The organism is Kocuria sp. KKT182 (genome assembly GCF_055635395.1).
The window spans coordinates 2,865,985-2,922,189 of sequence record NZ_CM145757.1; the positions used below are offsets into that span (position 1 = coordinate 2,865,985).

Annotated in this window: 51 protein-coding genes and 1 pseudogene (2 of these 52 cut by a window edge); 28 read left to right on the forward strand and 24 right to left on the reverse strand. The window is 71.6% G+C overall.

The features are described 5' to 3' along the window. The 4 genes from ACZ2G1_RS13445 to ACZ2G1_RS13460 all read right to left on the reverse strand — a co-directional run. Positions 1-412, reverse strand: the 5' portion of a protein-coding gene (locus ACZ2G1_RS13445; RefSeq protein WP_470376974.1) for an ABC1 kinase family protein. It extends 1,253 nt beyond the left edge of the window; only the first 412 of its 1,665 coding nucleotides appear in the window; the start codon lies at positions 410-412; its stop codon lies beyond the left edge, outside the window. Between the two features lie 4 nt (positions 413-416). Beyond that, entirely contained in the window at positions 417-3,740 is a 3,324-nt protein-coding gene (locus tag ACZ2G1_RS13450) for a beta-phosphoglucomutase family hydrolase (protein WP_470376975.1), read from the reverse strand. Then, the gene (locus tag ACZ2G1_RS13455) at positions 3,683-6,163 is read right to left on the reverse strand and encodes a phosphoketolase family protein (protein ID WP_101851210.1); all 2,481 of its coding nucleotides are present in this window, start codon (positions 6,161-6,163) and stop codon (positions 3,683-3,685) included. The genes ACZ2G1_RS13450 and ACZ2G1_RS13455 overlap by 58 nt, the downstream gene beginning before the upstream one ends. A gap of 61 nt (positions 6,164-6,224) precedes the next feature. After that, on the reverse strand, positions 6,225-8,795 hold the full coding sequence (locus tag ACZ2G1_RS13460) for a heavy metal translocating P-type ATPase (RefSeq protein ID WP_470376976.1): 2,571 nt from the start codon (positions 8,793-8,795) through the stop codon (positions 6,225-6,227). Positions 8,796-9,456: 661 nt separating this feature from the next. On the opposite strand from ACZ2G1_RS13460, the gene ACZ2G1_RS13465 reads away from it, so the two are divergent. From ACZ2G1_RS13465 to ACZ2G1_RS13480, 4 genes and pseudogenes are all read left to right on the forward strand, one after another. Beyond that, positions 9,457-11,031: a multicopper oxidase family protein gene (locus ACZ2G1_RS13465; protein WP_470376977.1), complete on the forward strand. Its 1,575-nt coding sequence runs from the start codon at positions 9,457-9,459 to the stop codon at positions 11,029-11,031. Between the two features lie 326 nt (positions 11,032-11,357). Then, positions 11,358-11,933, forward strand: a complete 576-nt coding sequence (locus ACZ2G1_RS13470) for a class I SAM-dependent methyltransferase (protein ID WP_258300609.1) — start codon at positions 11,358-11,360, stop codon at positions 11,931-11,933. 704 nt (positions 11,934-12,637) lie between these two features. Continuing rightward, a pseudogene (locus ACZ2G1_RS13475) lies at positions 12,638-13,926 on the forward strand (IS256 family transposase). Positions 13,927-14,229: 303 nt separating this feature from the next. Continuing rightward, positions 14,230-14,421, forward strand: a complete 192-nt coding sequence (locus tag ACZ2G1_RS13480) for a hypothetical protein (RefSeq protein ID WP_470376978.1) — start codon at positions 14,230-14,232, stop codon at positions 14,419-14,421. Positions 14,422-14,769: 348 nt separating this feature from the next. On the opposite strand, the gene ACZ2G1_RS13485 is transcribed toward ACZ2G1_RS13480, so the two are convergent. The 5 genes from ACZ2G1_RS13485 to ACZ2G1_RS13505 form a co-directional block, all read right to left on the reverse strand. Further along, positions 14,770-14,985, reverse strand: coding sequence for a hypothetical protein (locus ACZ2G1_RS13485; RefSeq protein ID WP_470376979.1), 216 nt, complete (start codon positions 14,983-14,985; stop codon positions 14,770-14,772). After that, on the reverse strand, positions 14,985-15,167 hold the full coding sequence (locus tag ACZ2G1_RS13490; RefSeq protein ID WP_470376980.1) for a hypothetical protein: 183 nt from the start codon (positions 15,165-15,167) through the stop codon (positions 14,985-14,987). Before ACZ2G1_RS13490 ends, ACZ2G1_RS13485 begins: the two co-directional genes overlap by 1 nt. A 341-nt stretch (positions 15,168-15,508) precedes the next feature. Next, positions 15,509-16,024, reverse strand: a complete 516-nt coding sequence (locus ACZ2G1_RS13495; protein WP_470376981.1) for a GNAT family N-acetyltransferase — start codon at positions 16,022-16,024, stop codon at positions 15,509-15,511. A gap of 365 nt (positions 16,025-16,389) precedes the next feature. Continuing rightward, positions 16,390-16,908, reverse strand: a complete 519-nt coding sequence (locus ACZ2G1_RS13500) for a hypothetical protein (protein WP_290467623.1) — start codon at positions 16,906-16,908, stop codon at positions 16,390-16,392. 58 nt (positions 16,909-16,966) lie between these two features. Further along, entirely contained in the window at positions 16,967-17,941 is a 975-nt protein-coding gene (locus ACZ2G1_RS13505) for an SHOCT domain-containing protein (RefSeq protein ID WP_290467622.1), read from the reverse strand. Positions 17,942-18,298: 357 nt separating this feature from the next. Here ACZ2G1_RS13505 and ACZ2G1_RS13510 point away from each other — a divergent pair, with 357 nt between their 5' ends. From ACZ2G1_RS13510 to ACZ2G1_RS13520, 3 genes are all read left to right on the forward strand, one after another. Next, the gene (locus ACZ2G1_RS13510; protein ID WP_290467621.1) at positions 18,299-19,312 is read left to right on the forward strand and encodes an EcsC family protein; all 1,014 of its coding nucleotides are present in this window, start codon (positions 18,299-18,301) and stop codon (positions 19,310-19,312) included. A gap of 115 nt (positions 19,313-19,427) precedes the next feature. Next, positions 19,428-20,099 (forward strand): DNA alkylation repair protein, encoded by a 672-nt coding sequence (locus tag ACZ2G1_RS13515; protein WP_470376982.1) that lies wholly within the window; start codon positions 19,428-19,430, stop codon positions 20,097-20,099. Between the two features lie 81 nt (positions 20,100-20,180). Next, on the forward strand, positions 20,181-21,398 hold the full coding sequence (locus ACZ2G1_RS13520) for an MFS transporter (RefSeq protein WP_426120082.1): 1,218 nt from the start codon (positions 20,181-20,183) through the stop codon (positions 21,396-21,398). On the opposite strand, the gene ACZ2G1_RS13525 is transcribed toward ACZ2G1_RS13520, so the two are convergent. Beyond that, positions 21,393-21,941 carry a hypothetical protein gene (locus ACZ2G1_RS13525; RefSeq protein ID WP_470376983.1) on the reverse strand — a complete coding sequence of 183 codons (549 nt, stop codon included), beginning with the start codon at positions 21,939-21,941 and terminating at the stop codon, positions 21,393-21,395. The two genes, ACZ2G1_RS13520 and ACZ2G1_RS13525, sit on opposite strands and share 6 nt — an antisense overlap. 139 nt (positions 21,942-22,080) lie before the next feature. Then, positions 22,081-22,986: a CPBP family intramembrane glutamic endopeptidase gene (locus ACZ2G1_RS13530; RefSeq protein WP_470376984.1), complete on the reverse strand. Its 906-nt coding sequence runs from the start codon at positions 22,984-22,986 to the stop codon at positions 22,081-22,083. 293 nt (positions 22,987-23,279) lie between these two features. Between ACZ2G1_RS13530 and ACZ2G1_RS13535 the strand changes: the two genes are divergently transcribed. Next, positions 23,280-23,849, forward strand: a complete 570-nt coding sequence (locus ACZ2G1_RS13535) for a dihydrofolate reductase family protein (protein ID WP_470376985.1) — start codon at positions 23,280-23,282, stop codon at positions 23,847-23,849. A 12-nt stretch (positions 23,850-23,861) separates the two neighbouring features. Here ACZ2G1_RS13535 and ACZ2G1_RS13540 read toward each other — a convergent pair whose 3' ends face one another. Continuing rightward, a complete protein-coding gene (locus tag ACZ2G1_RS13540) occupies positions 23,862-26,498 on the reverse strand; it encodes an AAA family ATPase (protein WP_470376986.1) in 2,637 nt (878 codons plus the stop codon). Continuing rightward, entirely contained in the window at positions 26,495-27,634 is a 1,140-nt protein-coding gene (locus tag ACZ2G1_RS13545; protein ID WP_470376987.1) for a metallophosphoesterase family protein, read from the reverse strand. The genes ACZ2G1_RS13540 and ACZ2G1_RS13545 overlap by 4 nt, the downstream gene beginning before the upstream one ends. A 108-nt stretch (positions 27,635-27,742) precedes the next feature. Here ACZ2G1_RS13545 and ACZ2G1_RS13550 point away from each other — a divergent pair, with 108 nt between their 5' ends. The 3 genes from ACZ2G1_RS13550 to ACZ2G1_RS13560 all read left to right on the forward strand — a co-directional run bounded on the left by ACZ2G1_RS13550 (position 27,743) and on the right by ACZ2G1_RS13560 (position 29,661). Further along, on the forward strand, positions 27,743-28,396 hold the full coding sequence (locus ACZ2G1_RS13550) for a maleylpyruvate isomerase family mycothiol-dependent enzyme (protein WP_470376988.1): 654 nt from the start codon (positions 27,743-27,745) through the stop codon (positions 28,394-28,396). Positions 28,397-28,478: 82 nt separating this feature from the next. After that, on the forward strand, positions 28,479-29,117 hold the full coding sequence (locus ACZ2G1_RS13555) for an HD domain-containing protein (RefSeq protein ID WP_229586740.1): 639 nt from the start codon (positions 28,479-28,481) through the stop codon (positions 29,115-29,117). A 133-nt stretch (positions 29,118-29,250) separates the two neighbouring features. Continuing rightward, positions 29,251-29,661, forward strand: coding sequence for a VOC family protein (locus tag ACZ2G1_RS13560; RefSeq protein ID WP_470376989.1), 411 nt, complete (start codon positions 29,251-29,253; stop codon positions 29,659-29,661). A gap of 180 nt (positions 29,662-29,841) precedes the next feature. On the opposite strand, the gene ACZ2G1_RS13565 is transcribed toward ACZ2G1_RS13560, so the two are convergent. Next, positions 29,842-30,909 carry a GAF domain-containing protein gene (locus ACZ2G1_RS13565; RefSeq protein ID WP_470376990.1) on the reverse strand — a complete coding sequence of 356 codons (1,068 nt, stop codon included), beginning with the start codon at positions 30,907-30,909 and terminating at the stop codon, positions 29,842-29,844. Between the two features lie 197 nt (positions 30,910-31,106). On the opposite strand from ACZ2G1_RS13565, the gene ACZ2G1_RS13570 reads away from it, so the two are divergent. Together ACZ2G1_RS13570 and ACZ2G1_RS13575 are read left to right on the forward strand one after the other, a co-directional pair. Continuing rightward, positions 31,107-32,915 (forward strand): flavin-containing monooxygenase, encoded by a 1,809-nt coding sequence (locus ACZ2G1_RS13570; protein ID WP_470376991.1) that lies wholly within the window; start codon positions 31,107-31,109, stop codon positions 32,913-32,915. 263 nt (positions 32,916-33,178) lie between these two features. Next, positions 33,179-34,126, forward strand: coding sequence for a helix-turn-helix domain-containing protein (locus ACZ2G1_RS13575; RefSeq protein ID WP_470376992.1), 948 nt, complete (start codon positions 33,179-33,181; stop codon positions 34,124-34,126). Positions 34,127-34,142: 16 nt separating this feature from the next. Here ACZ2G1_RS13575 and ACZ2G1_RS13580 read toward each other — a convergent pair whose 3' ends face one another. Together ACZ2G1_RS13580 and ACZ2G1_RS13585 are read right to left on the reverse strand one after the other, a co-directional pair. Further along, positions 34,143-34,964: a hypothetical protein gene (locus tag ACZ2G1_RS13580; protein ID WP_284562910.1), complete on the reverse strand. Its 822-nt coding sequence runs from the start codon at positions 34,962-34,964 to the stop codon at positions 34,143-34,145. Between the two features lie 71 nt (positions 34,965-35,035). Further along, entirely contained in the window at positions 35,036-35,599 is a 564-nt protein-coding gene (locus ACZ2G1_RS13585; protein WP_470376993.1) for a GIY-YIG nuclease family protein, read from the reverse strand. Positions 35,600-35,770: 171 nt separating this feature from the next. Between ACZ2G1_RS13585 and ACZ2G1_RS13590 the strand changes: the two genes are divergently transcribed. Further along, positions 35,771-36,133 (forward strand): PadR family transcriptional regulator, encoded by a 363-nt coding sequence (locus ACZ2G1_RS13590; RefSeq protein ID WP_272026592.1) that lies wholly within the window; start codon positions 35,771-35,773, stop codon positions 36,131-36,133. Next, positions 36,124-37,482 carry a permease prefix domain 1-containing protein gene (locus ACZ2G1_RS13595; protein ID WP_470376994.1) on the forward strand — a complete coding sequence of 453 codons (1,359 nt, stop codon included), beginning with the start codon at positions 36,124-36,126 and terminating at the stop codon, positions 37,480-37,482. Before ACZ2G1_RS13590 ends, ACZ2G1_RS13595 begins: the two co-directional genes overlap by 10 nt. A 361-nt stretch (positions 37,483-37,843) precedes the next feature. On the opposite strand, the gene ACZ2G1_RS13600 is transcribed toward ACZ2G1_RS13595, so the two are convergent. After that, positions 37,844-38,845, reverse strand: coding sequence for a LacI family DNA-binding transcriptional regulator (locus ACZ2G1_RS13600; RefSeq protein WP_470376995.1), 1,002 nt, complete (start codon positions 38,843-38,845; stop codon positions 37,844-37,846). 185 nt (positions 38,846-39,030) lie between these two features. Between ACZ2G1_RS13600 and ACZ2G1_RS13605 the strand changes: the two genes are divergently transcribed. The 7 genes from ACZ2G1_RS13605 to ACZ2G1_RS13635 all read left to right on the forward strand — a co-directional run bounded on the left by ACZ2G1_RS13605 (position 39,031) and on the right by ACZ2G1_RS13635 (position 45,377). Continuing rightward, positions 39,031-39,999, forward strand: a complete 969-nt coding sequence (locus tag ACZ2G1_RS13605) for an asparaginase (RefSeq protein WP_284562907.1) — start codon at positions 39,031-39,033, stop codon at positions 39,997-39,999. A 28-nt stretch (positions 40,000-40,027) separates the two neighbouring features. Beyond that, positions 40,028-40,915: a polysaccharide deacetylase family protein gene (locus ACZ2G1_RS13610; protein WP_470376996.1), complete on the forward strand. Its 888-nt coding sequence runs from the start codon at positions 40,028-40,030 to the stop codon at positions 40,913-40,915. 134 nt (positions 40,916-41,049) lie between these two features. Then, positions 41,050-42,282: an MFS transporter gene (locus tag ACZ2G1_RS13615; RefSeq protein WP_470376997.1), complete on the forward strand. Its 1,233-nt coding sequence runs from the start codon at positions 41,050-41,052 to the stop codon at positions 42,280-42,282. Beyond that, a complete protein-coding gene (locus tag ACZ2G1_RS13620; protein WP_272026599.1) occupies positions 42,279-43,058 on the forward strand; it encodes an SDR family NAD(P)-dependent oxidoreductase in 780 nt (259 codons plus the stop codon). Before ACZ2G1_RS13615 ends, ACZ2G1_RS13620 begins: the two co-directional genes overlap by 4 nt. A gap of 20 nt (positions 43,059-43,078) precedes the next feature. Beyond that, positions 43,079-43,831 carry an SDR family NAD(P)-dependent oxidoreductase gene (locus tag ACZ2G1_RS13625; RefSeq protein WP_126349688.1) on the forward strand — a complete coding sequence of 251 codons (753 nt, stop codon included), beginning with the start codon at positions 43,079-43,081 and terminating at the stop codon, positions 43,829-43,831. Between the two features lie 23 nt (positions 43,832-43,854). Next, complete coding sequence (locus ACZ2G1_RS13630; RefSeq protein ID WP_147284818.1) at positions 43,855-44,217, forward strand: hypothetical protein; 363 nt, start codon at positions 43,855-43,857, stop codon at positions 44,215-44,217. Between the two features lie 59 nt (positions 44,218-44,276). After that, positions 44,277-45,377 (forward strand): oxidoreductase, encoded by a 1,101-nt coding sequence (locus tag ACZ2G1_RS13635; RefSeq protein WP_115163389.1) that lies wholly within the window; start codon positions 44,277-44,279, stop codon positions 45,375-45,377. A 66-nt stretch (positions 45,378-45,443) separates the two neighbouring features. Here ACZ2G1_RS13635 and ACZ2G1_RS13640 read toward each other — a convergent pair whose 3' ends face one another. The 5 genes from ACZ2G1_RS13640 to ACZ2G1_RS13660 all read right to left on the reverse strand — a co-directional run bounded on the left by ACZ2G1_RS13640 (position 45,444) and on the right by ACZ2G1_RS13660 (position 49,826). Beyond that, positions 45,444-46,409, reverse strand: a complete 966-nt coding sequence (locus ACZ2G1_RS13640) for a 5-oxoprolinase subunit C family protein (protein ID WP_284562904.1) — start codon at positions 46,407-46,409, stop codon at positions 45,444-45,446. Further along, a complete protein-coding gene (locus ACZ2G1_RS13645; protein WP_470376998.1) occupies positions 46,393-47,301 on the reverse strand; it encodes a 5-oxoprolinase subunit B family protein in 909 nt (302 codons plus the stop codon). Before ACZ2G1_RS13645 ends, ACZ2G1_RS13640 begins: the two co-directional genes overlap by 17 nt. Beyond that, entirely contained in the window at positions 47,298-48,722 is a 1,425-nt protein-coding gene (locus ACZ2G1_RS13650; RefSeq protein ID WP_470376999.1) for an acetyl-CoA carboxylase biotin carboxylase subunit, read from the reverse strand. The genes ACZ2G1_RS13645 and ACZ2G1_RS13650 overlap by 4 nt, the downstream gene beginning before the upstream one ends. A 3-nt stretch (positions 48,723-48,725) precedes the next feature. Beyond that, entirely contained in the window at positions 48,726-48,965 is a 240-nt protein-coding gene (locus tag ACZ2G1_RS13655) for an acetyl-CoA carboxylase (RefSeq protein WP_017834473.1), read from the reverse strand. A 105-nt stretch (positions 48,966-49,070) separates the two neighbouring features. Beyond that, entirely contained in the window at positions 49,071-49,826 is a 756-nt protein-coding gene (locus tag ACZ2G1_RS13660; RefSeq protein ID WP_181372611.1) for a 5-oxoprolinase subunit PxpA, read from the reverse strand. A gap of 279 nt (positions 49,827-50,105) precedes the next feature. On the opposite strand from ACZ2G1_RS13660, the gene cspE reads away from it, so the two are divergent. From cspE to ACZ2G1_RS13690, 6 genes are all read left to right on the forward strand, one after another. After that, the gene (gene cspE, locus ACZ2G1_RS13665) at positions 50,106-50,312 is read left to right on the forward strand and encodes a transcription antiterminator/RNA stability regulator CspE (protein ID WP_035923571.1); all 207 of its coding nucleotides are present in this window, start codon (positions 50,106-50,108) and stop codon (positions 50,310-50,312) included. 188 nt (positions 50,313-50,500) lie between these two features. Then, positions 50,501-51,412 (forward strand): phosphotransferase, encoded by a 912-nt coding sequence (locus tag ACZ2G1_RS13670; protein WP_470377000.1) that lies wholly within the window; start codon positions 50,501-50,503, stop codon positions 51,410-51,412. A 68-nt stretch (positions 51,413-51,480) separates the two neighbouring features. Beyond that, positions 51,481-52,281 carry a glucosamine-6-phosphate deaminase gene (nagB, locus tag ACZ2G1_RS13675; RefSeq protein ID WP_470377001.1) on the forward strand — a complete coding sequence of 267 codons (801 nt, stop codon included), beginning with the start codon at positions 51,481-51,483 and terminating at the stop codon, positions 52,279-52,281. Between the two features lie 176 nt (positions 52,282-52,457). Further along, positions 52,458-52,982, forward strand: a complete 525-nt coding sequence (locus ACZ2G1_RS13680; protein WP_147284819.1) for an excalibur calcium-binding domain-containing protein — start codon at positions 52,458-52,460, stop codon at positions 52,980-52,982. 28 nt (positions 52,983-53,010) lie between these two features. Beyond that, positions 53,011-53,697: a class F sortase gene (locus ACZ2G1_RS13685; RefSeq protein ID WP_115163395.1), complete on the forward strand. Its 687-nt coding sequence runs from the start codon at positions 53,011-53,013 to the stop codon at positions 53,695-53,697. 203 nt (positions 53,698-53,900) lie between these two features. Beyond that, a complete protein-coding gene (locus tag ACZ2G1_RS13690) occupies positions 53,901-54,470 on the forward strand; it encodes a hypothetical protein (protein ID WP_052132676.1) in 570 nt (189 codons plus the stop codon). Between the two features lie 100 nt (positions 54,471-54,570). Here ACZ2G1_RS13690 and ACZ2G1_RS13695 read toward each other — a convergent pair whose 3' ends face one another. Beyond that, on the reverse strand, positions 54,571-55,776 hold the full coding sequence (locus tag ACZ2G1_RS13695) for an MFS transporter (protein WP_272026608.1): 1,206 nt from the start codon (positions 55,774-55,776) through the stop codon (positions 54,571-54,573). Positions 55,777-55,906: 130 nt separating this feature from the next. Then, positions 55,907-56,205, reverse strand: the final stretch of a protein-coding gene (locus tag ACZ2G1_RS13700) for a GntP family permease (RefSeq protein WP_470377002.1). The gene runs 1,204 nt beyond the window's last position; only the last 299 of its 1,503 coding nucleotides appear in the window; the start codon falls outside the window, past its right edge; the stop codon is at positions 55,907-55,909.

A 56,205-nucleotide genomic window follows, 5' to 3' on the forward strand; every position in this document is an offset into this window, starting at 1 on the left:
CATGGGCCTGTCCCAGCGACGCACTGGCCAGAGGGGTCTCCTCGAAGGCGGCGAACACCTCCGAAGGGGCGTGGCCGAGCTCGCCCGCGATCAGCTCCGTGATGACCGGCCCGGGCACCGGTGGGGCGGAGTCCTGCAACCGGGACAGCTGCTCCCGGTACGGTTCGGGCAGCAGATCCGCCCGGGTCGAGAGCACCTGCCCGAACTTGACGAACACCGGTCCCAGTTGCTCCAGGGCCAGACGCAGGTGCTCGGGATTGGTGTAGGGCTCCTCGCGCTGTTCGTGGCCCAGCAGCCCGTGCTCCACCGGCAGCCACCGGTGCAGCCCGGCCGCCCCGATCCCGAAGCCCAGTCCGTGACGAGCCAGGACCTCGGTGATCTGACGGAACCGCTCGGCGTGGTGGTCGGTCATGGCCTCAGCTCCCCACGGTGGAGGCAGCGCGGCCTTGCGCGCTGGGGGGCGGGGGGCCCACCGCGGTGAGCGGCACCTTCCAGACCTGGCCGGGGCTCAGGGTTCTCTCCAGGCCCTCGGCACACACCCGGATGGGTGCGGCCGAGCAGGGATGAAGGCGCATCGCCATGGTGTGCCGGGTGAGGCTGACGCTGATCGGCTGGCCCCGGTACCGGAGCTGGAAAGAGGCCGCGGCCATCTCCTCGGGCAGCACCGGGTGCAACCACAGGGCCTCGGCCCGGGTCTCCACGCCCCCGTAGCAGCGCATCACCATGTCGGCGGTTCCGGCCATCGCCCCGAGGTGGATCCCTTCGCGGGTGGTCCCGCCCTGGGTGTCGTCGAGGTCGGCCCGCAGGGCGTGGTCGAACAGGGTCCAGGACCGGGCCCGATCGGTGCGGGCCAGCACCCAGCCATGGGCCAGCCGGCTGAGGGTGGAGCCGTGGCTGGTGCGGGCCAGGTAGTAGTGGACCGTGCGGGGAATGAGGTCCGGGGGCAGGGCGTAGCCCAGGCGGGCGAAAAGTCCGCGCAGTTCCTCGGCGGAGAACAGGTAGAAGAGCATCAGCACGTCGGCCTGTTTGGAGAGCTTGTAGCGGTTGGTGGAGTCACCCTCGGCCTGGAGGATGAGATCCAGCCGGCCGATGTTGCCGTAGCGGGCGCGGTAGGCCTGCCAGTCGAACTCCTCCAGGTCCTCGTAGCCCTCGAACTGGCTGATGATGCCGTCCGCGTGCCAGGGCACGCGCAGCCGTCGGCTGATCCGGTCCCAGCGCGCGGTCTCCTCGTGGGCCAGGTGCAACCGGCGCCACAGCGGGTCGCAGTCGTGGCCGGCCAGCAGCTCGACGGTTTCTCCGGCGCGGGCCAGGACCCAGGCGGCCAGGACGTTGGTGTAGGTGTTGTTGCGCACTCCCTGGCCGGGGGCGTGGGGGTAGCCGTCGTGGTACTCGTCCGGGCCCATCACCGCGGTGATGTCGAAGCGGTCCTCGACAGGGTCGTGGACGGCCAGGCTGCTGAACAGCCGGGCCACCTCGATGATCAGCTCCGCGCCGTAGTCGGTGAGGAAGCCGATGTCGGCGGTGGCCTGGTAGTACTGCCACACGCTGTAGGCCACGGCCAGCCCGACGTGGCGTTGACGGTGGGAGTTGTCGGGCATCCACTGCCCGTTGCGGACGTTGAACAGCGTTCTCGGCGTCTCCTCCCGCCCGTCGCTGCCGGACTGCCACGGGAACAGCGCCCCTGCCAGTCCTGCTTCCCGGGCCGCAGTCCGGGCCGCCCCGAGGCGTCGATGACGGTAGCGCAGGAAGGACCGGGTCAGCTCCGGCCGGCGCAGGGTGAGCATGGGGTAGACGAAGATCTCGTCCCAGAAGATGTGGCCGCGATATCCCTCCCCGTGCAGGCCGCGGGCGGGCAGTCCGGCGTCCAGGTCCAGGCCCGCTGCCGCGGCCGTTTGCAGCACATGGAAGATGTGCAGGTTCAGCGCCAGCTCCTGGGCGGGGCCGGCCTCCAGGCTGATGCCGAAGCGGTCCCACAGCTCCGCCCAGGCCTTCTCCTGGTCCCCCAGCAACAGAGCGAACCCGGGGGTCTCACCGATCTTCGAGGTCACGTCCAGGGCGGGGGTGGAGATTGCCCGGTCCCGGGAGGTCGCCACCGCCGCGGTCTTCTCCAGGGTCACCGGCTGCCCGGGACGCAGCACCAAGGTGATCTCGTGCCCCAGCCTGTGGCCGGGAACCAGGCGCCGGCCGGTCTGAGCGGAGCCGGGGGCGACCCGGGTGCGGGCGGCGGTGGCCACGGTGATGCCGGACTGGGTCGTGGCCGCTACGTAGAGCACCGTTTCCGCATCCAACTCCCGGGACTCCACCGGAGCCCAGTGTTCGCCGGCCAACTGACGATCAGCGATCACGTTGCGGTTGGACACCGCGGCGTTGACGGCGGATTCGACGATCAGCTCCCCGGACCAGTCCTCGGCCTCCACGGTGACCTCCAGGGCGGCCAGGTGCGGGTCGGCCAGGCTGTGCAGCTGCCGGGAGGTGACCCGGGTGGTGCGCCCGGTCGCGTCACGGTAGCGGTTGGTGCGGGTCAGCACCCCGTGGCGCAGATCCAGGAGCTGGTGGTGAGCGATCATCTCCGGGCACCCCGGGTGCAGCAGGGGCCCCTGCGCCGGGCGCACGCTCAGGTACGTCCAGTCGGGGGCGTTGACCAGGTGCTCTGTCTCGAACGGGTGCCCGGCCAGATCGGTGGTGCGGCGGTTGTAGATACCGGCGAAATAGGTCCCGGGGTAATGGGTCCCGTCGGCGGTGCTGCCCGGCACCGCCCCGCGGGTGGCCCAGTACCCGTTGCCCAGGGTGCACAGGGCTTCGCGGGTGCCTTCCTGCGTCGGGTCGAACCGGTCATAGACCAGCCGCCACCCGTCGGTCGTGGCGGTGACCGCCCCACCGCACCACGACCCTCGGTGCTCCACCGGCGCGGCGTCCTCGCTCAGGGGTACCAGCGGCACCGCCCGAAGGTCCTCCACCACGAGATGGGCACCAGCTGCCGCCAGCTCGTGGGCGGCCCCGGTGCGGTCGACCCCTATGACCTGGCCGAATCCTCCGGCGGTGGCTGCTGCGACCCCGGCGGTGGAGTCTTCGATCACCACGGCCTGGGCCGGTGGGACCTCCAGGCGGCGTGCCGCTTCCAGGAAGACGGCCGGGTCCGGTTTGCCCGGCATCCCCAGCCGCTGCGCGTCGGTGCCGTCCACGCGCACGGTGAACAGGTGCCCCACCCCGGCCGCCGCCAGCACCGCGGCACTGTTGCTGCTGGAGGTCACCAGGGCCGTGGGCACCCCCCGGGCCACCAGCGCGCCCAACAGCACCAGGGCGTCGGGGAACGCCCGCACCCCCTGCCGGGTCAGCTCCGCGGCGAAAAGCTCCTGCTTGCGGGCGGCCAGCCCGTGGACGGTGAGCAGCTGCGCACCGTCACCGGGCCCGCCCTCGGGCACACTGATCCCGCGGGAGGCCAAGAAGGTGCGCACCCCCTCGGGTCGGGGGCGCCCGTCCAGGTAGGCCCGGTAGTCCGTCTGCGCGTCGAAGGGCGCCTGCCCAGTGCCGCCCAGCTCGGGGAGGACCTCGTCGAAAACGGCTTTCCACCCCCGGGCGTGCATCCCGGCGGTGTCCGTGAGGACCCCGTCCATGTCGAAGACGACCGCACGATACCCCTCATCCGTGCGGGCCGGGCCCGGAAGCAGGTGTTCCAGGTACATCAGCAGCACCCCTGTCCGCGCGGGGCGCTGCTGGTGGGGGCGGAGGGCCAGCGCCAACCGCTGATCTTCGGGTCGTCCTCCCCATGGGCCCGGGTGTAGGCCCGGGCCCGTACCCGTTCCTCGACCATGCGCTGCCGCAACGGGGCGGCGGCCTCGGCCAGACCGGGCACCCGGTCGATGACGTCGATGACCAGGTGGAACCGGTCGAGGTCGTTGAGCATGACCACGTCGAAGGGGGTGGTCGTCGTGCCCTCCTCCTGGAAGCCGCGCACATGGAAGTTGCCGTGGTTGGTCCGGCGGTAGGTCAGCCGGTGGATCAGCGACGGGTAGCCGTGGTAGGCGAAGATCACCGGACGGCTGGTGGTGAAGATCGCGTCGAACTCCGCCTCCGGCAGCCCGTGCGGGTGCTGGCTGGCTGGTTGCAGGCGCATCAGATCCACCACGTTGACCACGCGCACCACCAGCTGCGGCAGGTGCTGGCGCAACAGGTCCACGGCCGCGAGGGTCTCCAGGGCCGGCACGTCCCCGGCGCAGGCCAGCACCACATCGGGCAGCACCGGCCCACCGCGTGTCCCGGAGTGGGCCGGTGAGGCGGCATCGGGAGCGGTCGCGGGTTCGTTGCCGGCCCATTCCCAGATGCCCACACCGCGGCGGCAGTGCAATGCCGCCTCCTCCATGGACAGGTAGGACAGGGCGGGTTGCTTGCCGGCGACGATGAGATTGATGTAGTCGCGGCTGCGCAGGCAGTGCTCGGCCACCGACAGCAGCGTGTTGGCGTCCGGGGGCAGGTAGACGCGCACGATCTCGGCTTTCTTGTTGACCAGGTGGTCGATGAAGCCGGGGTCCTGGTGGGAGAACCCGTTGTGGTCCTGACGCCACACGTGAGAGGTCAGCAGGTAGTTCAGCGAGGCGATCGGTCGGCGCCAGGGGATCTCCCCGGCGACCTTCAACCACTTGGCGTGCTGGTTCACCATGGAGTCCACGATGTGGATGAACGCCTCGTAGCAGGAGAACAGCCCGTGCCGGCCGGTGAGCAGGTATCCCTCCAGCCAGCCCTGGCACAGGTGCTCGGAGAGCACCTCCATCACCCTCCCGGAGCGGCCCAGGCCCTCGTCGGTGGGCAGCATCTGCGCCTCCCACACCCGGTCGGTGACCTCGAAGACCGCGCTGAGCCGGTTGCTGGCCGTCTCGTCGGGGCCCATCAGCCGGAAGGTGCGCGGATTGTCCCGGATCACGTCGCGCACCCAGGTGCCCAGCACCCGGGTGGCCTCGTGAACCGTGGCTCCGGGGGACTCCACGGGCACGGCGTAGTCGCGGACATCGGGCAACCGCAAGGGTTCCAGCACGGCGCCACCGTTGGTCACCGGGTTCGCGCTCATCCGGCGGGTGCCCTCCGGGGCCAGCTGGGCCAGCTCGGGGACCAGCGCCCCGGCGGCGTCGAAGAGCTCCTCGGGGCGGTAGGAGCGCAACCACTGCTCCAGCTGGCGCAGATGCTGGGGATTGTCCCGCAGACCGGACAGGGGCACCTGGTGGGAACGCCAGGTGTTCTCGGTAGGCACCCCGTCCACCTCCGCGGGCCCGGTCCACCCCTTAGGGGTGCGCAGCACGATCACCGGCCACCGCGGGAACTCCGGGGCGGTGCCCTCCCGGGCCTGACTCTGGATGCGACGGATGTCCTCGAGCACCTCCTCCAGCACGGCCGCGAACCGTTGGTGCACCTGGGCCGGGTCGCTCCCGCTGACCAGATACGGTTCGTGCCCGTATCCGCGCAACAGGCTCATCAGGTCCTGCTCGGGAATCCGGGCCAGCACGGTCGGGTTGGCGATCTTGTAGCCGTTCAGGTGCAGGATCGGCAGCACGGCTCCGTCGTGGACGGGGTCCAGGAACTTGTTGGAGTGCCAACTGGCCGCCAGCGGCCCGGTCTCGGCTTCCCCGTCCCCGATGACGCAGGCCACCAGCAGGCCCGGGTTGTCGAAGGCCGCCCCATAGGCGTGCATCAACGAATACCCCAGCTCCCCGCCTTCGTGGATGGACCCGGGGGTCTCCGGGGCCACGTGGCTGGGGATCCCCCCGGGGAAGGAGAACTGCCGGAACAGGCGCCGCAACCCCTCGGTGTCCCGGCCGATCCCCGGGTAGACCTCGCTGTAGGTCCCCTCCAGATACGCGCAGGCCACCAGCCCCGGGCCCCCGTGGCCGGGTCCGGTCACATACATCGCCTCCAACTCCCGGGCCTTGATCACCCGGTTCAGGTGCGCGTAGATCAGGTTCAGCCCCGGGGTGGTCCCCCAGTGCCCCAGCAGGCGGGGCTTGAGGTGCTCCACGGACAACGGCTCCCGCAGCAGCGGGTTGTCTAGGAGGTAGATCTGCCCCACCGACAGGTAGTTCGCCGCCCGCCACCACGCATCCAGCCGGGACAGTTCGGTCTCGCTCAACGGCTGTGGGCCCACGAGGGCGGGTGCCGTGGTTTCGGGAGTGGTCATCGGGCTCTTCCTCTTCTTCGGCGAGAACGGGTCAGGATCGGGTCGTACCGGGGAGCCGGGGTTACCGGTCTCCCACAGGTGTCAGCGCCGGTTCCGTGCGAGCCGCAGGGCTCGGCTGCGGGGGTTCCGGCAACCGCAGCCGCTTCAGCAGCAAAGCGTTCACCGCGACGATGAAGCTGGAGCCCGACATCGAGATCGCCGCCATCTCCGGGCTGAGCACGACACCGAACGGCACGAACACGCCGGCGGCAATGGGCAAGGCGATGACGTTGTAACCGACGGCCCAGAACAGGTTCTGCCGCATTTTCCGCACGGTCCCGCCCCCGATCCGCAGGGCGATCGGCACATCCAGCGGATCCGAGCGCATCAGCACCACATCGGCGGTCTCGATGGCCACATCGGTGCCGGCCCCGATGGCCACGCCTAGGTCCGCCTGGGCCAGGGCCGGGGCGTCGTTGACCCCGTCACCGACCATCGCGACCTTCTTCCGGCTGCCCTGGAGCTCGGCGATCTTGCGGGACTTGTCCTCGGGCAGGACCTCGGCGATAACCGTGTCGATGCCCAGCTGCCCGGCGATGCGCCGGGCGGTGGCCTCGTTGTCACCGGAGAGCATCACCACCTCGATGCCGGCCTCGTGCAGGGCGCTCACCGCCGCCGCCGCGGTGTCCCGGGCGGCGTCGGCCAGGGCGATCACGGCCGCCGCCCTCCCGTCCACCGCCACCAGCACCGCCGTCCTCCCGGTCGAGGCCAGCTCGTCGCGCACCCCCGCCAGGGAACCCAGCTCGATCCCGCGGTCGGCCATGAGCTTGCGGTTGCCCACCAGCAACCGGTGCCCCTGGACCGCGGCCCCGGCCCCGTGCCCGGGCACGTTGGTGAAGTCCGAGGCCGTGTACAACGGGGCGCCGCGCTGGAGGGCGTGGCGCACGACCGCGGTCGCCAGCGGGTGCTCGGACTCCCGCTCGACCGCCGCCACCAGGCCCAGCAGCTCCAGCTCGTCGATGCCCTCCACGACGACGTCGGTGACCTCGGGTTCGCCCTTGGTGAGGGTCCCGGTCTTGTCCATCACCACCGTGTCGATGTGGGCGGCGGTCTCCAGGGCGGTGGCGTTCTTGAACAGCACCCCCCGCTTGGCCCCCAAACCGGTGCCCACCATGATCGCCGTAGGTGTGGCCAGTCCCAGCGCATCCGGGCAGGTGATCACCACCACGGTGATGGCGAACAGCAACGCGGTCGGCACCGCAGCGCCCAGCGCCAGCCATATCGCGAACGTGGCGGTGCCGCCCACCAAGGCCACGAACACCAGCCAGAACGCGGCCCGGTCGGCCAAGCGCTGCCCGGGGGCCTTGGAGTTCTGCGCCTCCTGCACCAGCGCGACGATCTGCGCCAACGCGGTGTCCGCACCGACCTTGGTGGCCCGGACCCGCACAGTGCCGGTGGTGTTGATCGAGGCGCCGATCACCTCGGAGCCGACCGACTTCGACACCGGCAGGCTCTCTCCGGTGACCATCGACTCGTCGATCTCCGACTGGCCCTCCTCCACCACCCCGTCCACCGGGACCTTGGCACCGGGCCGGATCAGCAACAGGTCCCCGACCTGGACCTGGGCGGTGGGCACCTCCACGGTCTCGGTCCCCCGGATCACCACCGCCGCCGGGGGCGCCAGCTCCAGCAGGGTGCGGATCGCCTCACTGGCCCCGCCCCGGGCCCGCATCTCCAACCAGTGGCCCAGCAGCACGAAGGACGCCAGGACCGTCGCCGCCTCGTAGAACACCTCCCCACCACCGGTGAGAGTGACATAGAGGCTGTACAGCCACCCCGACCCCACCCCGATGGCCACCAGCACCATCATGTCCAAGGTCCGGGCCCGCAGGGCCCGGAAGGCGCCGTCGAAGAAGATCCAGGCCGAGTAGAAGATCACCGGCAACGACAGCAGCAGCGCGAACACATCGTCGCGCAGCCCCAACGGGGCCGGGACGTCGAAGCCGAACATGTCCCGACCCATCGGGGACCACAGTGTGACCCCGATGGAGAGCAGTGCCGCGACCAGGAACCGGTTGCGCATGTCGCGGACCATCTCGTCCATCGACATCATGTGCCCACCGTGCCCGCCATGGCCCATCACCTCACCCGGAGCCGGCGCGGCACGCCGACCGTCGCCGAGGTGTCCGCCGTGTTCCCCGGCCGGTTCCTGCCCATGCTCCTGACGACCCGCATGCCCAGCACGGCCTCCCGCCTCCGCCGCCGTCCTCACCGCAGCTGCGGTGGTGCCGGCGGACCCGGCGTGGTGGGGGTGGACGGGTGCCCCGGTTCCGGATGAGTCCGTGCTCATCGGCGCGCAGATGTGCTCGGGCACCGCCGCGCCGCGGCAGTGGTACCCGCACTCCTGCACCCAGCCGGTGATCTCAGCGACAGAAGTCCGATCCGGGTCGTAGGTCACCGTGGCCGTTTGGGACACCGCATTGGCCTCCACCGACACGACCCCTGGCCGTTGCAGCAGCGTCTTCTCGACGACGGGCTCAGAGGTGGCCCAGTGCAGCCCGGACACTTCAACGACAGTACGCACAGTCGATGGAGTCATCTGGTGTTCTCCTTTGAATGAGGGGCATTGCGAGTTCCCCGGCCCAGAGCCCATACGGCGGGGAGCACTTCGCCGTGCAAAGCACGGTTGGGTGGGATGGTCGTAGAGACGTTGTGGCTCAGCGCCACGGCGCTGCAGGCACCCCCGGAGACCGGCCGAGGAGTCCGGCGTGCAGGCGTGCTGCCCGCTGGCTCCTGGACACCGAAGAGAGGGCCTTCCACGACCTGGGCCTCCGCCGCAGGGAATCGTTTCCAGAAGCGCGGCACGGGCCAGGGTGCGGAAGTGCGTACCGACCGACATCTCATCCTCGACTGCTCCTCCGGAGTTCTCCACACCAGCACGCCAGCCGTGCATCGGCGCCCGCTGATCCCCGCCTTGTCATGCTGTCCCGCCCGGACCGCAGCGGCGTCACAGCAGGAATGGTGACCCAGGCGGTCCTCCGACAGAGCCGGGACCCCAAGGGCGGTGGATTCCACGGTGCTCCTTCCCGGCCTTGCCCGCTGGGCACCAGGGCCCATCCCTGCCTCTAGATGTAGTCCAAGAACACCCCAGTGAAGACCGCGCGGCAGGAATCTTCAACGAATCTTCATCGGTAACCCGTCACCTCTTTATTCTGTGCAATTACCGTGGTAAGGGAAGTGGTCCGTGGCCTTCGTGCAGCACATGGAATCCGGACCGTCTTCTGTCCTTGTTCCTACCGGATCGGAGTTTTGTCGTGCCCTCATCGTCCCCCTCCCGTGAGGGCAAGAGCCTTGACCGGCGTCGCTTCCTGAAGTTCGGGACTGCGGGTCTGGTGGTGGTCGGTGGTGGCGCCCTGGCCGGCACCCGACTCTTCGGCGACCCGACCCCGGTGGGACCCGGCGGTGCGGCGGTCTCGGCGGCCGAGGCCGGGCGGGCCACCACGGGCAAGGTGGTGCGCCGGCAGCTGCGGGCGGCCCCGGCCACGGTGGATCTGGGCGGCCGCACGGTGCGGACCTGGGCCTACGAGGGCACCGTGCCCGGCCCCGAGATCCGCGTCAGCGCCGGGGACCAGTTGCAGGTGCGGCTGGTCAACGACCTGCCGGAGGAAACCACCGTGCACTGGCACGGGCTGGCGCTGCGCAACGACATGGACGGGGTGCCCGGGGTGACCCAGGACCCGGTGGCCGCCGGTGGAGCTTTCGACTACAGCTTCGTGGTGCCGGATCCGGGCACCTACTGGTTCCACCCCCACGTCGGGGCGCAGCTGGACCGAGGGTTGCAGGCACCGTTGATCGTGGACGACCCGGCCGAGCCGGGGGACTACGACCAGGAGGTCGTGCTGGTGCTCGACGACTGGACCGACGGCTGGGGGGAGAGCCCCGAGGCCATCGTGGAGCGGATGGCCCGCGAGGGCATGGACATGGGAGACATGTCCGGCATGGACATGGGTGGCATGTCCGGCATGGAAGACATGGACATGGGTGGCATGGACATGGAGGGATCCATGCCCTCGGCGGACCAGCCCTTGGGAGCTGATACCGGGGACGTGTCCTATCCGGGGCATCTGATCAACGGGCGCCTGCCGCAGGACCCGTTCGTGATCACCTCCGCCCCCAGACGGCGCATCCGGTTGCGGATCATCAACGCCGGCGGGGACACCGCCTACCGCTTCGCCGTGGGAGGGCACCGGCTGAGCGTGACACACACCGATGGTTTCCCCGTGGTCCCGGTGGAGGTCGACACTCTGATCATCGGGATGGGTGAACGCTACGACGTGGTGATCACCACCGGTGACGGGGCCTTCCCGGTGGTGGCGGTCCCGGAAGGCAAGGACGCGGCCCCGGCGCAGGCCGTGCTGCGCACCGCTTCCGGCGCCACCCCGGCTCCCGGTGCCCGTCCGGGGGAGCTGACGGGGCGGTTGCTGCGCTACACCGATCTGGCCCCCACCGAAGCCGCCGCCCTGGAGGTCCGGGAACCGGACCGGGAACTGGAGCTGGCCCTGCAGATGGTCGACGGTGGCCGCCAGTGGGTCCTCAACGGGGTCCCGTTCGGGGAGCACACCCCCCTGGAGATCCGTCCCGAGGAGCGGGTGCGGCTGGTGATGCGCAACGAGTCGATGATGTTCCACCCCATGCACCTTCACGGGCACACCTTCGCCCTGGCCGGGCAGGCCGGGCCCGGGATCCGCAAGGACACGATCAACGTGCTGCCGATGGAAACCCTGGCCGTGGACTTCCAGGCCGACAACCCCGGGCAGTGGCTGGTGCACTGCCACAACATCTACCACGGCGAACTCGGGATGATGACCGTGGTCTCCTACCGGGCCTGAACAGCCCTGCCAGCGGCCTTCGAGCCCAGGCACCTGATGGGCGCCCTCGCCGTCCAGGAGCCCGGGGGGCACGTCTGGGTGGGCGGGGACGTCTCGAGGCGAGGAAGACCGATGACCAGGCTGGCTTCTGCGCCGATGGAGGGTCCCTGCTGTTGGTGACCGGCGACCGGTTGCAGGAGGTCATCGCGGTGATTGGGATGAGCAGCGATCATGGGTCCACCGACCTTGTCGAGCCGGGCCGGACGACGGTTCATTGGTGTCGCGCTGGGCTGTGATGCTCTGTCGAGTCCATGCGGGTGCACCAGGAGGTGGAGACCATGCCGAGGATGTCCGCCCTGGAAGCCTCCTTCTGTCGCAGCGCGCCGTGGAGTGTGGTGGCCCGGTGGATGGTTCCCTGGGCGACCCAAGGGTTTCCCGTCACCGGGGACGTGCTGGAGATCGGCGGAGGCAGCGGGGTCATGGCCGAAGCCATCGCCGGAGCCAATCCTCAGGTGCGGCTCATCGCGACCGACGCCGATCCGGTGATGGTTCAGGCCGCCCAGCAGCGCCTGGCCCGATTCCCCCGGGCGCAGGCGCGTCCGGCCGATGCCACCCGGCTGCCCTTCGAGGACGGGGCCTTCGACACCGTGGTGAGCTTCCTGATGCTCCACCATGTGATCCAGTGGGAACGTGCGGTGGGTGAGGCAGCCCGGGTCCTGCGGCCGGGCGGGGTGTTGGTGGGATACGACCTGCTGGCCTCCCGCGCCGCTTCCTGGGTGCACTGGGCCGACCGGTCACCGCACCGGCTCATCGAACCTGGAGCCTTCGAACCAGCCCTGAGACAAGCCGGCCTTGACCCGATCAGCCTCAGATACTCCCTCGGGGATCGGGTGCTCCGTTTCATCACCTGGAAGCCAAGCTGAGCCACGGACGATCCCGGCGATGACATCACGTCGAGGAGGAGCCGGTGAACACGGTACCGCTCACCCGGCAAGGAGCTCAAGACGAACTTGATCGGTTGCGCGCCGACTTCCACCTTTCGATGGCAGTAGCGCCCCCGGCGGGTCTGCTCCGGCCTACGGCCGGGACCCGGTGGGCCGACGGGCAGCTGCTGTTTCACATGTTCTTCGGTTATTTGGTCCTTCCGCGCCTGTTGTCGCTGGTCCGCCTGATGAGCCGCCCCCGCCCCGATCAGCCGGACCATCGCCCAGGTCCTGGAAGCCAGCGCCGAACCGTTCCACATCATCAACTATCCTCAGCTACCGCCGCACGGCTCGTCCGGCTCACGGACCCCGTCTGATCCGGTAACGCGACCGCACCACTGGCGCCCTGCCCGCTCGGCTCGAGACCGAGCCTGCGCAGACGCTGAACCGTGGGATGCACATATGGTGCACCGGGGTCCTCCTACCCCCGGGGTGGATGAGCCTTACCGAGAGCTACCACTACGGCACCCAGAACTACGACCACCACCTGTAGCAGCGGGCGCCCCTGGCGCATCCGTGAAACCCTCCGGTCTGAGCGCGTCCATGCTCGAGTGGGACTATCGCAGTAACGGTGTAAGAGGCCCAATCACCCCATTCGGGGTTGGAGGGTCGACATGAGCGAGAAGATCGAGACACTGGTGGACGTGAGCCCACCGAAGCCCGGTGACGAGCCGGAAGACAACGCGCAGCTGAGCGCGGCCGACCAGGACACCGTCCGGGAACTGGTCCGCGCCGCCCGCGCCAGCGGGGCGGCGTTGACCGGCCCGGGCGGGCTGTTGAAGCAGCTGACCAAGATGGTCGTCGAGGCCGCCCTGGACGAGGAGATGAACGAACACCTCGGCTACGAACCTGGCGACCCGCAAGGCCGGAACCGGGGCAACTCGCGCAACGGGAAACGGGCCAAGACGGTGATCACCGACAACGCCGGCCCCGTCGAGATCGAGGTCCCCCGGGACCGGCAGGCCAGCTTCGAGCCGGTGATCGTGCGCAAGCGCCAGCGGCGGCTGACGGACCTGGACCAGGTCGTCCTGTCCTTGTCGGCCAAGGGCCTGACCACCGGAGAGATCAGCGCCCACCTGGGCGAGGTCTACGGCGCCGACGTCTCCAAGGACACCGTCACCCGTATCACCGACCGGGTGATCGAGGAGATGCAGGCCTGGTGGGCCCGGCCCTTGGAGCAGGTCTACGCGGCGATCTTCATCGACGCCATCATGGTCAAGGTCCGCGACGGGCAGGTCCGCAACCGACCGGTGTACGCGGCGATCGGGGTGGACCTGGGCGGGCATAAGGACATCCTGGGGATGTGGGCCGGGGACGGCGACGGGGAGTCGGCGAAGTTTTGGTACGCGGTGCTCAACGACCTGAAGTCACGCGGGGTGCGCGACGTGTTCTTCGTGGTCTGCGACGGGCTGAAGGGCCTGCCCGACTCGGTGAACGCGGTGTTCCCACTGGCCACGGTGCAGACCTTATCCATCTGATCCGCGGGACCTTCCGGTACGCCTCGAGGAAGTACTGGGACGAGCTCGCCAAGGATCTGAGGCCCGTCTACACCGCCCCGACCGCCGCTGCCGCTGCCGAGGCCGCCCTGGAAGAGGTGGAGGAGAAGTGGGGCGCCCGGTACCCGGCGATCAGCCGGCTGTGGCGCAATGCCTGGACCGAGTTCGTGCCGTTCCTGGACTACGACGTGGAGATCCGCCGGGTGATCTGCTCGACGAATGCCATCGAGTCCCTCAACGCCCGGTTCCGGAGGGCGGTGCGGGCCCGTGGGCACTTCCCGAACGAGCAGTCCGCGATGAAGACCCTGTACCTGGTCGTGCGATCCCTGGACCCGAAGGGCACCGGGCAGACACGATGGGTCACACGGTGGAAGCCGGCGCTGAACGCCTTTGCCATCACCTTCGCCGACCGGATGCCGGCGGCGGAGAACCACTAACCATGGAAACGCCTCTTACACCGTTAGAGCGACAGTCCCCGGCAATTGAGGTTGGTCGATGCGTGCAATGGTTGAAGATTCCTGTTGGAGCCGCGCCGGGAGAGCGTTGGCGTCGTACGGTGGGAAATCTGTCTGTGGTGGACCTTGCCTTTGGCGCCGAGACCATCGTCTATCAGCTCTACTGAGTGCCGGCGTTGGCCGGTTGTGTCGCGGTGGCCTTCTACGTCGTCGTGTTCGGCAGATGTAGGCAAGGACGCGGGGACTGTGATCCCTGGGGATCTAGATGCGGGAAGAGGGGACGCGATGATGGGCAAGGTGCTGGGCCTGAGTGCAGGTGCGGCCGTGGTGGCCCTGGGTATGTGGATCATTTGGATGTTCCGCGGAGTGTTTCCGGTCTGGATTCTGTTCTTGGCTGCAGCGGTTCTGTTCGCTCATCCGGCCATGAATCGGATCTATCGATGGCTTGATGAACTTGAAGAAAAAGAAGATGAGTAGCGTTTGGTTTGTCAGGAGCCCGCTCGGCAGTACCACCTTCCATCCAGTACTGACCTAACGAAGTGCTGCAAGTGTCGGCGATTGCTGATCAGCCCCATGCCGATGCGGTAGGGGTTGCGTAAGGGGTGCTTAGAGGCTAGTCACACCGCGGAGCATTCCCTCGCTGTGCATGCCCACGTCTGAAGCTGACGATCATCCACACGAGTGCGAAAATCCACAGTGCTGCGAGTAGGTACTGGATGATCCCCCAAGGCAGCTCGGGTGGCCAGGACACCACGAGGTCGACGAGCACCAGTACGCTGCCCAGGCACATCGCCACCAGCAAGCCGAGCATGAGCCGTCGGGTCGTCATAGTTGCTTGTCCCGCCCCTGCCGAACTCGGCCCTGTCTCCACACGTAGACCGTGAGCGAGACGGCGAGGAGGGCCAAGGCCACGGTAAGTCCGGTCATGATGCGCTCAAGGCCGGTTTCTGGGGGCCATGCCACCAGCTGCCCCAACACCATGAGCGCGGCGCCGACGAGCATGGTGATCAGGAACCCGCGCAGCAGTCGGTTCTGCTCCACTACGAGGCCTCCCATCCGGAGTCGCGTTGGGGCCGGGCGTCCCAGGCCATCCGGGCTCCTAGGGCCACGACGCCGATGCCGGTGATGAGCCAGTTCCACTCACCGAGGATGAACCGGATCCCGATTACCCAGGCGATGAGGATGGCGAGGTCCAGGGACAGTAGCTTGGCTCGTCTGGACATGGCCGCCTTCTTCGGTTCGTCCTGGTGGTCTTGGCATCGTGCCACGGGGCACCTAAGCGTGTCTGACCCCTCATCCGTGGCCGGCTCAATGTAGGTGCCATCCCGGTTCTGCCTCGCGGCAAGAGCCAGTCCTCGAGCCGAAGCCTATTAACTGAGCTCACGCAGGAACCGCCACTGCACTGTGTGCGTGTTGCAGGTACATCCGCGGCCGCACGGGCGCCCGTCGGATGTGCAGTAGGGGTTCTTGTGCGGGCGGCAATGTTCTCGCCTCAGTGGGGGCAAGAATCCGGGGCCCGGGAACTGGTGCGGGGGCTAAGCATGGTGGCTCCGGCGGGCTCAGCTCAGATCCCGAAGGGCGCCGCGTAGCGCACGGTGCCTGCCGGCAGCGCCCGGACCGGGTCCAGGGTGAGGGCCATCAGGGCCTCGTCGGGAACCTCGATGCTCAGTCCGATGCCGCGGGAGGATGCCCGCTCAAAACCGAAGCGCGGGTAGTACTGCGGATGGCCCAGCACGACGACGTAGGCCTCGCCGCGGTCCCGTGCCGCCTGCAGGGCGCCGCGGATCGCTGCAGAGCCGGCCCCGGTGCGCTGGTGGGCCGGCAGGACAGCGCACGGCGCCAGGCACAGTGCGGGGACCTCCCCGATGTGGCAACGGGTCAGCAGGGCATGTCCCACCACGGTGCCCTCCGCAGTGGTGGCGACCACGGAGAGCCCGTCGATCCAAGCCGGGTCCTGTCGCAGCGCGTCCACGAGCTCGGCCTCCTCAGCGGTGGGGAAGGCGGCCACGTTGAGGTCGTAGATGGCAGGGATGTCCGCCGGCGTCTCGGCGCGGGCGATCCACGGGGAAGGATTCGTCACAAGAGCTACCTTCTCGTGTTCGTCGAAGTCTGGCCAGCGGTCCGGTCGTGGTCGGCGAGGTGGGAACGGCCATGACGATGCATGCGGCAGCAGGCTCCCGGACGGCCCTCCATCCCACTTCTGAAGGTCCTTTGTCGACGAACACGAACGTCGACAGGACCGGTGACCCGCAACCAACGCCCGCAGAAAACGATCGGTTCCTCCTCAGCCGGGTGACCTCGAGGGCAGAGGACCTGTGGGCGCTGACGGCAGACCTCAGGTGACGAGGCAGCGGTGGACGATGCTGCACGCCTTCCACTTCACATAAGGCCCGGCTACCGGACACCTTCCACGAAGAGGACCTCGAAGTAGGGGTTCCCAGAGGATCACTGGGCGCAAACGGGAGGGTCGGGCAGGTGGCGGTAGATAGAGGAACAGCTCTTCTGCATGATCGGTGTTCCCGCGTGGTCGACGGCCATGATCCAGTCCATGTGCTCCTCGGTCTCGTCGTAGTAGGCGAGGGTGCTCATCACGGCGTTGATGCCACGGTCTGCCAAGACCTCGAGGTAGGGATCGTCGTAACGGCCGTTCATCTGAAGCTGGAGCACTCCAACGCTCTGGGCGTCCATCCCATAGGTTTCGCACGCCCACTCGGCCTTGTCCTCGAAACACAGATCTGACCACGAATCCCGGCCCACCATCTGAAGGTAAGTGGATTCCATCTGGTCGGCCCACTCGCCTGCGTCACCGGCGACCTGCCCGCTGCCGGGGGAGCCGGCGTTGGGCTGTCGGGCGTTCTCCCCGTACTCCCCGGTGATGGAGGCCAGCAGCATCCCCAGGATGACGATGCTGCCGATCACGATGACCCGACCTCGGAAGTTCATCTCGTCCCAGGCTTGGCGCATCAGTGGATCTCCTCGGTTGCGGACATACATAGTTCATTTCTTGCACGCGCACTGCTATCTAGAGTCGGCCGAGCAGCTCCTTCTTCTTGGCCGTGAACTCTTCCTCCGTCAGCACCCCGGCGTCACGCAGCTGCCCGAGCCGAGCGAGCTGGGCGAGTACGTCCGGCCTAGCGGGCGCAGCGGAGGCTTTGGCAGCGGGGGTGTTGCGCAGCTGGCGGTAGAGGTTAGCGATGTTTTCGCCCTGCCCAGATTCCAACTGGGTGATCTTACCTTTGACCCCAGAGACGGTGAACTCCAGTGACTCCGTACCCCACGCCTTGCTCAGCGACAGGAACGAGATCGCGCCGAGCTGGAACTCCTTCACCGACTCCCGGAGGATGCCCTTCTCCAGGAAGATCAGGCGCTTGTCGGTCAGCACGATCAAGGACTGCGATTTCTCGTAGGTACCCTGACCCAGCGCGAGGACCTGTTCCTCTGGGTCCAGGATGTTGCGCAGATGGGAGATCTCACGACGGGCGAGCATCCGTGAGAGCCCGCTTAGCTTTTCCAAGGCATTCGTAATCCCGCGGTCGTAGCCGGCTTCCTCGCCAGCAACGGCTACGGCAGGGGCTCTGACCCGGGCATTGGCCGGGGAGCTGCCAGAAGGCCGGGTAGAAGACCTGTCGATGGCTATGACCGGGATTCTGTCGGGGGCTTCGTTAGGAGGTCTCGCAGGGACCTTGGTAGCGACGCCCACCCTCTCCGCGACACCTTTGCCCAGGGTTGCAGAGAGCTCGTTGAGCATCTCCTGATGCTTGGTGCCCATAGCGTCCACGGTCACTTCGGCCACGGCGCCGACGGAGTGCTCGCTGATGGCGACGGTGATACGAGCTGGGTTGCGGTTCTTACTCCAGGACGCCTTCGTCCGGCCCTCAATGCGCCCGAGCGGACCGGAAAGCGAAGCGCCCATCTGCTTCAGACCTGCCCGCAGCGCCGTGTCCGCCTGCGCCACAGGCAGACGCACCACCCACTGGATCATCACCTTGATACCCATCGCGTTCTCTCTCCCGTGTCCGTGTGCATTCTTGTCTATTGTCGCGTCGGGTGTCCGCACAGCGTGACAACAGAACTGGCCGGCCTCCTCACCGCGTGCATGGCGAAGTTTTCGTCGGCGACAACTGACGCTGCAGCACAACTGCGGCATCGAGCAGGGGATGCTCGCCACGTGGCCGGCTCTTGAGCACGCCCCAGACGCTTTGGTTAGGGGATAGAGGCTGATGTGCTGGCGTCTTGATCGGCAGGTGACCAGGTAGATAAGCATGGCCATCATCGCCCGCGTTGCGATTGCAAGCAAGAGTCGATTGGTGCGGCATCATGGGCCCAGCGATCACCGTCGAAATGGAGAACCTCAATGAGCGCCAACACTGACCCGCTCGTTGACGATGCCATGCCGATGAGTGCGTATGAGGCGCAGGTATGGGACGCGCTCAACAAGCACTGGCAGCGCCGCGACAACCGCCGTGGTCTGCCGAACTGGGCGAGCACCGCCTTTGATCGCGCCGGTGGGGTCGCGGGAAATGCCGTGAGGTGGGTTGCAGACACTGTGCCAGAGACGGTCATGGAACCGGCCCGTCGTGCGGGTGACGCGGCCTTAAGCAAGGCCGCGCGACCGACGTTCGAAGCCGCGATAGCGGTGGTCGAGCTGATCAACGACTGGGCCGCAGAGCTCAACGACCCGAAGAGCGTTGAGAAGCTCGCCCGCAAGAGAGGCGTTGAACTCAACAGCTTCACCGAACTGCGACAGCAGAACCTCAAGGTCTGCGACCGGTTGCTGACCCTCAACACCCTCAGGTGGCGGACTGCTGGAGCCGTCGAAGGTGGCGCCATGGGCATGCTGGCAATGGTGCCCGTCGCCGGATTCCCCGTCGCGATGACGGCGGACATCCTCGTCATCCAGGTCCTGAGCACCTCGATCGCCACGCGCATCGCCTACTCCTACGGCTACGACGCCAAAGACCCTGGTGAGCAAGCCTTCATCCAGGGCCTGGTGCGCCGTTCTTTCATTGCACAAGCCGCCAAAGCTGAGCCCTTGCGGGAGGCCGCACATGCAGCTGGCGCGATCAAGGGCCGCGTAAAGTGGTCACAAAAGCTGCGCACGGACCATCGCCTCCTGGCGGCCCTGGAGAAGTTGATGCAGCAGCTGGGCCCGGCAGGCTCCAGGGTGCCCGTGCAGAACGTCGCCAAGGCCGTGCCGTTCGTGGGGGTCGTCATTGGTGCCGGGATGAATTCCGCGGTCCTCGGCAATGTGGCCGCCGATGCCCAGCGGTACTGCCAGACCCGATTCCTGTGCGAAAAGTATGGGCTGCCTCTGCCGGCCGTGCTGGCGACCGACCCGGAGGAAGATCCCCTAGCCGACGCCACGTAAGTGAACGCCGCCGGGGTTGGCTGCACGACCAAGTGACATCTGACCTAGCGTGCCTCCGGGCGGGCACCGCGTCTTTCATAGGCTGGCTCTCACCCGCAACGGACAGGAGGTCGGAATGGCCGAGACGACAGTGGCCGAGGTGATGGCCGAACTGGCCGCGCTCGAGGACCCCAGGGTGCGCGCGGTGAACGAGCGGCACGGCGACGACCACGGGGTGAACCTCACCAAGCTGCGGGCGGTCGCGAAGCGACTGGGAAAGCAGCAGGACCTCGCGCTCGAGCTCTGGGGCGCCGGGGACACAGCGGCGCGACTGCTGGCGCTCCTGATCTGCCGGCCGAAGGCGTTCGAACGGGACGAGCTGGACGCCATGGTGCGAGAGAGGGGCACCCCCAAGGTGCACGACTGGTTCGTGAACTACGTGGTCAAGAAGAACCCGCACGTCGAGGAGCTGCGGACGGCCTGGCTGGCCGATGCGGATCCCGTCGTCGCGAGCGCCGGCTGGGCCCTGACCGCCGACCGCGTGGTGAAGAAGCCCGAGGGCCTCGACCTCGCTGGCCTCCTCGACGTCGTCGAGGCGGAGATGGGAGACGCACCGGAGCGCCTGCAGTGGGCGATGAACACCTGCCTGGCGCAGATCGGGATCCAGCACCCGGAGCACCGGGCCCGTGCCGTCGAGATCGGCGAGCGCCTGGAGGTGCTCAAGGACTACCCGACGCCGCCGAACTGCACGTCCCCGTACGCCCCCGCATGGATCACCGAGATGGTGCGCCGGCAGGCTGCTCCGTAGCAGCACCGGCCCCGAGGTGGGGCTAGCGTGAGGTGAGCGCGGTCATGCCGCGCTCACCAGTCCCGCCGTGAAAGGCCCTGCATGTTCCTCCGTTCCGGCGCCGCGCCCCGTCGTCGTCCCGTGCTGTCCGCGAAGGCGGCGTTCTGGGTGCAGGCGTCCGTGCTGGTGGTGGTCATGGCCGCCTCCAGCGCGCCCAGTCCGCTGTATCCGCTGTACCAGGACCTGTGGGGCTTCCCGCCGGTCGTGCTGACCGTCATCTTCGCCGCGTACGTGGTGTCGCTGCTCGCCGCGCTGCTCACGGTGGGGGCGCTGTCCGACCACCTCGGGCGGCGCCCGGTGCTGCTCGTCGCGCTGGCCCTGGAGATCGCCGCGATGGCCGTGTTCGTGCTGGCGGACGGCGAGGCGACCCTGGTGGTGGCCCGGCTGGTCCAGGGCGTGGCGACGGGCACCGCGACCGGGGCGCTGGGCGCCTACGTGATCGAGCTCGAGCCGGAGGAGCGCCGGGGGCTGGGGACCGTGATCACCGGGGCGGGGCCGGTGCTGGGCCTGGCGGGGGGAGCGGTGGCCTCGAGCCTCATCGTCGCGGCCGCCCCGGAAATGATTGACCTCATCTTCCTCGTGCTGCTGGGCCTGCTGGTGCTGCAGGCCGTGGGCACGGCGCTCGGGCCCGAGACCGTGGAGCGCGCCCCCGGGGCGCTGGCCTCGCTGCGTCCGCGTGTCTCCTTCCCGCCGCAGGTGCGCCGCTCGGCGGTGTGGGTGCTGCCCGCCACGGCCGCGTGCTGGTCCCTGGGCGGGCTGATCATCTCCCTGGGGCCCAACCTGGTCCGCTCGCTGACCGGGGCGGACTCCGTGGTCCTCACCGGACTGGTGGTCGCGGCGCTGACGGGCACCGGCGGGATCGCGATCCTGCTGTTCGGCGCTGCGGCGCCGGAGCGGGTGCTCGCCGTGGGCATGAGCGTCCTGGTGGTGGGCATGGCCGCCACGATCGCCGCGCTCGTCGTCGGGTCCGTGGGGCTGTACTTCGCCGCGACCGTGGTGGCCGGTGTCGGCTTCGGCGCCGGGTTTCTCGGGGTGCTGCGCACGCTGCTGCCCCAGGCGGCACCGCACGAGCGGGCCGGGCTGCTCTCGGCGATCTACGTGGTCAGCTATCTCTCCCACAGCATCCCGGCGGTGGCGGCCGGTGCCGTCGCGGGCGAGGTCGGACTGGTGCCCACGGCCGTCGGCTACGCCGGGCTGGTCATGGCGCTGGCCGTGTTCGTGCTCCTTGGCCTCCTCCGGAACCGCACGCGCCGCTCATGACCTCCGGCGGTGGTGCAGGACGAGCAGCCGCGCGTAGCCGTCCGTGAGGTGGTCGATGAGGTCGACCTTCAGGTACTCGTGCTCCGAGAGCCGGCGCACGGTGTGCAGGGAGATCCCGTCGTACTGCACGGGGTGGGGCAGCTCGCCCCGCCCGCCGGAAGGCTCCACGTCCAGCCGCCACGCGTCCAGGTCCTTCTGCGGTGTGGGGTCGTGGAGTGGGGTGCGGGTCCAGAGCCGGCCGTCCGTGCCGACGACGAGGCCGCGGATGACGTGCCACCCGTAGCCGCACGCGACCCGGGAGAACGCGTGCCCGACCATGGGGTAGGACCTGGCGCCGCGGGGGACGTGCACGAGCTTGGCCGGCTTCAGGCCCTCTCTGCGCAGCAGATCGCTCGCCTCGACCCCGACCTTCCGCACCTCGTCCAGGGCCCGTTCCAGGCCGGTCTCGCGTGCACCGCGGGCGTGCGGGGTGCGGCGGCGCGGCGGCGGCTCGTGCGGTGCCCGGGCGGCAGCGCGGGTGCGCCGTTCGTCCTCGATGCTCATGCCAGCCCCTTGCCTCGGTGGCCTCGATTCTATGTGGGCCACGTCACTCAGGGGGTATTTCTGACGGGGCGGTGCGCGTGGTCCTCCGCCGGATCTCGCGTCGGTCGCCGCCGGTGCCGAGGACGGAGGCCCGGTCCGGTCACCCCGGGGCGTCGACCGAGGTTCCCGGGCCGGGGCTGCGCGGTGCTGTCCACTCGGCGGCCGCGCGGCGTTCGGCGTCCCGGCCGAGGGGCCGCGTGCCCCGGCCTCGGACGCGGCGCTCCAGCGCCACCAGGAGCGTGAGCAGCACGACCGCGACCAGCACCTGCCACTCGCCCTCGACCGCTCCGAGGCTTCCGGCGGCGTTCCAGGAGGCGTGCTGGATGCCGATGGCCAGCACGCTGCCGCCCGTGTCGAGCAGGTGCATGCCCAGCAGGTACCGGTAGACGGGAACGAGCAGGAAGAGCAGCGCGAGGTTTCCGGCGGTCTCCGAGCTCCACCCCTCGGCCAGGTACAGCGGCAGGTGGATCGCGGCGAACGGCAGCCCGGTGAGCAGCGCGGCGACCAGCAGTCCGTGCCGGGCGGTCAGCCGGGACTGGAGGAACCCGCCCCAGGCGGTCTCCTCCCACAGGTTCAGCACCAGCGCCCCGTAGACGAGGGTGTTGAACAGGTACCACCCCGCCCCGGCCGCCCAGCCGGCCGGAGGACTGCGCAGGGACCCGGTGGTCGCGGCCAGGACCAGGGTGAGCACCGGCATGCCCAGCAGGACCACGGTCCAGCGGGCTGCGCCGAAGCGCCAGGCGAAGGCCCGCCCCAGCAGCCGGCGGACCGCGCCCGGCCCGTCCGCCAGGCGGGTCACCAGCAGGGCCGAGCCCAGCAGCGCGACGAAGTTCACGAACAGCAGGAACGGCTCCATCGGGGCGCCGGTGAGCGCGGGAACCGTCAGCGCCGCCCAGCCCAGGCTCAGGGCCAGGACGAGGAAGAACGTCAGGGGCCGGCGCCGGACCGGCGAACGGCTCCGGGATCGGTGGCCGGTGTCCCGGGGGTCCGGGACGGACGTGGTCATCGTGTTCCTCCCGACCGGTGCGTGCCGTCCGCACCCGGGGGCGGGGGACTCCACCGCCGCGTGCGCGGGCGGTGATAGTCGTCGTCGTGGCGCGCCCTGGTGCGTGGCTCTCACAGTGCGCGCCGGAGAAGGCGGGGGCAAGGGGCACGGCCGCGGAGCACTTGTGTGTCGCCGCCAGCCGACGATGATGGAGAAGGCACGGCCACGCGCGGCCCGTCCGCAGCCGGACCGGGATCGCCTCCCGAGCCCGGAGATCCGATCGAGTGGTTGACACGACGCACAGGAGGTCTCTGATGACCCGCACCGTCTTCTACACCGCCACCACCCTGGACGGCTATCTCGCCGACGAGCAGGACTCCCTGGAGTGGCTGTTCCGGCAGGACTCCGACCCCGAAGGCCCGTTCCGCTACGGCGAGTTCATCGCCGGGGTCGGGGCGGTCGTGATGGGCCGCACCACTTACGAGTGGGTCCGCGCGCACCTGCAGGCCTCCGGCGAGGACTGGCCCTATGCGATGCCTACCTGGGTGGTCACCCACGCCGAGCTGCCGGGGATCGCCGGGGCCGACCTCCGCTTCGCCCATGGCGAGGTGGCGCCGATCCACGCCGCCCTCGCGGAGGCCGCCGGCGGGAAGGACATCTGGGTGGTCGGCGGCGGCGACCTGGCCGCCCAGTTCGCCGAGGCCGGACTGCTGGACCAGCTGATGGTCTCCATCGCGCCGGTCACGCTCGGGGCGGGCCGGCCGCTGTTCCCCCGCCGCTTCGACCTGGAGCTGACGGACGTGGCCCGCAACCGCGCGTTCGTCTGCGCGACCTACCGCGTGGTCGGCCCGATGGCGCCCTCGGGCGGTGGACCGGCCTCCTGAACCCACGGAGGGTCACATCTCGATGCGGTGGGCCTCCCGCAGGTTCACGAAACGCTCGGGGTTGGAGGTCAGCACGATCACCTGGGTCCGCTCCCCGGCGGTGGTGATGGCCGAGGCCAGCCTCCGGAGCCGCTGCGGGTCGGAGTGGCCCAGGGCGTCGTCGAGCAGCACCGGCACCCCGTCCTCCGGGTCCACGAGCAGGGCGGTGGCGAGCCGGATGAGGATCACCAGCTGCTCCTTGGCGCCCGTGGAGAGGGAGTTGAAGGGTAGCCAATCGCCGTCGAGCTTGCGCTGCTCCACCTCCAGGGACCCGCTCACCTGGACCTCGAAGTCCGGGCCGTAGACCGACCTGCCGAGATGCTCCACCTCGGTGCGGAACGGCTGGACGTACTGGGCGTGGGCGCGCTCCCGGTGCTCCAGCAGCGTCCGCTCCAGGAGCAGGGCGGCCTCGGCCCGCCGCTCGATCCCGGCGAGGTGGCGCCGAGCGGCCTCGAGCCTCGTCTCGGCCTGGTCGTGGGCGAGCTGCACCCGGTCCCGGCCCATGCCCTCGAGCCGGCCCGCCAGGGACTGGTGGCGGCCCCGTCGCTCACCCAGCAGGGAATCGAGCCCCTTGATCTCGTCCGCGACGTGCTGCTGGTCGGCGAGCACCCGGTCGGCGTCGAGGCCGGCGAGGGCCGCCTCGTGCCCGTCGATCTCCTCCTGCACAGCGGCGAGCGACTCGGCCGCCGCGGTGACGGCGCGGTCCAGGTCCTCGTCCGGCACCTCGCGGCGGGCGTCCTCGAGCCGGGACCGGGAGCCGGCGAGGGCGCGCTCCTGCTCGAGCGCGGCGCCCTGGAGGGAGTGCAGTGTGGTCTGGGCGGACTGCAGGGCGGACCGGGCCGCCTGGGCGGCGGCCTCGGCATGGAGCGCGGCGTCCTCGGCGTCGGTGAGGGCGGCCTCGGCGGCCTCGACCGTCTCCTGGGCGGCGCCGGCGGTCTCCGGCAGGGGAGCGTCGTCGTCCCGTCGCTCGCCGTACTGCTCGATCGCGGCGGTCAGCCGGTCCCGGTCGTCGCGCAGGCGGCTCTCGTCCTCGCCGTCGAGCAGGCGGTCCCTCTGGGCCACGGCCTCGCGCACCTGCTGCGCCAGATCCTGCGCTGTGCGCCACTCGGTGCGGGCCGCGGCGACCGAGTCGACCCCGTACCGCGCCAGCAGCGCGGTGAACCTCTCGCGGGCCGTGCGGGCGGCGTCCCGGCGGGCCGCGATGCCCTGCTCCGGGAAGACCCGCAGGCGCCACTCGCCGGGGATCTCGACCTCGACCTCGTCCGTCACCGGGACGGACCACGACTCGTCCGGGGCGATCTCCTCGGTGCTGTCGCCGTGCACGATCGGGCGCGCGCGGCCCAGCGCGGTGAGCTCCACCCGGGCGCTGCCGGCCGCCAGCTCCGCCTCGGCCTTCTCCGCCGCCCGCTCGGCCCGCTCCAGCTCGTCCAGGACGTCCTCGTCGATCTCCGTGCCGGGACGGGACCGCAGCTCGGCCAGCTGCGCCCGGACCGCCTCGAGCGAGTCCAGGATCTCGAGCACGCGGCGGTGGCGCTCGACGTCGTCGAGGTGCTTCCGGTCCTCCCGGGCGGCGCGGTGGGCCGCCCGGGCCTCCTGCACGGCGGCCTGGGCCGCGGTCCGGCGCTCCTCGGCCTCCTCAGCGTGCTCGCGCACCGGGGCGAGCTCCTGCTCGCAGGACCGCAGGTCCTCGGCCAGCGCCGCGCTGCGCTCCTCGTCGGCGGTCAGCGCGGCCACGAACTCCTCGCGGCGGGCCGAGCGCTCCCGGGCGCGGTCGAGCTCGCCCTGAGCCGCGTCCCGGCGGCGCTGGGCCTCCTGCCGCTGCCGCTGGACGGCCTCGATCTCCCCGGCGGCACGGTCCAGCTCCGTCTTCTCCGCGCGGGCGGTCCCGAGCTTCCGGCCGGTGGCGGCGATCTCCTCGGTGAGCTCGGCGAGCTCCTCCTCGACCACCGCGATGCCCCGCAGCTCCTCGGCGGCCTCCGTAGCCGCGGTCCCGGCCGCACGGTAGTCGGTCTCGGCCTGGAGGTACTTGGCGTTCTTCTTCCGCGTCGCGGTCCAGTACCTGTCGCACTCCGCGCTCACACGCTCCAGGAGGGAGGCGACCTCGCGGTCGTCGCCCTGGGCCTGGCCGGCGTGGCACTCCAGGGCCCGGCGCAGCGCCGCGCTGTCGGTGAGGGCGTTCTGGGTCAGCCCGCCGGCCTGCATGAAGCGCAGGGCCTTCCACAGTGCGGTGTCGGCCCCGCCCCACAGCTGCTCGGCGGCGTCATGGGCCTCGCGGCCGGTGAGCGTGCGGCCGTCCCCGGCCCCGCCCACGTGGCGGAGGGTCGTGGACGGCCGCTTCAGCCACTGCTTGGTGTAGATCACGCGGGTGGTCCCGATCGAGAACTCCGCCTCCACGAGGACGGGCACGTCCCGGCCGGCGGGCTTGGCCTCGGCGATCTTCTTGTGCCGGCTGCTGTCCGGGAGCTCGATCAGTGCGTCCAGGGCGTCGATCATCGAGGTCTTGCCGATCTCGTTGCGGCCGGTCAGCACCACGACCCCGGCGTCGGGGAAGACGACCTCGCGGGCGGTCACGCCGCGGAAGTTCTCCAGCCTGAGACGGTGCAGCTTCATCGGGTCGGTCCTCCCACGAGGCGGTACAGGAGCCGGAGCGCGTCCCCGGCGGCGGGCGCGTCCTCGGACTCCGAGGCGGCCAGTTCGCGCAGCTCGGTCACGGCGCCGGCGGCGTACCCGCCGACGTCCAGGTCCTCGAACTCGTCCTCGTCCGGAATCACCACCAGGTCGGTGTGCCGCTCCCACGCGTTGAGGCTCGCGAAGATCTCCGCCTGCTCCTCGAGCAGCCGGTCCAGCTCTGCGGACTCGGAGAGGTTCAGGGTGCCGGTGAAGACGGTCTTGAGGATGATCCGCTCCTTCGGGGTGAGGGCGGCGAGCTCGGTCCGCAGCGTCTCGACGTCGTCGGCGCCGTCGAGCTGCCGGGTGAGGACGCGGTGCTCCCACTGGCCCACCTCGTGGGAGGTGACGTCCACGGTGCTCCCGTCCAGCGCCACCTCGAGGACGTGGCCGCGGCCGTGCTCGCGGAAGCCCGTGGACTCGTGGGTGCCGGAGTAGTGGATGGCGCCGCGGTCGTCCTCGGGCCAGCGGATGTGCCGGTCGCCCAGCGCCACGTAGTGGATCGCCCCGCGGGCCAGCGCCTCGTCCAGGGGCGCGCGCCGCACGGTCACCTGGGAGGTGCGGTCCGGGTCCAGCTCGTCGAGCATCCCGTGGCCGACGACGACGCGCAGCGTCCCATCCGGTTCCAACCCTTCCAGGGCCGGGGCGACCGGGTCCGCGTCGGGCCGCTTGCTGCGCCAGGGGGCGGCCACGAGCTCGACGCCCTCGGCGACCGGCCAGGGGCCCACCTCGTCCAGGAGCACGACGTTGTCCGGTCTCGAGCCGAGGAACGCGTCCTGGGCGAAGATCGACCCCGGGCCGAGCGGGTCGTGGTTGCCGGGCAGCAGGTACACGGGCAGCCGCACGGAGGCCATGGCGTCCAGGGCGCGCCCGACGTCCCGGCGGCTGAGGTTGGCGTGCTCGAAGACGTCGCCGGCCACCACCACGAACGCGCACCCCCGGGCGCGGGCCAGCTCCCCGATGCGGCGGATCGTCTCGACCCGGTCACCGGTGTAGCGGGACTGGGCCTCGCCCTCGAGGTAGTGCCGGGTCATCCCGAGCTGCCAGTCGCTCGTGTGGAGGAATCGGATGCTCGTCATCGAGGCTCCTCGTGCGGTCGGGGGGGTGCTCTCCCAGGGGGTGGGTCCAGTGCCACGCTATCGGGATCGGCGGACACCGAAGGCCCCGGCACCCCGGCGTGTGCTTCGATGGGGCTCATGGAGCCGAGCAACCGGAACGACCTGTGGGCTGCCGTCCACGCCGAGCGCGCGCGCCTGGCCGAGGACCTGGCCGGACTGGACGAGGCGCAGTGGGCGGCGCCGTCCCTGTGCGAGCGGTGGACCGTGGAGGACGTCGTCGCGCACCTGACCGCGGCCGCGGGCATCGGCCGGCTCCGCTGGCTCCGGAGCGTGCTGGGCGCCCGCTTCGACTTCGACCTGCACAACCAGCGCCGCCTCGAGGAGCACCGGGGCGCCACCCCGGCCGAGACGCTCCAGCGGTTCCGGGCAGTGGCCGGCAGCACCGCGGCGCCCTCCAAGGACACGGCGGCGTGGCTGGGGGAGGTCGTGGTCCACGGCCAGGACGTCCGCCGCCCGCTGGGGCTGCCGCGCACGCCGCCGGTCGGGACCGTGACCTCGGTGGCACGGTTCTACGTGGGCAAGGACTTCGCGGTGCCCAGCCGCAGCGCCGCCCAGGGCCTCCACCTGGTGGCCACCGACGGTCCGTTCGAGTCCGGCGCCGGGCCACTGGTCAGCGGGCCCACCCTGGCGATCGTCATGGCGCTGGCCGGCCGCGCGGCGTACTGCGACGACCTGACCGGCGAGGGCATCCCGGTCCTGCGGTCCCGCTGCTCGCCCGCCTGAGCGAGCAACCTGAGAGAGTGAGGAGAGGACCGGCCGCGCGCCGGTCCCGCACGACACCACGCACCCGAGCAGAGGAGACACCTTGGCCGAGACCATCGCCGGCATCACCGTTCCGGACTCCGCCCTCGTCCGAGAGACCACCGAGCTGGTCCGGCGAGCCGCCGACGAGAGCCTGTTCAACCACTCCCGCCGCGTCTTCCTCTTCGGCATGCTCAAGTCCGCCGCGCGCGGAATCGAGGTGGACCCGGAGCTCGCCTACGTGGGCGCGATGTTCCACGACCTCGGCCTCACCGACGAGTACCGCACCCGGGACCAGCGCTTCGAGATCGACGGCGCCGCGGCGGCACAGGCGTTCCTGCGCGACCACGGCCGCTCCGCCGAGGAGGCGCGCAACGTGTGGCTGGCGATCGCCCTGCACACCACCCCGGCCATTCCGCTGCACCTGGAGCCCGAGGTCGCCGTGGTCACCCTCGGCGTCGAGACCGACGTGCTGGGCCTGGACCTGGACCAGATCTCCGAGGAGCACCGCGCCGAGGTCGTCGCCGCGCACCCCCGGCCGGACTTCAAGAACAAGATCCTCCGCGCGTTCTACGACGGCATGGCCGACCGGCCCGAGACCACCTTCGGCACCATGAACGACGACGTGCTCGCCCACTTCGACCCCGACTTCCACCGGGAGGACTTCGTGCGCATCATCCAGGAGAATGCCTGGCCCGAGTGAGCACCGCGGGGTCTCCGCAGCCCGGCGGAGACCCCGAGGGCTGCGAGCCTGCAACGGGGCGGTCACACCGTTGTGCCGTCCCCGAGCCGGGAGGAGCATGGAGTCCCGGCCCGCCGAAGCTCCAGGAGTTCCCGTGGCGTACAAGTTCTTCCCCCACATCCCCGTCGCCGACCTGGAGCGCTCGCGGTCCTTCTACCAGGCCCTGGGCTGGCGGACGGCCCCCGGCATGGCCGAGGGGCGCAGCCTGATCCTGGATCTCGGGGAGGGCTTCGGGGTCACGCTCGTCGAGCGGCGGTTCATGCAGCAGGCGATCGGCGAGGACCAGGAGCTCGCCGACCCCCTTCGCACGGTGAGCGGCAGCTTCGCCCTGCTCGTCGACATTCCCGAGGAGGTCGACGCCCTGGTCGAGCGGGCGGTCGCCGCCGGCGCCACCGCGGGGCACCGCGAGGATGACAGCTACACGAGCCACCGGGTGTTCGCCGACTTGGACGGCCACCGGTGGAACATCGTGTGGGCGGACCCGATCGTGACGACCCGGGAATGAGGCCCGCTCCGGACGACGAGCCCGGACGCACCGCGGCCGGAGGTCTCAGGTCGGAGCCCCGCCCGGAGCGAGATTCACCAGATTCACAGGATTCACCGACGTTCACAGGGCCGTGAACGGTGCATGGGAGCGCCGGCATCCGGCCGGTCCGCCCGGCGTCGTCGTGCCCCCCGCCCCGGCTCATCCGCGCCGGTAGGCGTGGCCCATCTCGGTGTGGGACCAGCGGGTCTCGATCCGGGCGTCGCCGCTGCGCCGCACGGCCTCGGCGGTCTCCCGGTCCAGCTCGGAGCGCCACTCCTCGATGGTGAGCAGGTCCGAGGACCGCAGCAGCGGCTGCCGGTAGATGTTCAGGGCCCGGGTCACCTCGCCCTGCTCCAGGGCGGTCCGCAGCTGCAGGACGTCGCTGGTGACGGCGGCGGGGTCGGCGAAGCGGTAGGGGCCGGTGGTGATCACCGCCCCGAGCCGGCGGCGGACCCGGTGGATCTCCGTGCGGACCGTGCCGGGGGTGCCGTGCTCGCCGTAGAGCTCGTAGGCCATCTCCTCGGCGCTCCACCCGCGCTCGCGCAGGCTGAGCAGCGCGAGGATCTCCGCCGAGCGCGTCGGCAGGGGGAACCAGTCCCCGCCGCCCACCCGGGCCGCGGCCGGCTCGGCGAGCAGGCGCAGCTCCAGGGACGGCGTGCCGGTCGTGCCGGCGGGGTGTCGTGAGGCCGTATGGGCGGCGAGCAGCGTCTCGACGACGCGCGCGGCCGAGCGGACCAGGGCCCTGGTGTCCGGGGTGGCGGTGCCCCGCGGCCCGGACAGGTCGATGACGCCGAGCACCTCCCCGCTGCCCGGGTGGCGCACCGGGGCGGACGTGCAGTCCCAGGCGCTGTGGGACCGGGCGAAGTGCTCCGTGCCCCGCAGCTCCTCCGCGGTCCCGCTGCGCAGTGCCTGGGCGATCGCGTTGGTGCCCACGCCGTGCTCGTCCCAGCCGGCGCCCTCGACGAAGCCCAGCCCGTCGGCGCGTCCCAGCGGCGAGCGTCCCCCGCGCCGCCACAGCACGGTGCCGTCGGGGCCCGTGAGCACGGCGACCCGGGCTTCGGCCGCGTCACGGGCGACGCCCAGGAGATCGGCGACGACGTCGACGTGCGCCCCCAGCGGGGAGAGCGCGCGCAGCTGCTCGACCTCGCGGTCCGGGAGCACCTCCCGCGGGCCGTCCAGGTCGCGGGACATGCCCCGGGCGGCGCACCGCTCCCACGCCGAACGCACCCGTTCCGGTGTCCTCGCCGATCCGCAGCTGTCCACAGCACGCTCCTCCGTCCTCTGCGCCCGTCCCGACGTCACCGGGCCCGTCGCGGCGTCCGTCCTGATGCAACGCCGGGGAAACCCCCTCGGCCCCACAGTGGTGACACGCATCACACCGGACCCTATGCCACTGGGCGTCCGGCGTACACCGAGGAGGAACCATGACCACGATCGACACCGGCGTGGGAGCCGGCACGGACACCGCCCGCTCCTGGCTGGCCGCCCTGGAGGACGCCCTCGCGGCCGGCAACGCGGACGCGGCGGCGGATCTGTTCGCGGAGGAGAGCTACTGGCGCGACTTCCTGGCGTTCACCTGGAACCTGAAGACGCTGGAGGGTCGCGAGCAGATCTGCCGGATGCTCGCCCAGACCCTGCCGCACGTCCGGCCCTCCGGGTGGGAGGTCGAGGGCGAGCCCACCGAGGCGGACGGGGTGACGGAGTGCTGGGTGCGCTTCGAGACCTCCGCCGGCTCCGGGTGGGGCTACCTGCGGCTGCGCGACGGGAAGGCGTGGACCCTGCTGACCACGCTGCAGGACCTGCGCGGCTTCGAGGAGCAGAAGGGGCCGCGCCGGGACCGCGGGGTGGTCCACGAGATCACCCGGGAGCGCACCACCTGGCTGGAGCGGCGCCGGGCGCGGGAGGAGGCCCTCGGCCGGACGGAGCAGCCGTACTGCCTCGTCGTCGGCGGCGGTCAGGGCGGGATCGGCCTGGCCGCGCGGCTGCAGCGCCTCGGCATCCCCACGATCGTGGTGGACAAGCACGAGAAGGCCGGGGACGCCTGGCGCAACCGCTACAAGTCCCTGCACCTGCATGACCCGGTCTGGTACGACCACATGCCCTACCTGCCGTTCCCGGACGACTGGCCGGTGTTCCCCGCCAAGGACAAGGTCGCCGACTGGCTGATGCACTACGCCGACATCATGGAGCTGAACTACTGGGCGAGGACCGAGTGCCGGTCGGCCGAGTGGGACGAGCAGACCGGGACCTGGACCGTCGTCGTCGATCGGGACGGCGAGGAGGTCGTGCTGCACCCCACCCAGCTGGTCTTCGCGCTGGGCGTCTCCGGATACCCGAGGATCCCCGACTTCCCGGGCGCCGACGTCTTCCGGGGCGCGCAGCACCACTCCTCCGCCCACGTCGGCGGCGACGACTGGGCGGGCAAGCGGGCCGTGGTCATCGGGTCCAACAACTCCGCCCACGACATCTGCGCGGACCTCTGGGAGCACGGGGCCGAGGTCACCATGGTCCAGCGCTCCTCCACCCACATCTCCCGCAGCGAGTCGCTCATGGACCTCGTCCTCAAGCCGCTCTACTCCGAGGAGGCGCTGGAGGCCGGCATCACCACGGAGAAGGCGGACATGCTGTTCGCGTCCTGGCCGTACCGGGTCCTGCCGGACGTCCAGCGGCCCGCGTTCGAGGCGATGGCCGAGCGGGACCGCGAGTTCTACGACGCGCTCGAGGCGGCCGGCTTCGACCTCGACTTCGGGGAGGACGGCTCCGGGCTGTTCCTGAAGTACCTGCGCCGGGGCTCCGGGTACTACATCGACGTGGGCGCCTCGCAGCTGATCATCGACGGGCGGGTCCAGCTGGCCACCGGCCAGGTCGACCGGCTCACGGAGGACGCGGTGGTGCTCGACGACGGGACCGAGCTGCCGGCCGACCTCGTCGTCCACGCCACCGGCTACGGGTCCATGAACGAGTGGCTCGCGGACCTGATCTCCCCGGAGGTCGCCGACCGGGTGGGCAAGTGCTGGGGCTACGGCTCCGACACCACCCGGGACCCCGGGCCCTGGGAGGGCGAGCTGCGGAACATGTGGAAGCCCACCAACGTGGAGAACCTCTGGATCCACGGCGGGAACCTGCACCAGAGCAGGCACTACTCCAAGTACCTCGCCCTGCAGCTCAAGGCCCGGATGGAGGGCCTGCCCACCCCGGTGTTCGAGCTCGAGGAGTCCCACCATCCCCGGTGATGCCGGCCCGGGCGCGTTGACGGGGCGCCGGAACAGATCGACCGTTCCGGCGCCCCGTCCGCGGGCGGCCGGGACAACTCCCCGGTGGGAGGGGATTGCCCGGCGCCCCGGCCGAGGTGATGATGGAGATGGCCCGCCGCGGTCGGCCCGCGCGCTGCGGCCCAGGAAGGACATCTCATGCCTGCCCACCATCGGGCTTCTGCTCCTCTGCCCGCTCTCCCTCCGGCCGCTCCGCCGGTGACGTCCTCGGTCGGCGACCCGCGATGAGCGGCGTCGTGCGCCACGAGGCGACGGTCACCAGTTCGGAGGCGGTGCGGGCACTGTTCCAGGACGTCGGCGTGCCCTTCTCCTTCGAGCCCGTCGGCGAGGCCTTCAGCTACCGGCAGCGCCACGACGGCGACGACAGCCTCACCGTGGTCCAGCTCGACCTCGACGGCGCCTACTCCGCGTGGGGCGAGACCGAGGTGTTCTGTGCCGCGGACGTGCGCGCGGCCCGCTACGACTGGCGGACCCGCGACGAGACCGGCAACGGGACGCGGGGGCCGGCGCTGTTCCGCCCCGGCGACCCGGTCCTCGTCGTGGGCGCCGCGGTGCGGGTCACCAACATCAACCTCGCGCCACGGCTGCTGCAGGAGGTCGCCGAGACCGTCTACGGCACGGACGGACTGCCGGTGCGCTTCGCCTCCGTGGAGCCGGTCAGTCCTCGGCTGGGCGAGTACTGGACCCGGCTGTCACGGGTCGCCCGCGAGGCCGTGAACTCCGGCGCCTTCGACGCGGACCTCGTCCGCGCCGACCTCACCCGTCACCTGGCCGTGGCCGCCCTCGAGTGCTTCCCGCTGGCCGGGGACCCGCGGGAGCGGACCCTGTCCATGGAGGCCCAGGCCCGCCGGTACCGGATCGCGGCCCGGTTCCTCGACGACCACGCGTCCCTGCCCATCAGCGTGGAGGACGCCGCCCGTGCGGCGGGAACCACCACGCCCGCGCTCGTCCGGGCGTTCCGTGCCAACCACCCGCTGGGCCTGCACCCGCTGCAGTACCTGCGCCGGGCGCGCCTGGCGGCGGCCCACGCGGACCTGCTTGCGGGTGATCCGTCCACGGGGGACACGGTGCGGAAGATCGCGCTGCGGTGGGGCTTCGCCCACCAGGGCCGCTTCGCGGCGGCCTACCGCCGCATCTACGGGGTCAACCCCCGGGAGGTCCTCGACCGGTAGTGCCGGCCGGCCCGGGTCACTCCTCGAGCTTCCGGGCCTGTTCCTCCCAGGCGGTGCGGGCGTCCCGGCCCGCGGTGGGGTGGTGGGTCTCCCGCAGGGCGCGGAGCGCGGCGGTGCGCTGCTGGGCCAGGGCCTCCGCGGCGGCCCTCGTGGCGGCGTCCTCGCGGGCCTGTGCCCGGGCGGCGGTCACGGCGTCCATGATCAGGTCCACGCCCAGTGCACCGCCCTCCAGGTAGGCGGTGCGGACCTGCCGGTCCGGGTGGTACAGGTACTGGTCGTTGACCTGGCCGAGGGCGGTGTCGAACTCGGCGTCCGTCAGGTCGGAGATCATGGCGACCACCCGGTCCAGGCGGGCGTCCAGCTGGTCGAGCAGGTCGTGCCGCGGGGCGCCGCGGCGCAGGGACCACAGCGCGCGGCCGTGCGTGCGGAGCCGGTCCACGTCCCAGTCCGCCTGCGGCACCACGGACAGGGTGCCCGTGAGGAGCCGGGGGTCCCGGGAGTCCTCCGGCGGGGGCAGGGAGCGGAGGTGCCACGAGATCCAGGCCGTGCGCATGTTGGACGCCCCGGCCGCCCGGGCCTCCTCCAGCGACGTCCGCCCGGTCTGCGGGCCGGCGAGCGGCGGCCCGGCGTCGTCGTCCTCGCGCGCGTCCTGCCCGGCGGCGCGGGTCCGGCTCGTGATGACACCGGCGCTGAGCCAGATCAGCAGGCCGAGCAGGACCAGGCCGAGGAGGGCCACCCCGCCGAGGAGCACGAACCGGAACAGGCCGACGGCGACCACCACGGCGATCAGGGCCACCACCCAGACGGCGGCTCCGCTGCTGCTCCCGGTGTTGTTCATGACGGCCCCCGAACGACCACGTGCGTGCTGGGCACCCATTCTACCGCCGCGGCCCCAGCGGCCCCGGGAGCTCAGGACCGCTGGGGCAGGCCCTCGCGGAAGACCCGCTTGAGCTCGGTCAGCTCCGGGCCGTGGCCGGTGCCCTCGGTGTTGAGCGCCGGCTGGTGCGCGGCGACCCAGTGCTGCTCGAGGGCGTCGACGTCGTCCTTCGTCCCGCACTCCGCCCAGCCGAGGAGCAGGTGCTCCTGCATCCACGCCGTGAGCCGCTGCTCGTGCGCCTCGTCGAGGACCACGCGGCCCCGCCCGTCCACGGCGGCGCCGTCCCGCCAGGACGGGTCCCCGGGCAGGAGGGCGGCGAGCAGCGTGCGCCGCAGCGCGGAGGAGCGGGTGCGCCGCAGGTGCTGGCCGGGGATCCGCCGGTGGAGGTCGCGCCGGGCGCGGCCCACGTAGAGCAGCTCGGCCGTCCCCGAGGAGTGGCGGAGCCGCGGCACCGCGGGCAGGTGCAGCCCGGCCGCCTCCGGGGCGGGGGAGCGGGCGGTGTCCAGCCACCAGGCGTAGACGCCGCGGGTGTGGCGGACCTCCGCCGCCAGCGGCGCGCTGAGCGGGAGCGCGGCGAGGCCGGGCTGCGGGCGCACGGATCACCACCTCCCAGGGGTGTTCTCTTCTGCAACTCTGCTTCGACTGTAGGCGCCGAACACGGCGGTGCCCAGCCCTCCCGACCCGCGCCGTTGTTTCCGGCGCCCCGCTTGCCATACCTAGCGCTGCTAGGGTTCAATGCATAGCACACCTAGGTATCAGGAGGCGCAGTGCGCATCGACAAGGACCTGGTCGCCGCCTCGGCCACCCCGCTCGTGCTGGGGATCCTGGCGGACGGCGACCTGTACGGCTACGCGATCCTCAAGCGCGTCAGCGAGCTCTCCGGCGGCTCCATGCAGTGGACCGACGGCATGCTCTACCCCCTGCTGCACCGGCTCGAACGGCTCGGCTACGTGTCCTCCTCGTGGGGCACGTCCGAGGCCGGGCGCCGGCGCAAGCACTACGCGATCACGGCCTCGGGCCGGGCCGCGCTCGCCGACCGGCAGGAGCAGTGGGCGGTCGTGGCCGACGCGCTGCGGCAGGTGTGGCAGGCCGCCCAGCAGCCGCCCGCCACGACCGAGCGGTGGGCGTGATGGAGCTGCACGCGGAGCAGGAGGCCCAGATCGGGCGGTGGCGCGGCTGGGTCCAGCGCCGCCAGGCGATCTCCCCGGCCGACGTCGACGAGCTCGAGGACCACCTGCGCGAACAGGTCGCGGACCTGCGGGCCACCGGGCTCGACGACGACGAGGCCTTCCTCGTCGCGATCAAGCGCATGGGCAACCTCGACGCCGTCTCGCACGAGTTCGCCCGCGAGCACTCCGAGCGGCTGTGGAAGCAGCTCGTGCTCCTCCCGGAGGACGCCGCGGACGCCGGCGAACCGCCGTGGCGGGAGCTGGGCGTCGTCCTGGCGCTCGCGGTCGGGGCGGGGGTGGCGGTCAAGGCCGGCACCGCCTGGCTCGGCGACGAGGCGGTGCTGGCCCGCAACCTCGGCCTGCTCGTCCTGCCCTTCCTCGCCGGGTACTTCGCGTGGAAGCGCCGGCTCACCGCGCGCGTGGTGGCGGGGCTGCTCGTCCCGTTCGCCGTGCTGGCGGTCGTGCTCAACGGCTATCCCTTCGTCCCCGGCGGGTCCACCGAGCTGCTCGCCGTCCTGCACGCGCCGGTGGTCCTGTGGCTGCTGGCCGGGATCGCCTACACGGGCGGGAGGTGGCGCTCCGACAGCCGGCGGATGGACTTCGTCCGCTTCACCGGCGAGCTGGTGATCTACTACACGCTCCTGGCCCTGGGCGGGGCGGTGCTGGTCGGGCTCACCTTCGGGGCCCTGCAGGTCGTCGGGATCGACCTGGAGCCCGTGCTGGAGGACTGGATCCTGCCGTTCGCCGTGCCCGGCGCGCTCGTGGTGGCCGCGTGGCTGGTCGAGGCCAAGCAGAACGTCGTGGAGAACATCGCCCCGGTCCTCACCCGGGTCTTCACGCCCCTGACGATCCTGATGCTGCTGGCCCTGCTGGTGGTGCTCACGGCGGCCGGCGGGCTCGTGGACGTCGACCGCGGGCTGCTGATCCTGATGGACGCGATCCTCGTGCTGGTCCTGGCGCTGCTGCTCTACTCGATCTCCGCACGGGACCCGCTCGAGCCGCCCGGCCTCTTCGACGGCCTGCAGCTGGTGCTCGTCGTCGCGGCGCTGGCGGTGGACGCGGTGATGCTGACCGCGATGCTGACCCGGATCGCCGAGTTCGGCTCCAGCCCCAACAAGATCGCCGCGCTCGGGCTGAACCTGCTGCTGCTGGTGCACCTGGTACGGGCGGCCTGGCTGAGCGCCGGGTGCCTGCGGGGACGCCGGCCGTTCGCGGAGCTCGAGCGCTGGCAGACGCGCTATCTGCCGGTCTACGGCGTGTGGGCCGCGGTCGTGGTGGTGGTCTTCCCGCTGGTCTTCGCCTTCGCCTGACCGGCGGGCGCAGCGGTCGTGCCGTGGAGCATCCGCTGCGGACGGAAGGGGCCTGCGCGTCCCGGTGGCAGGGGAGTCGCCCCCCGACGACTGACCAGATGGTCCGAGGCCCGCTGCCACCAGGACGGCGGCATCATGATCGTCGTCGTGCCGGCGGCCTTGCGGCCGCTCGTTCCGGCGAGATCCTCACACGGTGGCTCAGCCCCCCGGCTGATCACCCGCGTGATGCATCAACACTAGCACTGGGCCCATACCTGATCGATCAGCACCCTGTCCACAGTTGCGCCGACTTGCCGCGGGGTTCCGCCCCGCACCCGACGGCGGGCTGGTCCTCCGATCCTGCGACGGGGGCGGCCGGTGCTCAGGCGCTCGTGCGCACCACGAGCTCCGGGGGGAGCCGGACGCTCTCCACGTCCCGGCCGTCGAGCACGTCCATCAGCATCTCGAAGCCCTGCCGGCCGATGCTGTGCATGGGGGAGCGCACGGTGGTGAGCCCCACGCTGCCGGCCAGCGGCGTGTCGTTGAACCCGACGAGGGCCATGTCCTCCGGGACCGTGATCCCCTCCCGGGCGAACACGCCGAGCGCGCCGATCGCCGCGAAGTCGTTGACCGCGAACACCGCCTCGGGCAGCGGCCCGGCGGCCAGGATCCGGGCGGCGGCCACGCTGCCGGCCGGGGCGTCGAAGCCGCCGGGGACCACCCGCGCCGGGTCCACGCCGAGGCCGTGCCCGGCGAGCGCGTCCAGGAAGCCGGCGCAGCGGTCGATCGAGGTCGAGGCCCGCGGATTGCCCGCGATGAGCCCGAAGGTCCTCCGGCCGGACGCGACGAGGTGCTCCGCGACCATGCGTCCCCCGGCGTAGTCGTCGCAGGTCACGGACCGGTGCCCCGGGGACCGCCGGCTCACCAGCGTGAAGGCCACTCCGCGGTCGGCGAGCTCGTCCAGGAAGGGGTCCTCGAACAGGGCGTCGCCGAAGATCAGGCCGTCGGCGCGGCGGTCCAGCAGCTTCTCCGCCTTGGCACGGTGGGCGGCGGGGTCGTCGAGGGAGTTGGAGACCACGGTGAAGTAGCCGTGTTCGGAGGCGGCCTCGTCGATCCCCTCGTACATCGTGGCCAGGACGTAGTCCTGCAGGCGGGGCACGACGACCCCGATCATGTGCGACTTGGCCGTGCGCAGCGACGCGGCGTAGGGGTTCTTGCGGTAGCCGCGCTCCTCCGCGAGCGCGAAGATCCGCTCCGTGGTGTCCGGCGCGGCCCACTTGGAGCCGAGGCCCTTGGGGTCGTTGAGCACCCGGGAGACCGTGGAGGGATTGAGGCCCAGCTCGGCCGCCAGGGCCTTCAGCGTGACCGCCGGTCGTGCGCCCATGTCCACCTCCTCGCGGCTGTTTCCACACAGTAACGGACGTTAAATTCTCGTGAATGTGTTGCGCATCACTCTAGAGGCGCTCTATGGTCGATCCCAACATCGTACGCAATCGATTGCGGCATTCGTTTGCATAGACCATTGACGCTCCCGCGGAGCGGGACGACCCCACGGAAGGGAGGCGGCACGTGACACACATCCAGCTGCTCGGCACGGGGGGCACCATCGCGTCCCGGGGCGGCGGGTCCACGGGCTCCGTGGCCACGGACACGGCGGCCGACCTGTCCCGCAACCAATACGGCGAGCTCACCGTCTCCGCCCGGGACGTCCTCACCACGGGCAGCTACCGGCTCACCCTGGGGGAGCTGCGGGCGATCGCCGAGGCGGCCCGGGACGCGCTGGCCGATCCGGCCAACGACGGCGTGGTGGTCACCCACGGGACCGACACCCTGGAGGAGACGGCGTTCCTGCTGGACCTGGTGCACGGCTCCCCGAAGAGCGTGGTGCTCACCGGCGCCCAGCAGCCGGCCGACAGCCCGGCCCCGGACGGCCCCCGCAACGTCGAGGAGGCGGTGCTGGCCGCCGCCTCGCCCGAGCTGCGGGGCAGCGGCGCCCTGATCTCCTTCGACGGGACGGTCCGCTCCGCCCGCGGCGCCCGGAAGGCGCACACCACCGCGAGCAGTCCCTTCCAGGGCGGCGCCGAGGTGGCGCACATGGCCGGTTCCGGGCTCGTCGTCACGGCCAGGCCGGTCCGCCGGGAGCCGCTGCCGCTGCCGCCGGCGGCCTTCGACAGCACCAGGGTCGAGATCATCACGGCCCACACCGGCGCCACCCCGGACCTCTTCGACTTCGCCGTGCGCTCCGGTGCGCAGGCCGTGGTCCTCGCCGGATCGGGCGTCGGCAACGCAGGCCCCGGCTTCGCGGAGTCGGTGGCCCGTGCGGCCGGGGCCGGCTGCGCGGTGGTGCTCAGCACGCGTGCCCCGTGGGGACCCGTCGTCCCGCTCTACGGCAACGGCGGGGGCACCGACCTCGTGGCGGCCGGCGCCGTCCCCTCCGGGGACCTCAACCCGCTCCAGGCGCGCATCCTCGCCGCCCTCCTGCTCTCCCTGGGGACCTCGGCCGCCGAGTTCCCCGGGGCCTTCACCGCCCACCTCTAGAACACCACCCACCACCAGAGGAGACATCATGTCCAAGAAGATCTACGTGTCCGTCGGCATCGACGTCGACGCCGTCGGCGGCTGGCTCGGCTCCTACGGCGGTGAGGACTCCCCGGGCGACATCTCCCGCGGTCTCTTCGCCGGCGAGGTCGGCGTGCCGCGGCTGCTCCAGCTCGCCCAGCGCCGCGAGATGCCCGTGACCTGGTTCTGGCCCGGCCACTCCGTGGAGACGTTCCCGAAGGAGTTCGACGCGGTCGTCGCCGCCGGTCACGAGATCGGCGTCCACGGCTACAGCCACGAGAACCCCATCGCGATGACCCGCGAGCAGGAGACCGAGATCCTCGACTACTGCACCGACCTCATCGAGCGGCGCTCCGGGAAGAAGCCCGTCGGCTACGTGGCGCCCTGGTGGGAGTTCTCCGGGGTGACCAACGAGATCCTGCTCGATCGCGGCTTCCTCTACGACCACTCGCTCATGCACGACGACCACACCCCGTACTACGTGCGCGTCGGGGACACCTGGACCAAGATCGACTACGAGGCGGCCTCGGCCCAGGAGTGGATGAAGCCCCTGGTGCGCGGCGAGGAGACCGACCTCATCGAGATCCCCGCCTCGTGGTACCTGGACGACCTCCCGCCGATGATGTTCATCAAGTCCAGCCCGAACAGCCACGGCTTCGTGTCCCCGCGGGACATCGAGCAGCTGTGGAAGGACCAGTTCGACTGGGTCTACCGGGAGATGGACTACGCGGTCTTCCCCCTCACCATCCACCCCGACGTCTGCGGCCGCCCGCAGAACCTGCTGATGCTCGAGCGCCTCTTCGACCACCTCCAGGGTCACGACGGCGTGGAGTTCGCGTTCATGGAGGACGTCGCCCGCGACTTCGCCGCCCGCAGTCCCCGCACCTCCGCCTGATCCCACCGGCACGAAGGAACACCGCCATGTCCGCTCTGCGCTCGAACCCGACGCCCTCCGGCGTCGAGCCCTGGAACGTGCCCATCACCCCGAAGGTGGTCAAGCAGGTCTCGATCGTCTGCTTCATCGCCTGAGTGGCCTCCGTCTACGACTTCACCCTCTTCGGCACGCTGCTCCCCGTGATCGCCGAGGACTTCGGCTGGTCGGTGGCCGAGTCCACCGCGATCAACACCTACGCCACGATCGGCGTGTTCATCGTGGCCCTGGCCGTGGGCACGATCATCGACAAGATGGGCCGCAAGAAGGCGCTCATCGTGCTCATGCTCGGCGGGGCCGTGGCGTCCGGTCTCACCGGCGCCGCCATCGGCGCCGCGAGCCTGGTCATCATCCGCTCCTTCTCCGGCTTCTCCATGTCCGAGGAGGTCGTCAACGCGGTCTACCTCAACGAGATCTACAAGGAGGCCAAGAGCCGCGGCCTCATGTACTCGCTCGTCCAGGGCGGCTGGCCGGTCGGTGCGCTGGTCTCCGCGGGGCTGTCGGCCCTGACGCTCCCGCTCATCGGCTGGCGCTGGAGCTTCGTGGTCGCCGCGGTGCTGTCCCTGATCGTCGTCGGCCTGGCCCTGCGCCTGCCGGAGTCCCCGACCTTCGCCGCGATGAAGGAGGTCCGGCGGCGCCGGGCCGCCGGCGACACCGCCGGTGCCCACGCGCTGGCCGACGAGCACGGCCTCGAGGAGGCGGCCCACCACGCCACCGGCGTGAAGGACGTCTTCACCCCGGAGCTGCGCCGGCACACGACCTGCCTGTCCCTGGCGTGGTTCTTCAACTGGTTCGGCATCCAGGTGTTCTCCGTCCTGGGCACCACCATCCTGGTCGAGGCCAAGGGCGTCTCCTTCGACAACGCCCTCATCATCCTGGTGCTCTCCAACGCCGTGGGCTTCGTGGGCTACGTGTTCCACGGCTGGCTGGGCGACAAGATCGGCCGCAAGCCGACCGTGGTCCTCGGCTGGATCGCCGGCGGCATCGTCAGCCTGGCGATGCTGCTGGGCCCGGGCACCTCCGGCTACATCATCCCGCTGTACGCCATGACGCTGTTCTTCCTCACCGGGCCGTACGCAGCGCTGCTCTTCTACATGGGCGAGTTCTTCCCGCCCCAGGTGCGCGGCATGGGGGCGAACGTGGCCCACGTGATGGCGCCGCTCGGCGGCATCGCCGGCTCCGGGCTGCTCACCATCCTGCTGACCGCAGGGGTGGACACGGCCACGGCGGCGATCATCACCGGCTCCGGCGGGCTGATCCTCTCGGCGCTGTGCATGGCCGGGACCCGCACCCTGAAGGACGCCCACCTGAGGACCACGGTGATCGCATGAACCGCGACGACGGACTCGAGGGAAAGGTCGCCGTCATCTCCGGCGGCGGCAGCGGGATCGGCCGGGCGCTGGCGGTCGCCTACGCCCGGGCCGGGGCGCACAGCGTCATCGGCTACCTTCCCTCGGACCCCCACGACGCGACGGACACCGTCCGCGCCGTGGAGGCCGCGGGCGGGCGCTGCACGGCCGTCCCCATGGACGTGCGCAGCTTCGAGGACACCGAGAAGCTCGCCCAGGCCGCGCTCGACGAGTTCGGCCGGCTGGACATCTCGGTGGCCGCGGCCGGCATCCTGCGCCGTGCCGCGCTCGCGGACATGACCGACCAGGCGTGGGACGACATGATGGCCGTCGACCTCTCCGGGGTGATGCGCGTCTTCCGCTCCTGCAGCACGCGGATGACCCACGGTGGGGCGATGGTGGCGACGTCGTCGATCGCCGGCGGCGTCTACGGGTGGGAGGAGCACAGCCACTACGCGGCGGCGAAGTCCGGGCTCATCGGCCTGTGCCGCTCGCTGGCCGTGGAGCTCGCACCCCGCAAGATCCGGGTCAACGCCGTCATCCCGGGGCTGATCGAGAGCCCCCAGTCCCTGGACCCGGTGAACTCGCTGGGCCGCGAGGGCCTCGACGCCGCGGGCTCGATCATCCCCTGGGGCCGCGTGGGCAACGTCGACGAGGCCGCGCGCACCATCCGCTTCCTCACCGGCGACGACTCGGCCTACGTCACAGGTCAGCAGCTGATCGTCGACGGCGGGCTCACCGTCCGCTGGCCGAGCTGAGCCCACCAGGAAAGGCAGACATGGAACAGCAACTGACCGGAAAGGTCGCCGTCGTCACCGGCGGCGGCAGCGGCATCGGCGCGGCGATCGCCCTGCTCTTCGCCCGGGAGGGCGCGGACGTGGCCGTGCTGGACCGCGACGAGCAGCACGCGGCGGCCGTCGCGGAGGAGAGCGGCAGCTTCGGCGGGCGCACCACGGCGATCGCCGTGGACGTCACCGACGGCGAGGCGGTGCAGCAGGCGATGGCACGGGTCGTCGAGGAGCTCGGCGGGATCGACGTCCTGGTCAGCGCCGCCGGCATCCTCGACGAGACGCCGCTGCTGGAGATGACCGAGGCGACGTTCGACAAGGTCCTGGCCGTGGACCTCAAGGGCGTCTTCCTGGCCGCGCGCTGGGCCGCGCCCCACATGGTGGAGCGCGGCGGCGGGCGGATCATCAACATCGCCTCCCAGCTGGGCATCAAGGGCGGCACCGGCCTGACGCACTACGTGGCGGCCAAGGCCGGGGTGATCGGCATGACGAAGGCCATGGCGCTGGAGCTCGCCGAGCACCACATCCTCGTCAACTCGATCGCGCCCGGTCCGATCGTGACACCGCTGATCGAGGGACTGTCCGAGGAGTGGAAGGCCGCCAAGCAGGCCGAGCTGCCCATCGGCCGCTTCGGCCAGGCCCACGAGGTGGCGCCCACCGCGCTGCTGCTGGCCTCCTCGCCCGGCGGCGACCTCTACACCGGCCAGACGCTGGGCCCCAACAGCGGCGACGTGATGCCGTAGCCGGCCCGGGAGGAGATGTCACGATGTGCGCAGGATGCCCCGGCGGGCGTGCGGTCTCGAAGGTGACCGCCTACATCAACCTCAACGGGATGAAGCAGGCCGTCCTCGCGGAGCTGCGGCGCAGCGTGGGGCGCCGCGCGAGGATCACCGTGCTCGGCGACCGGTGGGTGCTGGGCTCCCGGACGGGCGCCCAGCAGGTCTTCCCCGACGTCGAGACGCTGGCCGACGCCCTGGTCGACCAGCACCTGGTCGACCGGCGCGCCCTGCCGGACGACGGCGGCGCGGAGTTCGAGCGGATCCTCGCCGCCGGGACCCACCACGGCGCCCCGCCCCTGGACGCGGGGCGGCTCGTGCGGGCGCTTCTCCTCAGCGCCGACACCGTGTGAGGCTGTCAGAGGCACCCACCGACCCAACAACCCCTGAACGACTGTCGAAGGAGATGCACATGCCGGATCTCGACCCCCTCTGGTCCCCCCTGCAGATCGGTCCCGCCGCCCTGGAGAACCGGGTGGCGCTGGCCCCGATGACCCGGATCAGCGCCACGGAGGAGGGCCACGCCACCGAGCGCATGGTCTCCTACTACGAGGCCTTCGCCCGCGGCGGCTTCGGGCTGCTGATCACCGAGGGGATCTACCCCGACGCCGCCCACGGGCAGGGCTACCTGTACCAGCCCGGGATCGCCACCGACGACCAGGCCCGGGCGTGGTCCGAGGTGGTCGACGCCGTCCACGCGGCCGGGGCGAAGATCTTCGCCCAGCTCATGCACGCGGGGTCCCAGGCCCAGGGCAACCGCTTCGTCGACTCGACGATCGCGCCCTCCGCGGTGGCCCCCAAGGGCGAGCAGCTGGGCTTCTACCGCGGCGAGGGCCCGTACCCTGTGCCCGCGGAGATCACGGCGGAGCAGATGGCGGAGGTCCGGCAGGCGTTCGTGGACGCCGCGCTGCGCGCCCGTGACGCCGGTTTCGACGGCGTCGAGATCCACGGCGCCAACGGGTACCTGCTCGACCAGTTCCTCACCGACTACCTCAATCTCCGGACCGACGAGTACGGCGGATCGCCGGAGAACCGGGTGCGGTTCGCCGCCGAGGTCTGCCGGGCCGTGCGCGACGCCGTGGGGCCGGACCTGGCGGTGGGCATCCGCATCTCCCAGGCCAAGGTCAGCGACCACGACCACCGGTGGAGCGGCGGGCTCGACGAGGCGGACGTGATCTTCTCGACCCTGGGCGCCACCGGGATCGACTTCGTCCACACCACCGAGTACCGGGCGACCGCCCCGGCGTTCGGCGACGAGGGGCCCTCGCTCGCGGCGCTGGCCAAGCAGCACTCGGGTCTGCCGGTGATCGCCAACGGGCACCTGGACGACCCGGAGACGGCCGTGTCCATGCTGGCGGACGGCACGGCCGACGTCGTCGCCCTGGGCAAGGCGGCGCTGGCCAACCGGGACTGGCCGCAGCGGGTGCGCAGCGGCCGGCCGCTCGCCGAGCTCGACGGCAGCCTGCTCGCGCCCCTGGCCGACGTCAAGGACTGGGAGCTGGAACTCTCCTGAGCGGACGCACCGCGGCGGGTGGTGCCGCACCGGCACCACCCGCCGCGGCCCGCGAGGCCCGGCTGCTCACAGCGCCCAGATCTCCTCCAGCCGCTCGGCCCGCTCGTGGCGCGCCTGCAGGGCCTCCTCCATGGACACCGCGCGGAACCGGGTGACCGTTCCCGGGGCGGCGCGAGCCAGCAGGTCCATGTCCGCGGAGATCACGGTGCCCACCATGGCGTAGCCCCCGCCCGAGACCGCGTCCCGGTGCAGCACGATCGGCTGGGTGCCGCCGGGGACCTGGATGGAGCCCACGGCGTAGCCGGCGTCCACGATGTTGGAGGGGTCCGAGCCCGCCCCGAACGGCTGCCGGCGCTGGATCCACTCCACGCCGGGGCCCTCGAAGCGCAGGCCCATCCGGTCCGCCACGGGAGTGAGCTTCCACTCCTCCTCCACCAGCCGGCGCCGGCCCTCGTCGGTGAGCAGGTGGTCGTAGAGGCCCCACATGATCCGCAGCTCCAACGACCTCCCGAAGCCCGGTCGGAGGCGCTCCGGGATCTCCTCGACCTCGGGCAGCAGACCTGTGGGCTCGCCCACCGGCACCACGTCCCCGGCCTCCAGCTTCCGGCCGTCCAGCCCGCCCAGCCGCCCGATCGCGTAGGTGGAGCGCGAGCCGAGCACCTCCGGCACGGAGATGCCGCCGCGGACGGCCAGGTAGAACCGGGCGCCGCCGCGGAGCACGCCGAACTTCACGGCGTCCCCCGCCGCCAGCTCGATCCGCCGCCACGACGGGCGCTCCTCGCCGTTGACCAGCACGGGCAGGTCCGCACCGGTCACAGCGATCGTCGTCGGGGCGTCCACGGTGAAGGCGGGGCCCGTGTAGGTGCACTCGAGCACGGCCTCCACGGCGGTGTTGCCGACCAGCTTGTTCGCCGCCTGCGCGGACTCCTGGTCCATGGCCCCGCCCTGCGGGATGCCCACGTGGTAGTACCCGATCCGTCCCTGGTCCTGGACGGTGGTCAGCAGTCCGGGCTGCTCAATCGTCAGCGCCATCGAGGGCCTCCAGAAGGGTGCGGTTGTAGCGGTCGGGATCGGCGAGCGCGGCTTCGACGTCGAGGGTCACGGGCGCCTGCTTGTACCGCCAGGTGCCGTCCTCGACCTGCTGCTGGATGGAGCGGTACTCGGCCTCGTCGACCGGCCGGAACTTCACGAGGTCCCCGGGCCGGAACAGGATGAGGAAGTCCCGGAAGTCGCGCAGGTGCTGCTCGGGGTCGTAGATGGGGGCGGCGGCGATGCCGAACATCTGGTAGCCGCCGGCGCCGCGCACCGAGTAGATGCACGCGAAGCACCCGCCGTGGCCCACGGTCAGCGGGGGAGTGTCGGTGCGGGGGCTGAGGTACTTGGGCACCTCGAGCTGCCGGTCCCTCGGCACGAGCTGGTACATGAACGGCAGCCCGGCCACGAAGCCCACCATGGACACCAGCCACGGGGACTCGTGGTGGCGGCGGATGAACTCGGCGGCGTCCGCGAGGCCGTTGACCTTCGCGGCGTAGTCGAGATCGGTGCCGGAGGGGTCCTGGTGGTAGCCCTCGCGGAAGCGGGCCACGACCTCGGCGGTGTAGGGGTCCTGGTACCAGACCGGGACCTCGATGATCCGGGTCTCGGCGGTGTACTGCGTGGACTCGCGGGCCTGCCCCTCGAGCTCCTGGGTGCGGCGCTTGAGGTCCTCGGCCCGGATCAAGTCCGGGTCGAAGCGCACCAGCAGGGACGCGTTGGCGGGGCAGACGTCCACCACGCCGGGCAGGTCCAGCGCGGTGAGCCCCTGCGCCACGGTGGTGGCCAGGTAGTTGGCGGTGAGGTTCATGGCCTCGTCGAACTCCACGAACAGGAACTCGTCACCGCCCCACGTGTACCGGGCGGTGGGCAGGTACAGGGTCTCGGTCATGGTGCGCTCCCCTCACTGGGAATGTCGCCGGGCTCGTCGCCGGGCTCGTCGCTGGGTGCGCCGCCGGCCCGGCCGGTCAGCAGCTCGGTCTCGATCCAGGTGGTGTGGTGCGCCACGGCCGCGAACTCCGGGTCCAGCACGAGCCGCCGCAGCAGCGGCACCGTGGTCCTGATCCCCTCCACGTGCGTGGCGGCCAGGGCCGCGCCCATCCGCTGCACGGCCGTCTCCCGGTCCTCGGCGTGCACGATCAGCTTGGCCAGCAGCGAGTCGTAGTACGGGGCCACGGTGTCGCCGCTGCGCACGCCGGAGTCCACGCGGTACTCGGACCCCTCCGGCCAGTCGAGGCGGCTGATCGTGCCCGGGCTCGGCATGAACCCCTTCTCCGGGTCCTCGGCGTTGATCCGGCACTCCACGGAGTGCCCGGCGAAGGAGATGTCCTCCTGCCGCAGCTCCGTGCGCCCGGTCGAGGCGATCGTGAGCTGCTCGGCGACCAGGTCCACGCCCGTGACGAACTCCGTGACCGGGTGCTCCACCTGCAGGCGGGTGTTCATCTCGATGAACGCCGCCTCGTGCCGGACGGGGTCGTAGAGGTACTCGACCGTGCCCACCCCGGTGTAGGAGCACAGCCGGGCCAGGTTCACGGCGGAGTCCCGGATGCGCTCGCGGACCTCGTCCGGCAGGTCCGGGGCGGGGGCCTCCTCCACGATCTTCTGGGAGCGGCGCTGCAGGGAGCAGTCTCGGTCGCCCAGGTGCAGGAAGGTCTGCCCGTCGCCGAGGACCTGGACCTCCACGTGCCGGGCCCGCTCCACGAACCGCTCCAGGTACACGGTGGGGTCCCCGAAGCTCGCGCCGGCCTCGGACCGGGCGGTGTCGACGGTCCGCAGGAGGTCCTCCTCGGCGCGGACCAGGCGGATGCCGCGCCCGCCGCCACCGGCCGAGGCCTTGATGACGAGCGGGTAGCCGACCTCCCGGGCCAGCGCCAGGACGGCGTCGTCGTCGCCCTCCAGGGGCCCGTTGGACCCTGCGAGGACGGGCACCCCGGCTGCGATCGCGGCCTCCAGCGCCCGGGTCTTGTGGCCCATGAGGTCGATGACGTCGGGGGCGGGGCCCACCCACGTCAGCCCCGCCTCCTGGACGCGCCGGGCGAACGCGGCGTTCTCGGAGAGGAAGCCGTAGCCGGGGTGCACGGCGTCGCACCCGTGCTCCAGGGCCGCGGCCACGAGCGCCTCCGCGTTCAGGTAGGACTTCTGGGCCGGGGCGGGGCCCACCACGGCCACGGCGCCGGCGAGCTCCGCCGCCATGGAGTCCTGGTCCACCTCGCTCACGGCCAGCACGGTGCGCAGGCCCATCTGCTGCGCCGAGCGCAGGATCCGGACCGCGATCTCGCCCCGGTTGGCCACCAGGAGCGTGGAGATCGGCACGGCTCAGCTCTCCGCGACGACGGCGATGACGTCCCCCGGGTTGACCATGTCGCCGTCCTCCACCTCGAAGGCCTGGATCGTGCCGGCGGCGTCCGACTGGACCTCCGAGAACTGCTTCATCACCTCGATGAGACCGATGACCTGGCCGGCCTCGACCGGGTCGCCGTCCCGGACGAACGGGTCCTTGTCGGGTGAGGGGCGGCGGTAGAAGACACCGGGGAGCGGGGACTGGATCTCGGTCATGGTGCGGGTCCTTTCGGTCGGGTGGGGAGACGTGGGGTCGGCGGGCACCGGGTTGGGGAGCTCCGGGTCCGGGTCGGAAGGCCAGGACGACGACGGCCGGGCGGGTCAGGTGCCCGTCGCCGCGTGGGCGTCGATCGCCGCGCGGACGGCGCGGGCCACCGCGGGCGCCCCCGGGGCGTCGGAGTGCACGCAGACCGACTCGAAGCGCATCGGCAGCTCCGTGCCGTCCTCGGCCCGCACGACCCCCTCGGCCAGGGCCTGCGCCACCCGGTCCGCGGCGGCGCGCGGGTCGGTGGCGTGGGGCGTGCGCTGGATGATCAGCCCGCCCTCGGCGTTGTAGTCGAGGTCCACGTAGAGCTCGGCCACGAACGGCACGCCGCGCTCGGCGCACACGGACTCGTGGGCGGTGCCGGCCATGCCGAGCACGGGCACGCGGTAGTCGGCGGCCACCGCCGCCACCGCCTCCATGAGCGCCGGGTCCTTGGCGACCATCCCGTAGAGCGAGCCGTGCGGCTTGAGGTGGTGCAGGTCCGCCCCGTGCTGGAGCAGGAAGCCGGTGAGGGCGCCCACCTGGTAGCGGACCAGGGACTCGACCTCCTCCGGGGTGAGCACCATGGCGCGGCGGCCGAAGCCCCACTGGTCGGGCAGGGAGGGGTGGGCGCCGATCGCGACGTCGTGGGCCACGGCGGCGGCCACGGTGGCGGACATGATGTCCGGGTCCCCGGCGTGGAAGCCGCAGGCGACGTTGGCGAGGTCCACGACCTGCAGCAGCTCCGGGTCGTTGCCGAAGCGGTGCAGGCCGATCCCCTCGCCCATGTCCGAGTTGACGGTGGGCCGGGTGCGGGTCTCAGGTGTGGCCATGGTCACAGCCTATGGACGCGACGCGCCCGTGGGAACGGCCTCGGGGCGATCCCCCGGCGATCTCGGGTGTCCGCGGGGGCAGTGGGACCCGTCACTGTGCTTTTCCCCGAACACCTGTAGAGTCATCACCAGTTGTTGAAGTTTCGTTCTTGCAGTTCAAGCAGTTCGCCCGGACATCGGGCGCAGCAGTTTTTCTGAGAAGACGTTTTGGCAGGCATCGCAACGCCCGAGCACCCCGATCGCCGGGGACGCTCCGTTTCCCAGAAAGACAGGTTCCCCATGACTACTGGCACCGTGAAGTGGTTCAACGCCGACAAGGGCTTCGGCTTCATCACCCCCGAGGACGGCTCCAAGGACGTGTTCGCGCACTTCTCCGCGATCAACTCCGGCGGCTTCCGCTCCCTCGAGGAGAACCAGCGCGTCGAGTTCGAGACCCAGGACGGCCCCAAGGGCCCCCAGGCCGCGAACATCACCGTGCTTGCGTGATCACGCCCTGATCTCCTCGTGAGATCTCCGGCGCGGGGCTGAACGCCCCGGCGTCGACCTGACATCGCCACCCGGCTCCGGCCGGGTGGCGATGTTTTTTTCTGCCGGACCCCCCGCACCGGGTCCCGGGTCCGGCAGCCTGGATCGGGGTGCGCCCGAGCCGACGCAGCCGGGAGGAGGGGTGGACGATGCCCGAGGTCGAGGTGCTGCCGACGGCCGCCCAGGTGCGCCGCCTGCTGGAGGCGCATCTGCCGCGGGAGCTCCGCGAGCTCCTGGACCTGACGCCGACCCCGGTGGCGCAGGGCTGGGACAACGCACTGTTCCGGCTCGGCCCCGCTCACGCGGTGCGCCTGCCGGTGCGCCGCGCCGCCGTCCCGTGCCTCCTCCACGAGGTGCGGTGGACGGCCGTGGCCGGCGCACCGCTGGCCGCGCTGGGGATCGCCGTGCCCCGGCCGGTGTTCCGCGGCGGTCCCGGCGCCGGGTACCCGTGGCCCTGGTCGGTGGTCCGGTGGATCGAGGGCGAGGCCGTCGCGACCCTGCCGCTCGCCCGGCGCGGGCGGCTCGCGGAGGACCTGGCCCGGGCCCTGTCCTTGCTGCACCGGCCGGCACCAGGGGAGGCCCCGCGCAACCCCTACCGGGGCGTCCCGCTCGACGCGCGGCTCCGCGCGGCGCCCCCGTCCTGGCCGGCCGCGGCCGCGCTGCTCGGGGCGCGGCGCACCGAGCGGCTCCGCGGCGTCGTCGACGACGGCCTGCGCGCCGCCCCGTGGTCACGGCCGGCGGTCTGGCTGCACGGGGACCCGCACCCCTGGAACCTCGTGCACCGGGGCGGGCGACTGGCCGGTCTCGTCGACTTCGGGGACGTCTGCGCCGGGGACCCCGCGTCCGACCTCGCCGGCGCGTGGCTGGCCTTCGACGCGGACCAGCGCTCCGGGTTCCGCGCCGTCGCGGACAGCACCGGCCGGTACGACGACGACGTGTGGCGCCGCGCCGCCGCCTGGGCCGCCCTGTACGTCGCGGCGCTGGCGGCGAGCCCCGGCGCCGGCCCGGACTTCGGTCCCGTGCTCCGACACGCGGCCGCGCAGCTGGACCCCGGCTCCTGAACCCCGCTGGATCGCCTGCCACCGGTCCGAGGACAATGGGCCTCCCAGTGCACGAGGAGGGGCAGCTCATGGACATCGTCATCGTGCCGACCGCCGCGGACGTCGCCACGTACGCGGCCGACGTCGTCGCCGGCCGGATCGCCCAAGAGCCGGACACCGTGCTGGGGGTGGCCACCGGGTCGTCGCCGGTCGGGATCTACCGGGAGCTGGCCCGGCGCCGGGCCGAGGGATCGCTCGACCTCTCGCACCTCACGTGCTTCGCCCTCGACGAGTACGTCGGTCTCCCGCCGGAGCACCCGCGCAGCTACGCCGCGTACCTGGACCGGGAGGTCGTCCGGCCCTTCGGCCTGGCCCCGGAGCAGGTCCGGGTGCCCGACGCCTCCCGCGCCGATCTGGGCGGGGCCGCCGAGGAGTACGAGCGGGCGATCGCCGCGGCCGGCGGCATCGACCTCCAGGTCCTGGGGATCGGCACGAACGGCCACATCGGCTTCAACGAACCGATCTCGTCGCTGTCCTCCCGCACCCGCGTCGCGGCTCTATCCGCGCAGACGCGCGCCGACAACGCCCGCTTCTTCGACCGGCCCGACGACGTCCCCACCCACTGCCTCACCCAGGAGCTGGGCACGATCCTCGAGGCACGCCAGGTGCTCCTGGTCGCGCAGGGGGAGCGGAAGGCGGCGGCCGTCGCCGCGGCCGTGGAGGGTCCGGTGGCCGCCCGGTGCCCGGCGTCGGTGCTGCAGTTCCACCCCCGGACCACGCTGGTCCTCGACGAAGCCGCCGCGAGCGGGCTGACGCTCGGGGACGGCCACAGCCCTGTCCCGGACCAGGGGGATGGGCGAGGATCGGACGGTTCCGCGCCCGCGTCATGAAACTCACAGAATGCACCGCGATGCAACCAGTCAGAGCGGAAATGGCAGATTTCCGCCGGAAACCGGGCCCGCCGCGCCGCGCGGACGCCGGCATCACTATCCGACCCGTGACGTTGCAGTGGTGAACCTCCTACGATGCGCTTGCACATCAGCACTCCCAGAAGCGAGGGAACACCATGAAGAACAGTGCAGCGGGCGTGGCGGCGGCGGCGATCGGGCTCGCGGTCCTGACGGCTGGACCGGCGACGGCCGCCCCGGGGGACGCGATGGTCTTCACCGACTGCGCCACGGCCGCCGGGTACGGCGTCCACAACATCCCGGTGGGCTCCGTCAGCTACAGCACGAGCCTCGTCGACGACGACGGCGACGGCGTCGTGTGCGAGAGCGCCGAGTGGCCCTACGACCCCACCCGCATCCCCGTGGAGAACGCATCGGGGGGCTGGAGCCACACCGTCATCGACTGGGTCCCCGGCGCCGGCCCCGGGCCGGACGCCCAGCCCGGCGAGGTGCCCGGGGAAGTGCCTGCCGAGGACCCGTACACCCAGGTGGACGAGGTGCCCGTGGGCGGCGCCGACACCGGTGCCGCCGTGGACGCCGGTTCCGGAGCCCCGGTCCTCGCCGGCGGTCTGGCCCTGGCGGCGGTGGCCTCGGCGGCGGCCGCCGCGGTGGCGGTGCGCCGGCGCGGTGCCGGCCGGGCCTAGGCCGGGCCGGGCGGAGGGACCGGTCCCCGTGCCGGATCCGACCGCCGACCGCCGCAGGGGCCGCCTGGTCCCTGCGGCGGTCGTCCTCCTGCTGCTCAGCGGCTGCGCGGGCGGGTCCCCCGCGCAGCCCGCCGCCCCGTCGTCGTCGGCGGTGTCCGCCGCGCCGGCGCGGACGCCGGCGCCGGGTGCGACGGCCGCGCCCACCACACCGGCTGCCGCACCGTCCGCCGCCCCGGCGCCCGAGGCGCTGCCGCCGGTGCTGCCGGAGTCCGCGCCCGTGGCGGTGCGGATCCCCGCGGTGGGGGCCTCGTCCGAGCTGCTGCACCTGGGCCTGCGCCCGGACGGGTCGCTGGAGGTGCCGCCGACCGGCCCCGGGGCCCCGGCCTCCTGGTACACGTCCTCGCCCACGCCGGGGGAGCGGGGGCCGGCCGTCCTGCTCGGCCACGTCAACGCGACCGACGGCGGGCCCGGTGTCTTCGCGGGGCTGCGCGGCCTGGCCCCCGGCGACACCGTGGAGATCACGCGGGCGGACGGCAGCACGGCGGTGTTCGTCGTCGACCGCGGGGAGCAGCACGCCAAGAACGCCTTTCCCACACGGGCCGTCTACGGCAACACGGCCGGGGCGGAGCTGCGCCTGATCACGTGCGACGGCTACGACCCCGCCACCGGCCTGTTCGACGACAACTACGTGGTCTACGCGACCCTCGCCACCTGACCCCTCCCTTCTCCCGCGAGATGGCAGCTGCCGGCGACCGGGGGCGCCGCCGTCGCCGACACCTGCGATCTCGCGGGCCCCAGGGCGCAGGGCCCGGGGCGGGGGACACGCCTCGTCCTGAAGACGGAGGTGCGATCGCACACCGCGGGGGAGGATGGGAGGGCGCATCCTGTGCCGTTGCCGTTCCACCGAAGGAGATCCTCATGAGCAACCCCTATCCCCAGCAGCCCGAGGGCGCCCGCGGCGGCCCGCCGCAGTACCAGGCCGGCGGCGACCAGTACGGAGCCCATCAGGGCGGGCACCCCGGCGCCGCGCCCCCCGAGGTCAAGCGGCTCCTGACCCTGACCCTCGTCTCCGCGGCCGTCTACCTCCTCAACGACATCGTGGGGATCATCGCCGCGACCACCGTGGACACCACCGAGATGTACCGGGAGATGGGCCTGTCCGCCGACCAGATCGCGGCGGCCGACCAGGCCTCGGGCATCGGGCAGATTACCGGCATCGTGATGCTGGTGATCGCCCTGGGCCTGTACGCCCTCGTCTACGTGTTCCTGAAGAAGGGCAAGAACTGGGCCCGCGTCCTGGGCATCGTCCTGTCCATCCTCAGCGTGGTCGGGACGCTGATCGGCCTCCTCGGCGCGATGGCCTACGGCGGGCTGGGGATCGTCCTGCTGGTCCTCGGGCTGGTGCTGGTCGTGGTGAACGTCCTGTGGCTGGTCACCGCGTTCAAGGCCCCGGTCAAGGAGTGGTTCGCCCCGCGCCGCATGGTCTGATCCGCTCCGGCGCCCCTCGGGCGCCCGGCAGTCCCCACCGGAACGCCGCCCGGCCGCCGCGGCCGGGCGGCGTTCCGCCGTGACGGGCGGCGCGGACCGCTCAGCGGTCCGGCCCGATGACGCGGTCGCGGCCGGCGAAGAGGGCCACGACGCACAGCACCGCCATGAGACCCGCCATGAGCAGCAGCGGCGGCTCCCACCGCCCTCCGGCGTCGTAGAGGGCGCCGAAGACGGCGGGGGCGATCGCGGCCAGCGCGTAGCCCACGGACTGGGCCATCCCGGACAGGGCCGCCGCCTGGCGGTGGTCGGTGGACCGGAGGCTGAACAGGGACAGCGCGACGACGATGAGACTGCCGCAGCCGATCGATCCGAGCACGATCCACAGCAGCGTCAGCTCCGGCGCGGCGGCCAGCCCCGCGAAGGTGGCCAGGGCCAGGACGCTGCCCGCGAAGGCCACGGGCCGCTGGTCGCCCAGCCGGTGCATGAGCGCCCCGGTGCCCAGGCTGGCGCCCATCCCGATCAGCAGGAACAGCGCCATGTGCGTGCCCGCGGCGGTCGCCGAGACGCCGTGGCTGCGCTCGATGCTCGGCAGCCACGCCATGAGCACGTAGAACGCCACCGACTGCAGGCCCATGAACAGGGTGACCTGCCAGCCCAGCGCAGACCGCCACGGGGACCGGTAGGGGCCCGGCTCCGCCGCGGGGACCGCCGGCCCGGAGCTCCCGGTCCGCAGCCCGGGCGAGAGCACCACCAGCGCCACGACGGCCGGCACCGCCCACACCGCCAGGGCCAGGCGCCAGCCCGCCGGCCCGGCGTGGGCGATCGGGACCACCAGCGCCGAGCCGGCCGCGGCCACCGCGCCCTGGATCGACGTGTACACGCCGGTCACCTGGCTCACGCGGAGCGGGAACTCCCGCTTCACCAGCGAGGGCAGCAGCACGTTGAGGAACGCGATGCCGATGCCGATCACCGCCGTGCCCACCCACACGGCGCCCTCCACCGGGGCGGAGCGGCCGGCGATCCCGGCCGCGAGCAGCAGCAGCGACAGCCACAGGGCCCGGTCCAGGCCCGTCCGGGCGGCCACCGCCGGGGCCACGGGGGAGAACAGGGCGAACATGGCCAGCGGCAGCCCGGTCAGCAGCCCGGCCTGGCCCGCCGAGATGCCGAGGTCGCGGCTGATCTCCTCGAGCAGCGGCCCCACGGTCACGAAGCCGACGCGCAGGTTGACCGCGATCAGCACCACGCCGAGGAAGCCGAAGCCGAGGCGGGCCCGCCGGCCCGTGGCCGATGACGCGTTGGTGAGCACGGCACACCCTTTCAGGAAGCGGGAGGGAGGATCTCCGGACAGCGTAGACGGGGCGGCGTGCCCCGGCACGCCGCCCCGTCCCGGTCGGAGCCCGGCTGTCCCGCCGGGTCGGACCATGGTCCGGCCGGGTTCAGCCCAGGATGAGGTTGAGGACGAACAGCAGCGGGATGGACCCGGCCCAGACGGCGGTGGTGATCCCGGACCAGCCCTTCAGCGCGTCCGTGCCCTCCAGCCCGGTGAAGCGGGTGACCACCCAGAAGTAGGAGTCGTTGAAATAGCTGAACACCATGGAGCCCGCCGTACAGGCCACGGCGGCGACGACGGGGTCGATGCCCAGGGTGGTCACCAGCGGCGCCGAGACGGAGGCCGCGGTGATCATGGCCACTGTGCCGGAGCCCTGGGCGATGCGCACGAGGGTGGCGATGAGGA

Excerpts from the sequence above, each read along its gene's own strand:
- ACZ2G1_RS13455 (WP_101851210.1), bottom strand. The coding sequence starts at position 6,163 with ATGACCACTCCCGAAACCACGGCACCCGCCCTCGTGGGCCCACAGCCG.
- ACZ2G1_RS13460 (WP_470376976.1), bottom strand. The coding sequence starts at position 8,795 with ATGGGCTCTGGGCCGGGGAACTCGCAATGCCCCTCATTCAAAGGAGAA.
- ACZ2G1_RS13470 (WP_258300609.1), top strand. The coding sequence starts at position 11,358 with ATGTCCGCCCTGGAAGCCTCCTTCTGTCGCAGCGCGCCGTGGAGTGTG.
- ACZ2G1_RS13480 (WP_470376978.1), top strand. The coding sequence starts at position 14,230 with ATGATGGGCAAGGTGCTGGGCCTGAGTGCAGGTGCGGCCGTGGTGGCC.
- ACZ2G1_RS13490 (WP_470376980.1), bottom strand. The coding sequence starts at position 15,167 with ATGTCCAGACGAGCCAAGCTACTGTCCCTGGACCTCGCCATCCTCATC.
- ACZ2G1_RS13500 (WP_290467623.1), bottom strand. The coding sequence starts at position 16,908 with ATGCGCCAAGCCTGGGACGAGATGAACTTCCGAGGTCGGGTCATCGTG.
- ACZ2G1_RS13505 (WP_290467622.1), bottom strand. The coding sequence starts at position 17,941 with ATGGGTATCAAGGTGATGATCCAGTGGGTGGTGCGTCTGCCTGTGGCG.
- ACZ2G1_RS13510 (WP_290467621.1), top strand. The coding sequence starts at position 18,299 with ATGAGCGCCAACACTGACCCGCTCGTTGACGATGCCATGCCGATGAGT.
- ACZ2G1_RS13515 (WP_470376982.1), top strand. The coding sequence starts at position 19,428 with ATGGCCGAGACGACAGTGGCCGAGGTGATGGCCGAACTGGCCGCGCTC.
- ACZ2G1_RS13520 (WP_426120082.1), top strand. The coding sequence starts at position 20,181 with ATGTTCCTCCGTTCCGGCGCCGCGCCCCGTCGTCGTCCCGTGCTGTCC.
- ACZ2G1_RS13525 (WP_470376983.1), bottom strand. The coding sequence starts at position 21,941 with ATGAGCATCGAGGACGAACGGCGCACCCGCGCTGCCGCCCGGGCACCG.
- ACZ2G1_RS13530 (WP_470376984.1), bottom strand. The coding sequence starts at position 22,986 with ATGACCACGTCCGTCCCGGACCCCCGGGACACCGGCCACCGATCCCGG.
- ACZ2G1_RS13535 (WP_470376985.1), top strand. The coding sequence starts at position 23,280 with ATGACCCGCACCGTCTTCTACACCGCCACCACCCTGGACGGCTATCTC.
- ACZ2G1_RS13540 (WP_470376986.1), bottom strand. The coding sequence starts at position 26,498 with ATGAAGCTGCACCGTCTCAGGCTGGAGAACTTCCGCGGCGTGACCGCC.
- ACZ2G1_RS13545 (WP_470376987.1), bottom strand. The coding sequence starts at position 27,634 with ATGACGAGCATCCGATTCCTCCACACGAGCGACTGGCAGCTCGGGATG.
- ACZ2G1_RS13550 (WP_470376988.1), top strand. The coding sequence starts at position 27,743 with ATGGGGCTCATGGAGCCGAGCAACCGGAACGACCTGTGGGCTGCCGTC.
- ACZ2G1_RS13570 (WP_470376991.1), top strand. The coding sequence starts at position 31,107 with ATGACCACGATCGACACCGGCGTGGGAGCCGGCACGGACACCGCCCGC.
- ACZ2G1_RS13575 (WP_470376992.1), top strand. The coding sequence starts at position 33,179 with ATGAGCGGCGTCGTGCGCCACGAGGCGACGGTCACCAGTTCGGAGGCG.
- ACZ2G1_RS13580 (WP_284562910.1), bottom strand. The coding sequence starts at position 34,964 with ATGAACAACACCGGGAGCAGCAGCGGAGCCGCCGTCTGGGTGGTGGCC.
- ACZ2G1_RS13600 (WP_470376995.1), bottom strand. The coding sequence starts at position 38,845 with ATGGGCGCACGACCGGCGGTCACGCTGAAGGCCCTGGCGGCCGAGCTG.
- ACZ2G1_RS13610 (WP_470376996.1), top strand. The coding sequence starts at position 40,028 with ATGTCCAAGAAGATCTACGTGTCCGTCGGCATCGACGTCGACGCCGTC.
- ACZ2G1_RS13620 (WP_272026599.1), top strand. The coding sequence starts at position 42,279 with ATGAACCGCGACGACGGACTCGAGGGAAAGGTCGCCGTCATCTCCGGC.
- ACZ2G1_RS13625 (WP_126349688.1), top strand. The coding sequence starts at position 43,079 with ATGGAACAGCAACTGACCGGAAAGGTCGCCGTCGTCACCGGCGGCGGC.
- ACZ2G1_RS13630 (WP_147284818.1), top strand. The coding sequence starts at position 43,855 with ATGTGCGCAGGATGCCCCGGCGGGCGTGCGGTCTCGAAGGTGACCGCC.
- ACZ2G1_RS13635 (WP_115163389.1), top strand. The coding sequence starts at position 44,277 with ATGCCGGATCTCGACCCCCTCTGGTCCCCCCTGCAGATCGGTCCCGCC.
- ACZ2G1_RS13640 (WP_284562904.1), bottom strand. The coding sequence starts at position 46,409 with ATGGCGCTGACGATTGAGCAGCCCGGACTGCTGACCACCGTCCAGGAC.
- ACZ2G1_RS13645 (WP_470376998.1), bottom strand. The coding sequence starts at position 47,301 with ATGACCGAGACCCTGTACCTGCCCACCGCCCGGTACACGTGGGGCGGT.
- ACZ2G1_RS13655 (WP_017834473.1), bottom strand. The coding sequence starts at position 48,965 with ATGACCGAGATCCAGTCCCCGCTCCCCGGTGTCTTCTACCGCCGCCCC.
- ACZ2G1_RS13660 (WP_181372611.1), bottom strand. The coding sequence starts at position 49,826 with ATGGCCACACCTGAGACCCGCACCCGGCCCACCGTCAACTCGGACATG.
- cspE (WP_035923571.1), top strand. The coding sequence starts at position 50,106 with ATGACTACTGGCACCGTGAAGTGGTTCAACGCCGACAAGGGCTTCGGC.
- ACZ2G1_RS13670 (WP_470377000.1), top strand. The coding sequence starts at position 50,501 with ATGCCCGAGGTCGAGGTGCTGCCGACGGCCGCCCAGGTGCGCCGCCTG.
- nagB (WP_470377001.1), top strand. The coding sequence starts at position 51,481 with ATGGACATCGTCATCGTGCCGACCGCCGCGGACGTCGCCACGTACGCG.
- ACZ2G1_RS13680 (WP_147284819.1), top strand. The coding sequence starts at position 52,458 with ATGAAGAACAGTGCAGCGGGCGTGGCGGCGGCGGCGATCGGGCTCGCG.
- ACZ2G1_RS13690 (WP_052132676.1), top strand. The coding sequence starts at position 53,901 with ATGAGCAACCCCTATCCCCAGCAGCCCGAGGGCGCCCGCGGCGGCCCG.